This window comes from Acidobacteriota bacterium, from assembly GCA_016195325.1.
In the GTDB taxonomy this organism is placed as follows: Bacteria; Acidobacteriota; Polarisedimenticolia; order JACPZX01; family JACPZX01; genus JACPZX01.
This window is the reverse complement of record JACPZX010000114.1, coordinates 57,544-113,200: the sequence shown is the minus strand read 5'-3', so window position 1 is coordinate 113,200 and position 55,657 is coordinate 57,544. Positions and strand designations below refer to the sequence as shown.

At 69.5% G+C, this 55,657-nt stretch carries 55 protein-coding genes, 3 tRNA genes and 1 pseudogene (2 of these 59 running past the window's edge); 11 read left to right on the top strand and 48 right to left on the bottom strand.

Annotated features, from left to right (window positions below):
- The 6 genes from rpoN to HY049_19295 form a co-directional block, all read right to left on the bottom strand.
- Positions 1 to 268, bottom strand: partial view of an RNA polymerase factor sigma-54 gene (gene rpoN / locus HY049_19320; GenBank protein MBI3451049.1) — the beginning only. Its footprint begins 1,217 nt before the window's first position; the window shows 268 of its 1,485 coding nt (coding positions 1-268); the start codon lies at positions 266 to 268; the stop codon falls past the left edge of the window.
- A 30-nt stretch (positions 269 to 298) separates the two neighbouring features.
- Positions 299 to 1,027 carry an LPS export ABC transporter ATP-binding protein gene (gene lptB, locus HY049_19315; GenBank protein MBI3451048.1) on the bottom strand — a complete coding sequence of 243 codons (729 nt, stop codon included), beginning with the start codon at positions 1,025 to 1,027 and terminating at the stop codon, positions 299 to 301.
- Positions 1,005 to 2,951, bottom strand: a complete 1,947-nt coding sequence (locus HY049_19310; protein MBI3451047.1) for a hypothetical protein — start codon at positions 2,949 to 2,951, stop codon at positions 1,005 to 1,007. The genes lptB and HY049_19310 overlap by 23 nt, the downstream gene beginning before the upstream one ends.
- Before the next feature lie 67 nt (positions 2,952 to 3,018).
- Positions 3,019 to 3,807 carry an enoyl-CoA hydratase/isomerase family protein gene (locus tag HY049_19305; protein ID MBI3451046.1) on the bottom strand — a complete coding sequence of 263 codons (789 nt, stop codon included), beginning with the start codon at positions 3,805 to 3,807 and terminating at the stop codon, positions 3,019 to 3,021.
- A complete protein-coding gene (locus HY049_19300) occupies positions 3,804 to 4,706 on the bottom strand; it encodes a 3-hydroxybutyryl-CoA dehydrogenase (GenBank protein ID MBI3451045.1) in 903 nt (300 codons plus the stop codon). The genes HY049_19305 and HY049_19300 overlap by 4 nt, the downstream gene beginning before the upstream one ends.
- Before the next feature lie 48 nt (positions 4,707 to 4,754).
- On the bottom strand, positions 4,755 to 5,936 hold the full coding sequence (locus HY049_19295; protein MBI3451044.1) for an acetyl-CoA C-acyltransferase: 1,182 nt from the start codon (positions 5,934 to 5,936) through the stop codon (positions 4,755 to 4,757).
- Between the two features lie 264 nt (positions 5,937 to 6,200).
- Between HY049_19295 and HY049_19290 the strand changes: the two genes are divergently transcribed.
- The 3 genes and pseudogenes from HY049_19290 (at position 6,201) to HY049_19280 (ending at position 9,223) form a co-directional block, all read left to right on the top strand.
- Positions 6,201 to 6,668, top strand: a complete 468-nt coding sequence (locus HY049_19290; GenBank protein MBI3451043.1) for a hypothetical protein — start codon at positions 6,201 to 6,203, stop codon at positions 6,666 to 6,668.
- A gap of 1,430 nt (positions 6,669 to 8,098) precedes the next feature.
- A pseudogene (locus HY049_19285) lies at positions 8,099 to 8,437 on the top strand (thrombospondin type 3 repeat-containing protein).
- Positions 8,438 to 8,467: 30 nt separating this feature from the next.
- A complete protein-coding gene (locus HY049_19280; GenBank protein ID MBI3451042.1) occupies positions 8,468 to 9,223 on the top strand; it encodes a thrombospondin type 3 repeat-containing protein in 756 nt (251 codons plus the stop codon).
- Positions 9,224 to 9,241: 18 nt separating this feature from the next.
- Here the strand turns inward: HY049_19280 and HY049_19275 are convergent, their stop codons facing one another.
- The 7 genes from HY049_19275 to HY049_19245 form a co-directional block, all read right to left on the bottom strand.
- Positions 9,242 to 10,114: an ATP-binding protein gene (locus tag HY049_19275; protein MBI3451041.1), complete on the bottom strand. Its 873-nt coding sequence runs from the start codon at positions 10,112 to 10,114 to the stop codon at positions 9,242 to 9,244.
- Between the two features lie 23 nt (positions 10,115 to 10,137).
- Complete coding sequence (locus HY049_19270; protein ID MBI3451040.1) at positions 10,138 to 11,025, bottom strand: RNA polymerase sigma factor RpoD/SigA; 888 nt, start codon at positions 11,023 to 11,025, stop codon at positions 10,138 to 10,140.
- 97 nt (positions 11,026 to 11,122) lie between these two features.
- Entirely contained in the window at positions 11,123 to 13,039 is a 1,917-nt protein-coding gene (gene dnaK, locus HY049_19265) for a molecular chaperone DnaK (GenBank protein MBI3451039.1), read from the bottom strand.
- An 87-nt stretch (positions 13,040 to 13,126) separates the two neighbouring features.
- Positions 13,127 to 14,374, bottom strand: coding sequence for a DUF4388 domain-containing protein (locus tag HY049_19260; protein MBI3451038.1), 1,248 nt, complete (start codon positions 14,372 to 14,374; stop codon positions 13,127 to 13,129).
- Between the two features lie 76 nt (positions 14,375 to 14,450).
- Complete coding sequence (locus HY049_19255; GenBank protein MBI3451037.1) at positions 14,451 to 16,781, bottom strand: S8 family serine peptidase; 2,331 nt, start codon at positions 16,779 to 16,781, stop codon at positions 14,451 to 14,453.
- A gap of 94 nt (positions 16,782 to 16,875) precedes the next feature.
- Positions 16,876 to 18,783, bottom strand: a complete 1,908-nt coding sequence (locus tag HY049_19250; GenBank protein MBI3451036.1) for a tetratricopeptide repeat protein — start codon at positions 18,781 to 18,783, stop codon at positions 16,876 to 16,878.
- Position 18,784: 1 nt separating this feature from the next.
- Entirely contained in the window at positions 18,785 to 19,276 is a 492-nt protein-coding gene (locus HY049_19245) for a DUF1844 domain-containing protein (GenBank protein ID MBI3451035.1), read from the bottom strand.
- Between the two features lie 198 nt (positions 19,277 to 19,474).
- Between HY049_19245 and mazG the strand changes: the two genes are divergently transcribed.
- Positions 19,475 to 20,230: a nucleoside triphosphate pyrophosphohydrolase gene (gene mazG, locus HY049_19240; protein MBI3451034.1), complete on the top strand. Its 756-nt coding sequence runs from the start codon at positions 19,475 to 19,477 to the stop codon at positions 20,228 to 20,230.
- Here mazG and HY049_19235 read toward each other — a convergent pair.
- Genes HY049_19235 through murJ form a run of 5 tightly spaced genes read right to left on the bottom strand, consistent with a single transcriptional unit; the run spans position 20,209 to position 25,402 of the window.
- The gene (locus HY049_19235; protein ID MBI3451033.1) at positions 20,209 to 21,192 is read right to left on the bottom strand and encodes an acetyl-CoA carboxylase carboxyltransferase subunit alpha; all 984 of its coding nucleotides are present in this window, start codon (positions 21,190 to 21,192) and stop codon (positions 20,209 to 20,211) included. The two genes, mazG and HY049_19235, sit on opposite strands and share 22 nt — an antisense overlap.
- A gap of 38 nt (positions 21,193 to 21,230) precedes the next feature.
- Positions 21,231 to 22,472: a CCA tRNA nucleotidyltransferase gene (locus HY049_19230; GenBank protein MBI3451032.1), complete on the bottom strand. Its 1,242-nt coding sequence runs from the start codon at positions 22,470 to 22,472 to the stop codon at positions 21,231 to 21,233.
- A 1-nt stretch (position 22,473) separates the two neighbouring features.
- Entirely contained in the window at positions 22,474 to 23,361 is an 888-nt protein-coding gene (xerD, locus tag HY049_19225) for a site-specific tyrosine recombinase XerD (GenBank protein ID MBI3451031.1), read from the bottom strand.
- Positions 23,358 to 23,822, bottom strand: a complete 465-nt coding sequence (locus HY049_19220; protein MBI3451030.1) for a D-tyrosyl-tRNA(Tyr) deacylase — start codon at positions 23,820 to 23,822, stop codon at positions 23,358 to 23,360. The genes xerD and HY049_19220 overlap by 4 nt, the downstream gene beginning before the upstream one ends.
- Complete coding sequence (gene murJ / locus HY049_19215) at positions 23,819 to 25,402, bottom strand: murein biosynthesis integral membrane protein MurJ (protein ID MBI3451029.1); 1,584 nt, start codon at positions 25,400 to 25,402, stop codon at positions 23,819 to 23,821. The genes HY049_19220 and murJ overlap by 4 nt, the downstream gene beginning before the upstream one ends.
- Before the next feature lie 131 nt (positions 25,403 to 25,533).
- On the opposite strand from murJ, the gene HY049_19210 reads away from it, so the two are divergent.
- Positions 25,534 to 25,977 (top strand): single-stranded DNA-binding protein, encoded by a 444-nt coding sequence (locus HY049_19210; GenBank protein ID MBI3451028.1) that lies wholly within the window; start codon positions 25,534 to 25,536, stop codon positions 25,975 to 25,977.
- Here HY049_19210 and HY049_19205 read toward each other — a convergent pair.
- Together HY049_19205 and HY049_19200 are read right to left on the bottom strand one after the other, a co-directional pair.
- Entirely contained in the window at positions 25,974 to 26,705 is a 732-nt protein-coding gene (locus HY049_19205) for a tetratricopeptide repeat protein (GenBank protein ID MBI3451027.1), read from the bottom strand. The genes HY049_19210 and HY049_19205 overlap by 4 nt on opposite strands.
- An 85-nt stretch (positions 26,706 to 26,790) precedes the next feature.
- Positions 26,791 to 26,867, bottom strand: a tRNA-Arg gene (locus HY049_19200).
- A gap of 118 nt (positions 26,868 to 26,985) precedes the next feature.
- On the opposite strand from HY049_19200, the gene HY049_19195 reads away from it, so the two are divergent.
- Positions 26,986 to 27,561, top strand: coding sequence for an elongation factor P (locus tag HY049_19195; GenBank protein MBI3451026.1), 576 nt, complete (start codon positions 26,986 to 26,988; stop codon positions 27,559 to 27,561).
- Positions 27,562 to 27,569: 8 nt separating this feature from the next.
- On the opposite strand, the gene HY049_19190 is transcribed toward HY049_19195, so the two are convergent.
- The 7 genes from HY049_19190 to surE all read right to left on the bottom strand — a co-directional run bounded on the left by HY049_19190 (position 27,570) and on the right by surE (position 31,369).
- Positions 27,570 to 28,094 carry an adenine phosphoribosyltransferase gene (locus tag HY049_19190; protein ID MBI3451025.1) on the bottom strand — a complete coding sequence of 175 codons (525 nt, stop codon included), beginning with the start codon at positions 28,092 to 28,094 and terminating at the stop codon, positions 27,570 to 27,572.
- Positions 28,094 to 28,378, bottom strand: coding sequence for an acylphosphatase (locus tag HY049_19185; protein ID MBI3451024.1), 285 nt, complete (start codon positions 28,376 to 28,378; stop codon positions 28,094 to 28,096). The genes HY049_19190 and HY049_19185 overlap by 1 nt, the downstream gene beginning before the upstream one ends.
- The gene (locus HY049_19180; protein ID MBI3451023.1) at positions 28,375 to 28,977 is read right to left on the bottom strand and encodes a hypothetical protein; all 603 of its coding nucleotides are present in this window, start codon (positions 28,975 to 28,977) and stop codon (positions 28,375 to 28,377) included. The genes HY049_19185 and HY049_19180 overlap by 4 nt, the downstream gene beginning before the upstream one ends.
- On the bottom strand, positions 28,974 to 29,672 hold the full coding sequence (locus HY049_19175) for a response regulator (protein ID MBI3451022.1): 699 nt from the start codon (positions 29,670 to 29,672) through the stop codon (positions 28,974 to 28,976). The genes HY049_19180 and HY049_19175 overlap by 4 nt, the downstream gene beginning before the upstream one ends.
- Before the next feature lie 75 nt (positions 29,673 to 29,747).
- Positions 29,748 to 29,824 (bottom strand) — tRNA-Pro (locus tag HY049_19170).
- A 73-nt stretch (positions 29,825 to 29,897) separates the two neighbouring features.
- The gene (locus HY049_19165) at positions 29,898 to 30,581 is read right to left on the bottom strand and encodes a protein-L-isoaspartate(D-aspartate) O-methyltransferase (protein MBI3451021.1); all 684 of its coding nucleotides are present in this window, start codon (positions 30,579 to 30,581) and stop codon (positions 29,898 to 29,900) included.
- The gene (gene surE, locus HY049_19160) at positions 30,578 to 31,369 is read right to left on the bottom strand and encodes a 5'/3'-nucleotidase SurE (protein ID MBI3451020.1); all 792 of its coding nucleotides are present in this window, start codon (positions 31,367 to 31,369) and stop codon (positions 30,578 to 30,580) included. Before surE ends, HY049_19165 begins: the two co-directional genes overlap by 4 nt.
- A gap of 143 nt (positions 31,370 to 31,512) precedes the next feature.
- Between surE and HY049_19155 the strand changes: the two genes are divergently transcribed.
- Positions 31,513 to 32,181, top strand: coding sequence for a hypothetical protein (locus tag HY049_19155; GenBank protein MBI3451019.1), 669 nt, complete (start codon positions 31,513 to 31,515; stop codon positions 32,179 to 32,181).
- Between the two features lie 13 nt (positions 32,182 to 32,194).
- Here the strand turns inward: HY049_19155 and HY049_19150 are convergent.
- From HY049_19150 to hprK, 8 genes are all read right to left on the bottom strand, one after another.
- Positions 32,195 to 32,271, bottom strand: a tRNA-Pro gene (locus tag HY049_19150).
- Between the two features lie 112 nt (positions 32,272 to 32,383).
- Positions 32,384 to 32,812 carry a MerR family transcriptional regulator gene (locus HY049_19145; protein MBI3451018.1) on the bottom strand — a complete coding sequence of 143 codons (429 nt, stop codon included), beginning with the start codon at positions 32,810 to 32,812 and terminating at the stop codon, positions 32,384 to 32,386.
- Between the two features lie 39 nt (positions 32,813 to 32,851).
- On the bottom strand, positions 32,852 to 33,196 hold the full coding sequence (locus HY049_19140) for a cupin domain-containing protein (GenBank protein MBI3451017.1): 345 nt from the start codon (positions 33,194 to 33,196) through the stop codon (positions 32,852 to 32,854).
- 18 nt (positions 33,197 to 33,214) lie between these two features.
- A complete protein-coding gene (gene ptsP, locus HY049_19135; protein ID MBI3451016.1) occupies positions 33,215 to 34,993 on the bottom strand; it encodes a phosphoenolpyruvate--protein phosphotransferase in 1,779 nt (592 codons plus the stop codon).
- On the bottom strand, positions 34,990 to 35,259 hold the full coding sequence (locus tag HY049_19130) for an HPr family phosphocarrier protein (protein ID MBI3451015.1): 270 nt from the start codon (positions 35,257 to 35,259) through the stop codon (positions 34,990 to 34,992). Before HY049_19130 ends, ptsP begins: the two co-directional genes overlap by 4 nt.
- Positions 35,256 to 35,708 (bottom strand): PTS sugar transporter subunit IIA, encoded by a 453-nt coding sequence (locus HY049_19125; protein ID MBI3451014.1) that lies wholly within the window; start codon positions 35,706 to 35,708, stop codon positions 35,256 to 35,258. The genes HY049_19130 and HY049_19125 overlap by 4 nt, the downstream gene beginning before the upstream one ends.
- A 10-nt stretch (positions 35,709 to 35,718) precedes the next feature.
- Entirely contained in the window at positions 35,719 to 36,582 is an 864-nt protein-coding gene (gene rapZ, locus HY049_19120; protein ID MBI3451013.1) for an RNase adapter RapZ, read from the bottom strand.
- Positions 36,579 to 37,547 (bottom strand): HPr(Ser) kinase/phosphatase, encoded by a 969-nt coding sequence (gene hprK, locus HY049_19115; GenBank protein ID MBI3451012.1) that lies wholly within the window; start codon positions 37,545 to 37,547, stop codon positions 36,579 to 36,581. The genes rapZ and hprK overlap by 4 nt, the downstream gene beginning before the upstream one ends.
- A 212-nt stretch (positions 37,548 to 37,759) precedes the next feature.
- Here hprK and HY049_19110 point away from each other — a divergent pair, with 212 nt between their 5' ends.
- A complete protein-coding gene (locus tag HY049_19110) occupies positions 37,760 to 38,830 on the top strand; it encodes a hypothetical protein (protein ID MBI3451011.1) in 1,071 nt (356 codons plus the stop codon).
- Here the strand turns inward: HY049_19110 and HY049_19105 are convergent, their stop codons facing one another.
- From HY049_19105 to HY049_19055, 11 genes are all read right to left on the bottom strand, one after another.
- Positions 38,831 to 39,814: an electron transfer flavoprotein subunit alpha/FixB family protein gene (locus HY049_19105; protein ID MBI3451010.1), complete on the bottom strand. Its 984-nt coding sequence runs from the start codon at positions 39,812 to 39,814 to the stop codon at positions 38,831 to 38,833. It lies immediately after the preceding gene.
- A 25-nt stretch (positions 39,815 to 39,839) separates the two neighbouring features.
- Positions 39,840 to 40,625 (bottom strand): electron transfer flavoprotein subunit beta/FixA family protein, encoded by a 786-nt coding sequence (locus HY049_19100; protein ID MBI3451009.1) that lies wholly within the window; start codon positions 40,623 to 40,625, stop codon positions 39,840 to 39,842.
- Positions 40,622 to 41,890 (bottom strand): beta-ketoacyl-ACP synthase II, encoded by a 1,269-nt coding sequence (gene fabF / locus HY049_19095; protein ID MBI3451008.1) that lies wholly within the window; start codon positions 41,888 to 41,890, stop codon positions 40,622 to 40,624. Before fabF ends, HY049_19100 begins: the two co-directional genes overlap by 4 nt.
- Before the next feature lie 30 nt (positions 41,891 to 41,920).
- Entirely contained in the window at positions 41,921 to 42,151 is a 231-nt protein-coding gene (gene acpP, locus HY049_19090) for an acyl carrier protein (protein ID MBI3451007.1), read from the bottom strand.
- 132 nt (positions 42,152 to 42,283) lie between these two features.
- A complete protein-coding gene (fabG, locus tag HY049_19085) occupies positions 42,284 to 43,033 on the bottom strand; it encodes a 3-oxoacyl-ACP reductase FabG (protein MBI3451006.1) in 750 nt (249 codons plus the stop codon).
- Positions 43,034 to 43,048: 15 nt separating this feature from the next.
- On the bottom strand, positions 43,049 to 43,999 hold the full coding sequence (gene fabD, locus HY049_19080; protein ID MBI3451005.1) for an ACP S-malonyltransferase: 951 nt from the start codon (positions 43,997 to 43,999) through the stop codon (positions 43,049 to 43,051).
- A 10-nt stretch (positions 44,000 to 44,009) separates the two neighbouring features.
- Positions 44,010 to 44,999 (bottom strand): ketoacyl-ACP synthase III, encoded by a 990-nt coding sequence (locus tag HY049_19075; GenBank protein ID MBI3451004.1) that lies wholly within the window; start codon positions 44,997 to 44,999, stop codon positions 44,010 to 44,012.
- Positions 44,996 to 46,027, bottom strand: coding sequence for a phosphate acyltransferase PlsX (plsX, locus tag HY049_19070; GenBank protein MBI3451003.1), 1,032 nt, complete (start codon positions 46,025 to 46,027; stop codon positions 44,996 to 44,998). Before plsX ends, HY049_19075 begins: the two co-directional genes overlap by 4 nt.
- 3 nt (positions 46,028 to 46,030) lie before the next feature.
- Positions 46,031 to 46,213, bottom strand: a complete 183-nt coding sequence (gene rpmF / locus HY049_19065; protein ID MBI3451002.1) for a 50S ribosomal protein L32 — start codon at positions 46,211 to 46,213, stop codon at positions 46,031 to 46,033.
- Positions 46,214 to 46,299: 86 nt separating this feature from the next.
- Complete coding sequence (locus HY049_19060) at positions 46,300 to 46,782, bottom strand: DUF177 domain-containing protein (protein MBI3451001.1); 483 nt, start codon at positions 46,780 to 46,782, stop codon at positions 46,300 to 46,302.
- Positions 46,783 to 46,878: 96 nt separating this feature from the next.
- Positions 46,879 to 48,438 (bottom strand): tetratricopeptide repeat protein, encoded by a 1,560-nt coding sequence (locus tag HY049_19055; protein MBI3451000.1) that lies wholly within the window; start codon positions 48,436 to 48,438, stop codon positions 46,879 to 46,881.
- A gap of 95 nt (positions 48,439 to 48,533) precedes the next feature.
- On the opposite strand from HY049_19055, the gene HY049_19050 reads away from it, so the two are divergent.
- The gene (locus HY049_19050) at positions 48,534 to 50,048 is read left to right on the top strand and encodes a tetratricopeptide repeat protein (GenBank protein ID MBI3450999.1); all 1,515 of its coding nucleotides are present in this window, start codon (positions 48,534 to 48,536) and stop codon (positions 50,046 to 50,048) included.
- On the opposite strand, the gene HY049_19045 is transcribed toward HY049_19050, so the two are convergent.
- Complete coding sequence (locus HY049_19045) at positions 50,027 to 51,625, bottom strand: AMP-binding protein (protein MBI3450998.1); 1,599 nt, start codon at positions 51,623 to 51,625, stop codon at positions 50,027 to 50,029. The genes HY049_19050 and HY049_19045 overlap by 22 nt on opposite strands.
- A gap of 123 nt (positions 51,626 to 51,748) precedes the next feature.
- Between HY049_19045 and HY049_19040 the strand changes: the two genes are divergently transcribed.
- Together HY049_19040 and HY049_19035 are read left to right on the top strand one after the other, a co-directional pair.
- Positions 51,749 to 53,494 (top strand): DUF3352 domain-containing protein, encoded by a 1,746-nt coding sequence (locus tag HY049_19040; GenBank protein MBI3450997.1) that lies wholly within the window; start codon positions 51,749 to 51,751, stop codon positions 53,492 to 53,494.
- 137 nt (positions 53,495 to 53,631) lie between these two features.
- Positions 53,632 to 54,789: a PDZ domain-containing protein gene (locus tag HY049_19035; GenBank protein ID MBI3450996.1), complete on the top strand. Its 1,158-nt coding sequence runs from the start codon at positions 53,632 to 53,634 to the stop codon at positions 54,787 to 54,789.
- 267 nt (positions 54,790 to 55,056) lie between these two features.
- Here the strand turns inward: HY049_19035 and HY049_19030 are convergent, their stop codons facing one another.
- Positions 55,057 to 55,657, bottom strand: the 3' portion of a protein-coding gene (locus tag HY049_19030; GenBank protein MBI3450995.1) for a lytic transglycosylase domain-containing protein. The gene runs 137 nt beyond the window's last position; the window shows 601 of its 738 coding nt (coding positions 138-738); its start codon lies beyond the right edge, outside the window; its stop codon occupies positions 55,057 to 55,059.

Here is a 55,657-nt window from a genome sequence, read left to right as displayed (position 1 = left end):
CCTCTCCCTCGGGGGTGGGCGCCTCGACCTCGGTGGACGGCGCGGCGTCCTGCCGCGCGATCTCCTGCTCCGGCGCCTCGTGCTCCTCGCGCTCGCTGACCGTGCGCTCGCTCCCCTCCTCGAGGACCGGGTTCTCGACGAGCTCGTGGGTGATCTCCTCGAGGAGCTCGAGCTTGCTCAGCTGCAGGAGCTTGATCGCCTGCTGGAGGGACGGCGTCATGATGAGCTTCTGGCTCATCCTGAGGTTCAGCTTCTGTTCAAGCCCCATCGATCATCCCTGTCCTGCGAGGTCTCGCCATCAGCTCAGGCTGAACTGCTCCCCGAGGTACACCTGCCGCACGCGCGGGTCCGCGGCCAGGGCCCCGGGCGGGCCGGATTGGAGAATGGCCCCGTCGGCGATAATGTACGCCCTGTCCGTTATTTGTAAAGTTTCGCGAACATTGTGATCGGTGATCAGGATGCCCAGGCCGCGCTCCTTCAGGTGCGCGACGACGCGCTGGAGATCCGCGCGCGCGATCGGGTCGATCCCCGCGAACGGCTCGTCGAGGAGGATGAACGACGGGCTCGTCGTCAACGCCCGGGCGATCTCGACGCGGCGCCTCTCCCCACCCGAGAGCGTCGTCGCCTTCTGTTTCGCGAGGTGCGACACGCCGAACTCGTCGAGCAGCGCGCCGGCCCGCCGGCGCATCTCCTCCCCGCCGATCCCCACCGTCTCGAGGACGGCGAGGAGATTGTCCTCGACGGACATCCTCCGGAAGATCGACGCCTCCTGGGGCAGGTAGCCCAGGCCGCGCCGGGCCCTCTGGTGCATCGGCAGCGAGGTGATGTCCTCGCCGTCGAGGAGCACTTTTCCCCGGTCGGGGCGGACCAGGCCGAGGATGCAGCCGAAGGAGGTGGTCTTGCCGGCGCCGTTGGGGCCGAGCAGCCCGACGATCTCCCCCCCGTCGATGCGCACGCTGACGTCCCGGACGACCTGACGCCCGCGGAAGGTCTTGTAAAGGCCTTCAGTGAGGAGGCTGCGGGCCAACTTTCTTCCCTTCTGAGCCGCGCGGCTTGAGTGTGACCCAGGTGCGCCCGCCCGTCTCGGATTCGACGAGAATCCTATCAGCGGCCCCCTCGTAAGTCAACACGACGCCTCTTACAAATTGTTGATTTGAAGGATCTTGTATCGATACGAGGCGCCCGCGCCCCGACAGAACGTATCGCTTCTCCTTGAGCGAAACCACCAGATGATCGCCGTCGCCGACGCGCGCGCCGTCCTGGAATCGAACCTTTCCCGTGGCGTCGAGCTCGGTGATCCCCTCCCCCTCCCCGATCTTCGCGACGAGGGAGTCCGCGTCGATGCGCGAACCGGCGGTCGTCGCGTGGACGTTTCCCGTGAAGCGGGCTTCGGCGGCCTGACGGCTGTACATCAGATCGCCGGCCGATACCGTCGCGATCTGCGGGGCGCCTCCCCCCTCGCTCTTCGAGGGAGCCCGGGCCACGACGCCGCCGTGCGCTTCCACCGTCCCCGCCTCGTCCGCCACGTCGATGGACGGCGCCTCGAGGCTCGACGCCCCCTGCCAGATGCGGACCTTGTCGCGGTAGCGCGCGATCCGCCCGTCGCGGATCGCGACGAGAGATCCGCTCATCGCGTGCACCGGCCCGTCGCCGGACAGGAGCCCCGACGTCGACCGAGCGCCGCCTTCGTTCGGCTGCGAGAGGGTCTTCACGGTCCCCTTCGCCGAAAGCGTCCCCTCCTCGCGGCGGATCTCGATGTGCTCGGCCGTGACCGTCCCGCCGTCGCCCTCGACCCTGGCCTGCGAGCCGGGCTCCGTCGCGTCGAGCACCCACAGATTCCCCCGACCGTCGAAGGTGATCCTCGGGGCTGAGAGGGTCCGGGCGGCCTGCGCCGCCTGCGCGTCGCCCTCGGCGTCCCCGGAGATCAGCGATCCGTCGTCGGGGTTGAGCTTCGCGTGGATCGCGCGACCCTTCAGCGTCGTCGGGGTCTGCTCCCTGTCCCTGGGCGACGGGGGGACGACGAGGAGGGCGTTCTCCTCCGCCGTCACCGACTCGAGCGCCCCGTGGGCGAACCCGAGCGTGATGCGTGAGGCGTCGAGGCTGCGGGCCGCCCCCGCGTCGTCGGTGACGGCGAGCTTCACCCCGCCGGTGGCGACGGCGTCGTGAATGTCGCCCATCTCGTCCATTCCCGCGGCGAGCGCCTCGCCGGTGAGCTCGCGCCTCCCCGGCCCGAGGATCTGCGCCCCCCGCGCCCCGCCGCCGCTTGTCAGCCGGAACCCGCCCGTCGCCTCCACGCGGCGCACCTTCGAGCTGTTCGGATCGAGCGCGACGTCGAGGGCGGCTCCGGTGAGGTTCTCGCCCGCGGCCGTCTCGAGAACGTAGGAGACGAACGAGTCGTGCGATGTCTCGCGATCGATCACGGCCCGCGTCGCGTGAATGGAGCGGATCCCCGGGGCGTTCGGATCCCCGTTCACGACCACGTCGCCGAGGAGCTCGAGCCTGCGCTGGGAGACGAGGTACCTCAGGCCTTTCGCGGACCCCTCCATCCCCTGGCGCGCGAAGCTGACGTCGGCCTCGGAGCTGACCTCCTGGAGCGTCTCGCGGTACTTCATCTCGCGGACGCCGAGACGGAACCCGCTGTCTCCCCGCAGCTCGACGCCGTTCTCGAAGCTCCACCCGCCGCTCTCCCCTTCCGTCGAGAGCGCGAGCGGGGCGGAAAGCTCCGTCCGCTCCTTGCCCGGGCCGAAGAGCGTCACCTTGACGTCGTGAAGCTCCTTGTTCCCCTCACGGTAGGTGAAGGCCTCGGCGGCCTGCACCCGGAACGACGGCAGGCCGCGCCGGGTCTTCGTGCTGTCGAGGTTCCGCGCGCGCTGCGCGACGTTTTCGGCCGTCTCGAGCGCCGCGAGGGGCCTCGCGAGGGCCCTCGGTCGCCCGAGGAGCGACACGCCCACGGCGGTCGAGAGGATGGCGAGCGCGCCCAGGAAGACGTGCCTCAGCTTCAGGTTTGCTGTTCGAATGTCAACGACCCTTGAAGGCCGGCGTCCGCCTGGGCTTCTCGAGAAAGGCCCGCGTCCCTTCCTTCATGTCCTCGCTCGTCGTCAGCAGCCCGAAGAGAGTCGCCTCCAGGAAGTGCCCCTCCGCAGCCGGCATCTCGAGGCCGCGGCCGACCGCCTCGATCGCGAACCGCACCGCGACCGGGCCGCGCGAGAGAATCGTCCTGGCGAGCTTCTCCGCCTCCGCCAGGAGCTCAGGCTGCGGGACGACGCGGTTCACGAGCCCGATCCGGTGCGCCTCGCGGGCGTCGATGGGTTCTCCCGTCAGGATGATCTCGAGCGCCCTGCCCTTCCCCACGAGCCGGGGCAGCCGCTGCGTCCCGCCGAACCCCGGGATGATGCCGAGCGTGACCTCCGGGAGCCCGAGCTTCGCCGTCTCCGACGCAACCCTCATGTGGCAGGCGAGGGCGATCTCGAGGCCTCCGCCGAGCGCGAAGCCGTTGATGGCCGCGATGGTCGGCTTGACGCTCGTCTCGAGCTGCGCCAGGACCCGCTGGCCGTGGAGCGAGTAGTCCTTCCCTCCCTGCGGCGTCTGCTCGGCCAGCTCGGAGATGTCGGCTCCGGCGACGAACGCCCTGTCGCCGGATCCCGTCAGCACGAGGGCGCGGGCCGAAGCGTCGGCTCCGAAGGCCTGGACGGCGGCGTCGATCTCCCCGACCGTCTCGCGGTTCAGCGCGTTGAGCTTGTCGGGGCGGTTGATCGTGAGGCGGGCGATGCCGTCCGAGACGGCGTAGAGGAGGTTCCGGTAGCTCACCTTCCACCGCCGCCCACGAGGTAGTCGTTGGCCTTCGGGCTTTCCGCGCTCCAGTCGTAGAATCCCTTCCCCGACTTCTTGCCGTGATAGCCGGAGAGGACCATCCGCTTGAGCAGCGGGGGGGGCGCGAACCGGCGCTCGCGGAACTCCTCGAACATGATCTCCGCGATGTAGAGCGTCGTGTCGAGCCCGACGAAATCGAGGAGCGTGAGGGGGCCCATCGGATGGCCGCATCCCAGCTTCATCCCCTCGTCGATGTCCCGGATCGTGCCCACCCCCTCCTCGAGGGCGCGGATGGCGTCGAGGATGTAGGGGACGAGGAGACGGTTGACGATGAACCCCGTCGCGTCCTTCGTCCGGATGGGGGTCTTGCCGAGCGCCTGCACGAACGCGCACGCCTCGTCGTGGACGGCGTCCGCCGTCGTGAAGGTCCTCACGACCTCCACCAGCTTCATGAGCGGCACCGGGTTGAAGAAGTGAAGCCCGAGGAATCGGTCGCGCCGCTTCGTAGCGGTCATGATCCCGGTGATGGAGAGGGACGACGTGTTGCTCGCGAAGATCGCCTGCGGCCCGCACACGGCGTCGAGCTTCGCGAAGAGATCGCGCTTCGTCTTCAGGTCCTCGATGACGGCCTCGATCACCAGATCGCGGTCCGCGAGGGCCGCCGCGTCCGTCGTCCCGCGGAGCCGTGCGAGGGTCGCGTCACGATCCGCCGCGCTCATCTTGCCGCGATCGACGCCCCCCTGGAGGAACGAGCGGATGCGCCCCATTCCCTTCTCGAGGAATTCGGGGGCGGCCTCGAGGACGACGGTGTCGAAGCCCGACTGCGCGCACACCTGGGCGATCCCTGCGCCCATGAGCCCGCATCCCAGCACGCCCACTTTCCTGATGGTCACGATCGACTCCTTTTCCGAAGAGGACCGCGGGCGCGGGGCCCGCCGCCGTGATTACGAGAGGGACTCGACGACGAGGGCGATCCCCTGCCCTCCGCCGATGCAGGCGGACGCGATGCCGTACTTCCCCTTGCGGCGACGCAGCTCGAGGAGCAGCGTCAGGACGAGGCGCGTTCCGGTCGCCGCGAGCGGGTGGCCCAGGGCGACGGCGCCGCCGTTCACGTTGACGCGATCGCGATCGAGGCCGAGCTCCCTCTCGACCGCGAGGTACTGCGCGGCGAAGGCCTCGTTGATCTCGAAGAGGTCGATCTGCCCGAGGGTGAGCCCCGTCCGGCGGAGCGCCTCGCGGATCGCCGGCACCGGCCCGATTCCCATGATGCGGGGATCCACGCCGGCGTACCCCCAGCCGACCAGCCGCCCGAGAGAGGGCCACCGCTCGGCCTTCGCGCGGGACGCCTCCGCGAGGACCACGGCCGCCGCTCCGTCCACGATCCCGGAGGCGTTCCCCGCGGTGACGAGGCCCCCCTTCCCGAAGGCCGTGGGAAGCCCCGCGAGCCCTTCGAGCGTGGTGTCCCCCCTGCGGTGATCGTCCTCGGCGAACGCGACCATCTTCCCGCGCTCCTTCACCTCGACGGGGACGATCTCCTCCTGGATGCGCCCGGCGCGGTACGCGGCGTCGGCGGCCCTCTGGCTGCGGAGCGCGTACGCGTCGCATTCCTCGCGCGTGATCCCCTTCTCCTTCGCGAGAACCTCGGCCGTCTCCGCCATCATCAGCCCGCAGTGCGTGTCGAGGAGGGCGACCATCAGCGAGTCCTCGAGCTTTCCCTCGCCGAGGCGGAATCCGCTGCGGGCCCCGCGAATCACGTGGGGGGCCTGCGACATGTTCTCCATGCCGCCCGCGACGACGACATCGGCCTCCTCTCCGCGGATCAGGTGAGCCGAGGAGACGAGCGCCTGGATCCCCGAGCCGCACAGCCGGTTGACGGTGAGCGCCGGCACGGTGATCGGCATCCCGGCCTTGAGCGCCACGTGGCGCGCGCCGTAGATCGCGTTCCCGGAGGTCTGCAGGGCGTTCCCCATCACGACGTGATCGACGGCCGTCGCGGGGACCTCGCTCCTCGCGAGCGCCGCGCGCGCGGCCAGGGCGCCCAGCTCCGTCTCCGCGATCGCCCGAAACCGCCCGTTGTACTCGGCCATCGCCGTCCGGGCGCCGTTCAGAATGTGAATCTGTCGCATGGCCGACGAGACCTCCGATCGAGGGATTGGGCCGTCAGAAGTTGGGGAGCGTGGGAGGATCGCCGGGGATTCTAACAGAGCGGCGGACGGAGCATCAACGAAAACGCCGCCACCGCCCCCCGGGGCGCCGCCGGCGGCCATCCCCGAGGCGCATTTTTTGAGGGCGGCGAGGCCCGGATCGCGGTAAATTACGATTTTCCGGCACCGTCCGCGGGGGTTGGTGCGTCCGCGGCTTCGTCTGTCGTTCATTCGGGGTGCGGATCCATGCATCGGCTCGGGGTCATGATCGTCGCCGGGGGGCTTCTGGCCCTCGGGGGCGCGGCGCGCGGTTCCGAGCCGGAGGGGCGGCTCATCCTCCGCCCGTCGCTGGTCCGGCAGGCTTCGGGGGCGGCGCTCCTCCGCCTCGACGTCACACCTTCCGTCAACGTCACCGCGCTGAGGCTCACGCTTCAGGTCCCCCCCGGCCTCGAGATCCACCCGCGCCGCTTCACGGGAATCGCCCATTCCCTCGGGGACCTGGCGCGTGGCGAACCGGATCGCGAGGAGTTCGACGTGGTCGTCCCCCAGGGTGCGGGCCGCGTCCTGTCGATTCGGCTGGACGGGGTCGACGAGGCAGGGCGCCCGTTCACGCAACGAATCGGAGTTCCGATCGGCGTCCCAGGGACAGCGCCGCAGGTCCGGGGCGGCGCGGCGGAGTTCGCGGCCTCCGCCCCCCGCCCGGGTGACCGTTGATCTCCGCACACCCGCTTCGCGCGCGGGTCGTTCTCGCGATCGCGCTCGCGTCCCTCATGGCCCCCCCGGCGCTGGCCAACTGGACGGCGAGCGGGTCGGCCTTCTACCGGGACCGGGAGTTCGGCACAACGGGGTTCACGGGGGTCGAGCCCCTGCTTCCCGTTCGATTCGCCGACGTCGAGATCGTCGACGCGACCTCCGCTTCGGTCCTTGCCTCGGGGAGCACGAACGCCGCGGGCGCGTTCTCCTTCACCGTCATCGACAGCTCCAGTCGCAACGTGTACGCGCGCTTCCTGACCCGCTCCACGCAGACTCCCGACCTCTTCATCAAGGTCACGACGGCCTCGATCACGCCGTACGCCGTGGCATCGACGACGATCATCGGCCACGCTCCGGGCGTCGCGGTCAATTTCGGGAACCTCACGGCGGAGATCGGCTCGGGAGGCGAGCCCTTCAACCTCTACGACAACGCGGTCCTCGCGTCGGACTACATGGCCTTCCTCAGGGGCAGCCGCCCCACGGCCTCCCACTCCCTCACCGTCGTGTGGGAGGCGAGCCGCGGGCAGACCGTCTCCACGACGGGGTCCTCGCGGATCGACATGAGGGACACGGGCGCGTACGACGACACGGTGATGCTGCACGAGTACGGCCACTTCGCCGTCTTCAACTACTCCGCCACGAGCAACCCGGGAGGAACGCATTCCCTGAGTGACTGCGACGAGCCCCCGACGCTCGCCTGGGAGGAGGGGCACGCGTCGTACTTCATGGGGGCGATCCGGCGGCACTTCGGGTTCGATCATCCGAACGTCTACGTCAAGACGACGGGAGGCGCCGGGCCCGGGAACCTCGACACATGGTTCGATCTCGAGACGATGTCGCAGTACGCGTGCAGCGGCGACACGAGCGAGGTCACGGTCTTCACGGCGCTGTGGGACATCATCGACGACGCGTCGACCCCCGACTTCACTCCGGGGACCGACGACGCCCCGGTGGACACGCTGGCGCTTCCGGACGCGAGCGTCTGGGCGACGATGGAGTTCGGCCTCCCCGGGCGAACGGGGATCTCGGCCGAGGATTTCTGGGACGCGTGGTTCGAGGCGCCCGTGCTGAACGGGCACGCCGCCCAGATGGTCTCGATTTTCTCGGGCGGCGTCCAGATCAGCTTCTTCCCGGACCCCTTCGAGCCGAATGAGACCCAGGGGGCGGCCCGCGGCGTGGTCGCGACGGGAAATCCGATTCCTGTGACCTACTTCCGGGATCCCGACGGGGACGGATCGGGGGGCGGGCTCGTGGACGAGGACTGGTTCTCGTTTCCGGCGACGGGGGGACGGGCGTACACCATCGAGACCGTCAACCTGCTGTCGGACGCCGACACGTTCCTGCGCCTCTTCAATGCGGGCGGGTCGCTCCTCGGCTTCAACGACAACCGCGTGATCGGCGATCCCTCGTCCCTGATCGCGTGGACGGCCCCCTCCACCGGCACGTACTTCGTGCGCGTCACCCGGACCGCCTCGCTCTACGCGACGGTGTACGGATCGTACTCCCTGAAGATCACCGGCCCCCCCGACGGCGACGCCGACGGATCTCCCGACGACATCGACAACTGCCCGTCGGCGTACAACCCGACCCAGGCGAACTCCGACGGCGACCCCCTCGGCGATGCGTGCGACAACTGCCCGACGACGACCAACCCGTCGCAGGCCGATCTCGACGGCGACGGCCTGGGCGACGCGTGCGATCCGGACCGCGACGGGGATCTCGTCGCGAACGGCTCCGACTGCGCGCCGGACTGGCGGGGGATGACGGCGATTCCGGGCGAGGCGCTCGGCGTGAGCTTCGCGGCCGACCGGGTGACGATCACGTGGGACGGCGCGCCTCAGGCTCACGCGTACGATCTGCTGCGCGGGGCCGTCGCGCTCACGGCCCCGTTCTCCGTCTCGCCCGCGTGCTTCCGGACGGACATCGTGACGCGAAGCACGACCGACGCGGGCGCGCCGGCCGCCAACCAGATGTTCTATTACCTGATCGCGGGGCGCAACGGGTGCGGCGCGGGAACCGTGGGGTCCGGCACCTCGGCGGCGCGCCCGCCGACGGGCTGCACTCCGTCCGCGAGCGCCGACGCCGATCTGGACGGCGTGCCGAACCTCAAGGACGTCTGCGCGTCGGCCGCAAACGCCGCGCAGCTCGACCTGGACATCGACATGGTCGGCGATGCCTGCGACAACTGCCCCGTCACCGCCAACCCGAACCAGGCGGACGCGGATCGCGACGGCGTCGGAGACCTCTGCGACAACTGCCCCCTCGCGGCGAATCCCACGCAGGTGGACGGGGACGGCGACGGGTTCGCGGACGCCTGCGACAACTGCCCGTCTATCCCGAACTCCTCCCAGCTCGACACCGATCTCGACGGCCAGGGGAACGCCTGCGATCTCGACGACGACAACGACGGAGTGCCGGACGTCTCCGACAATTGCCCGCTCGTGTCGAACCCGACGCAGCTCGACAGCGATCACGACGGGATCGGCGACGCCTGCGATCCGACCCCCTTCGGTTGAGAGAGGCGCCGCGGGGGCCTAGCGAAGGCGGGTGCGGGTGCTCGCCTTGAGCTTCTGGCGGTAGTCCTCGCCGAGAAGGCGGATCGTGAGGCACATCTCGTGAAGCCGCGAGCGCACCGGGCTTCCGATCCGGTCCACCAGGAGCGTGCGGTCCCCCGGCTTCGGCGCGCGCTCGGCGGCGGGAGATCCCTGGTCGCGGCGCGCGCTCTCGCCGCCGTCGCCCCGGCGGCCCACGGGCTCCTCGTCGGCGAGGTTCGTCGTGATGATCGTGACGCGGCGATCGTTGTACCTCGTGTTGACGATGTGACCGACCAGATCCCTGACCCACTCCGTCATGCGCGCGGCGCCGAGGTCGTCGAGGACGAGGACCTCGGTCTGAAGGAGCGGGCGGAGCACGTCCATCTCGGACGTCTGCGACACCGGGTCGTAGGAGGCCTGCAGCTCCTTGAGCAGGTCCCGGAAATCGGCGAACAGCCCGGGTATCCCCTGCTCGAGGATGAGCGAGCGGAGCGCCGCGACGGACAGGTGCGTCTTGCCGACTCCCGGCGGTCCCAGGAACAGGAGACCGAACTCGACTTCGTCCTGCACCTTGAGGACGGTGTACGAATCGACGAAAGCGCGCGTCTGCGCGAGGGCGCTCTCCTGCGAGGCGTCCTGGGGGAGAAACGTCCCGAAAGAGCAGCTCTCGTAGCGACGGGGGATCCGGGCGAGCTTCATCAACTCGGAGGCGCGGCGGGCGCGCCGGCACTCGCAGACGGTGGCGGCGCTGCTCCGCCCGCCGGGGCGCTCCGCGACGCGGAAGCCGGTGCCGAAGCAGATCGGGCACCGCGCCTCCCCGGACGGGCCGGACCGCTCGGGAGCCTGCGTCCGTTCGATCGAATGGCGAGCCATGCGCCTCCCCGCCCGGGTGCCGATCAGTTCAGGTAACCCCTCAGGTGCTGAACGCGCTGGGAGCGGAAGAGCTTCTCGAGAGCCTGGGCCTCGATCTGGCGGATGCGCTCGCGCGAGAGGCGGAGGATGTCGCCGATCTCCTTCAGCGTCATCGGGTCCTTCTCCTCCCCGCGCTCGCCGAGGCCGAACCGCAGCCGCACGACCAGCTCCTCCTTCTCGTCGAGCTCGTCGAGGCACGCCCGGATCAGCTCCTTGAGGGACGACCGGAAGAAATCCTCGTCGGGGGCGGGGACGGACTCCTGCTGGAGCTTGTCCGCGAGATGGAAGTCGTGATCCTCGTCGATCACCGTGCTGAGCGAGACGTTGTCGTCGGCGACGCGCAGAAGAAAGTTGATCTCGTCAACCGGGATCCGCAGGCGAGTCGAGATCTCCTCCGGCGTCGGGCTTCTCTCGAACTCGAGCGTGAGCTGCTGGATCGTCTTGCCGATGCGGTACAGAAGGTTCGCCTGCTTCTGAGGCAGCCGGAAGGCGCCGCTCTGATCCGACAGGGCGTGAACGATCGACTGCCGCACCCACCAGACGGCGTAGGTGATGAACTTCACGTTCTTGGCGGGGTCGAAGCGCTTCGCGGCCTCGATGAGGCCGATGTTCCCCTCGTTGATCAGATCGAGGAACGAGAGGCCGCAGCCGCGGTACTTCTTCGCGAAGCTGACGACGAAGCGGAGGTTGGCCTCGACGAGCGTGCGAAGGGCCTCCTTCGCGTCGCGGTCACCGCGCTTGATCTTCGCGCCGAGCTTCTTCTCCTCGTCGGCGGTGATGCGTGGGAGTTTCGAGATCTCCTGAAGATACTTCTTGAGGCTCTGCGAGCTCCCGCCCCCCGCACCCTTCTCGGTGCGGCTCCCCTCTTCCATCCGCGACCTCCGCGCATCGTCCGGTCCCGCGCGGGTCCGGCATCGAAGGCCCGCGCGGGGCCATCATACTTCGCGGGAGGTCGGCGCACAATTCTCGCTACTTCTTCTCCTCGACGTCGACGAACTCGGCGTCGATGACGTCACCCGGCTTGCGCTCCGGCCCCGGACCGCCGGCGGCGGCGCCGGCCCCGGGTGCCTCCGGATGCGCGTGCGCCGAAGCCTGCGAGTACATCTTCTCGGCCATGGCGTGCTGGACGGCGGTGAGCGCCTGCACGGCGGACTCGATCTCCTCGCGCGTCCCGTCCTTGATCGCCTTCTTCAGCTTCTCGAGGGCTTCCTCGACCCGGGTCTTCTCGGCGGGAGGCACCTTGTCACCCGCCTCCCGCAGCATCTTCTCCGTCGCGTAGGCGACCGAGTCCGCGCGGTTCCGGGCCTCCACCTCCTCGCGGAGCTTGCGATCCTCGCCCGCGTGCGTCGAGGCCTCCTGGCTCATCTTCTCGACCTCGTCCTTGTTGAGGCCGCTGCTCGCCTCGATGCGGATCTTCTGCTCGCGCCCGGTCCCGGTGTCCTTCGCCGTCACGTGCATGATGCCGTTCGCGTCGATGTCGAAACCCACCTCGATCTTCGGGACGCCGCGGGGGGCCATCGGGATTCCCTCGAGGCGGAAATTGCCGAGGAGCTTGTTGAACCGGGCCATCTCCCGCTCGCCCTGGTAGACCTTGACGTCGACGGATGTCTGGCTGTCCTCCGCGGTGGAGAAGACCTCGCTCTTGCGCGTGGGGATCGTCGTGTTGCGGTCGATCAGGCGCGTGAAGACCCCCCCCAGGGTCTCGATCCCGAGCGAGAGCGGCGTGACGTCGAGAAGGAGAATGTCCTTCACGTCGCCGGCGAGGACTCCGGCCTGGACCGCCGCGCCGACCGCGACCACCTCGTCGGGGTTGACGCCCTTGTGGGGCTCACGGCCGAAGAACTCCCGCACGACCTGCTGCACTCTCGGGATGCGCGTGGAACCGCCGACCAGGACGACCTCGTCGATCTTGTCGGCCGTCAGCTTCGCATCGCCGAGCGCCTGCCGGCACGGTCCCACGCTTCGCTGGATCAGCTCCTCGACGAGACTCTCGAACTTCGCGCGGCTCAGCTTCATCACCAGGTGCTTCGGCCCGGAGGCGTCCGCCGTGATGAACGGAAGGTTGATCTCGGTCTCGACCGTCGTGGACAGCTCGCACTTGGCCTTCTCGGCGGCCTCCTTGAGCCTCTGGAGGGCGATCCGATCCTTCCCGAGGTCGATCCCCTGGTCCTTGCGGTAGTCGGCGACGATCCACTCGATGATCTCGTGATCGATGTCGTCTCCGCCGAGATGCGTGTCGCCGTTCGTCGACTTGACCTCGACGACCCCCTCGCCCACCTCGAGAATCGAGATGTCGAACGTCCCCCCGCCGAAATCGTAGACGGCGATGGTCTCGTTCTTCTTCTTGTCGAGCCCGTAGGCCAGGGCCGCGGCGGTGGGCTCGTTGATGATTCTCTCGACCTTCAGCCCGGCGATCTCGCCCGCGTCCTTGGTCGCCTGACGCTGCGAATCGTTGAAGTACGCGGGAACGGTGATGACCGCTCGATCGACGGCCTGTCCGAGGTACGCCTCGGCGGACTCCTTCATCTTCTGCAGGATCTTTGCCGAGATCTCGGGGGGAGAGAACGGCTTCCCCTGGATCTCGATGCGAACGTCTCCGTTCGGGGCGGGTCCCACCTTATAGGGAACCCGGGACGACTCCGCAGGCACCTCCTCGAAGCGCCGTCCCATGAACCGCTTGACCGAGAAGATCGTGTTGAGCGGGTTCGTGATGGCCTGCCTCTTGGCGACCTGCCCGACGAGGCGCTCCCCCTTGTCCGACACGGCGAAAATCGAGGGGGTGGTCCGGGTGCCTTCCGCGTTGGGAATCACGACCGGGGTTCCACCTTCCATGACGGCGACGACGGAGTTGGTGGTCCCAAGGTCAATCCCGATGATCTTGCTCATGCGTCGGATCCTCCAGGTTTCCAATCGGCGAGGGCGCCGACTGTAAGAACCGGATCTGGTCGAGTCAAGGGTTGGCCGGGAGGGTCCTCAGCGCCGGTTGGAGGCCGGCCGGGGCTTGCCGGGTGCGGCTTTCGGCCGATGCTCGATCGACAGATCGGCCCTTTCGGGGACGATGAGCCGGTACCCGCCCTCGACGGCGACGTACTCGAGATCATGCCCCCACGCGTCCTTCAATGCCGCGCCGCCGACGAGGCGGCCGCGCGTCAGCTCGGCCAGATCGTCCGGGTAGAACCCCTTCTCGAGGAAGTAGACCTGGATCGCCTCGTCGACGGTCTGCACCCGGCTCCTCGTGATGGACGTCAGGATCCCCGTCAGGAGCGGGTCCTCGTGGGCCGGGGGGAGGCGGTTGAGCGGGTTCCGTCCCATCGCCAGGGCGGAGACGGCGGCCGCCACCAGGAGGATCAGCGTGAGCGCGGACCAGAAGGCCGCGGAGACCTCGCGCCGGGGCGCGGCCTGTTCCGCGCGACGCGGCAATTCCTGGCGGACCTCCCGGATGAGGCTGCGGGCGAGGAGGTCGTACAGGATCCGGCACGTCTCGAAGTCACCGAGCCCCGAGCGATCGATGATCTCCTGGACGGTGATCTGGCCGTCGACGGCCGAGTAGACCCTCGCCTCCTGGGCCGAGACGACGATCGCGTCGCTCGCCGTCCCCTGGGCGCGCGGCGCCGCGTCGGCGATGGCGGTGACGAGGACGTCCTCCTCCCCTTCCTCCTTCTGGACCTCGACCGGCGCTGCGGCCCGGGTCTTCGCGAAGATCATGTCGACCGACCGGATCTTCTTCTCGATGATCGGCCATTCGTCGATCATCCTGATCCCTTCCATCAGGATGCTCTCGGCCGAGAGCGGCGTGAAATGCTCCCGGTCGTACTCGATCGACTGCTCCTGCTTGAACTGGTAGTCGCCGTCGCTCCACCTGAAGAGCCGATAGACGACCTGCGTCACCTGCAAGCGGAGCGCCTCCGCGAGATCCTCGTTCGAGATGTACTTCTCTTTGATGAGGATGTTGCCGAGCCGCTGGAGCGTCCGCTTCTGCTGCCTCAGCGCCTGCTGGAGGTCGTCCTCCGAGATCAATCCCGACTTGGCGAGCACCGAGCCGAGGAGATCTTCCAGCTTCTTGTTCTGGGAATCCGCGGAGACGACGCTGCCGTCGAGAAACGAAACGGTGACGACATCGTCAGCGCTCTTGAGCGTGAGCACGCCGGTCTTCCGCTGATTGCCGATCAGCTGGAAGATGTCGGCGAGGCCGAAATCCCTGAGCGTTCCTTCGAGGGCCATCCGCGCGATCTCCTGGACGAACGCGCGATTATAAGCGCCCCCCGCGTGCGCGTCGAGGAGCGGGCAGGCCCGTCCGTCAGAGCGTCAGGATGAAGATGTTCGAGTGCAGGCCGTTCGCGAAGACGCGAACCCGGTTCGCTCCCTTGCGAAGCGAGAGCTTCGCGAGCGAGCCCTTCGTCGTGGCGATCAGTCCGGTCGGCTTCGCCTTGACGGCCCCGGGGGCGTTCACGCCGTTGATCTCGACGGCAAGGACCCCGGAGAAGGCGCTCCCCGTCATCTTGAGAGTCCTCGTCCCCCTGCTGTACTTGACGAAGGCGAGAGCCGGGCCACCGGGCGACGCCTGGCTGAAGTCTCCGGTGGCGGCGGCGCTGACGTTTCCCTTCGAATCCGTGAGGGTCAGGTCCGCCGTGACCGCCGTCGCGAACGCGCCGAGGCCCGTGACGTCCGCCACGTCCGAGAAGGTGGGCATCCCCGCGTGAGACGCGGGAAGGCGACCGGTTCCACCGAGAAGACCGCCCGCGCCGTCCTTGAGCACGATCTCGGCCTCCGCGACGTCGGCGTCCGCATCGCTTCCGGAGAGCGAGACGGCGAGGTGATCGCCGAGAAGGTCGGTGGTCAGGCCGGTGATCGTCGGCGCGGTCCCGCCGTCGATCGCCGTCACCGCCGCGTCCGCGTCGAGGAGCCCCGCGCCGTAGATCGGATCGAGCCCCGGCGCGCCCCTGTCCGCCGCCGTCGCCTGAAGGGCCTCCTTCACCAGGGTGAAGTCGAGCCCGGGCTTGTGCTCGAGGAGGAGCGCGGCGACCGCGCCCACGTGCGGCGCGGCCGCCGAGGTGCCGAAGAACGGGCTCGGGAATCCGGCGGCCCCGCTCACGGAGACGCCGTCGATGGCCGTGAGGTCCGGTTTGTCCTCGTTCACGACGGCCGGGAAGAAGAGATCGCACGGCCCCTGGCTGCTGTAGGGGGCGATCTCCTCCGTGTTGGGATTCGAGGCGTTGATGGCGGCGACCGTGAGCGCCCCGGAGGCGTTGGCGTGCCCGGCGATGCTGAACCCGGAGGTCCCGAACTCGATGTCGGTGAGCCCCGAGTAGAACAATTTCAGCCGGCGCGGCGCGCCCGAGAAGCGATCGACGATGACGAAGAGCTCGAGCGGCGACAGGCCGAGCCTGTTGTCGATCACGGCCATCTCGGCGGGATCCCCGGTCCCGTTCTGGGTGTCGTCACCCTGCGCCACGATGTTCATGTTGGAGTCGACGACGTAGAGGTCGTAGTCGTCCGCCGCCGCGCCGAACCTGTCGGCCCACTGCAGGAACACGACGCCCACCGACTGGGGGAAGACCGTGATCGACTGCGTCGTGTGCCCGGGTGAGAAGAGGTGGACGTCGTGCGTGGGCGCGCCGAGGGAGCCGCCTCCGGAGAAGTCGCCCGTGTACGCGCCGCGGTCCGCGCCGCTGGGCTCCGCGAAGTTTCCCGCCGAGGTGGCGTAGACGATCCCCCGGGCGGCGAGGGCATCGATGGCGCGGGCCACCGGGCCTTCCTCGAAGTGGGGCTGATCGAAGAACGTGAGGTCGTCGACGATGACGCGGGCTCCGGCGGCCGCGAGCTGGTTGATGCCGGTGATCATGTCCGCGCTGCTCGAAGGGCCGTAGAACGCCAGGTCGGCGCCGGGGGCGAGATCGTGGACGATCTCGAGCATCGCCGTCCCCTCCCCGGCCCCCTGTCCCGCCTTCAGCACCTGGACGCCGGGAGGAAGATCCCCGCTGAACTGGGCCGAGGAGATCCCGTCCACGCTGTCGGAGAGGACGCCGACGGTCACTCCCGCGCCCGAGAGCCCGAAGTGGGTGCGCGCGACGTCGGCGCGGAGCAGAGCGTCCCCCTGAGAGGCGGTGCTCCCGGTGGAGACGTACGGCGGGATCGCGGGGCGTATCGACGCGACCCGCTCGAGGCCCGCCACCGCGCCCAGACGATCGGGCGCCAGCCACCCCTCGACGGTGCCGGACTGCTCGTCGGCGAGAAAGTCCTGCACCCCCGCGGCGGCCAGAGCCTCCGCCGACTCCGCGCCCGCCCCGAGGGTTTGGATCGAGACGCGGAGCGCGCCGTCCTCACGCACGACGAGCGGGACGAATCCCGCGCGGCCCCCCGAGGCGGAGGCCGCGGAAAGAATCGGGGCCGACGGCGGCATCGCCGCCGCCTCTCTCAGGACCCGGCTCACCTTCCGCCACGGAGCGCCCAGGCGTGACTTCTCGAGCGTCATCTCGCGGCCGGCGAGCTCGGCGAGGCGCGCCGAGAGCGAGAGATCGGCGCGCGGTCGACCCGCCCGTTCGCTCGGCTCGGCCGGCGCCGCAGCGAGCGACACGCTCGCGACCAGGATCGTGATCGCGCCGAAGGTGCGCAGATGCGTGACTTTCATCAAGATCTCCTTCCGGGCGGGCGAGGTGGTCCAGGCAGGGGAAGTTTGTGTACCGCGAGGAGCCCCGTGTGTCAAGGCCGAACGGGCGGGAAGATCATCGCGGGGGCTGCGGGACGAGCGAGTTCGCGAGGCTCCACAGGAGGATCATGACGAATCCGGCGGCCAGCGTCGTGATGGACGGCAGATCGAGGACGGGGATCGAAGGCGCCAGGACGAGCCAGCGCCCGAAGAGCAGGGCGGACAGCGGCACGAGCCAGGCGAGCATCAGTCCGGCGCCGGCGACGGTCCGGCCGGCGATCAGATGGCCCGCGCCGGGAAGGAGAATCGTCGCGAGGCGGACGCGTCGCTTCCAGTTCCGCGCGAACCGCTCCACCTGCGCCAGCTTCCGGGCCCTGACGGGGGCGGCGATGGCCTCCCGCTTCACGAAGAGGTGAATGCACTGCGCGCAGCACTCCTTCGCCCCGAGCTCGCGCTTGCACCGCCCGCAGAAGGCCTCCCCACACCGGATGCACGTCTGGGCGTGGGCGCCGGAGCGCGCGAGGCCGGCGCCCAGAAGGATCAGGATGGTCGCCACGGCGCCGATCAACGTGGGTGAGAGGAGCGGAAAGGAGCCCCGCAGCGCGGCGGAAGCGGACTCCACGTCCATCTCGGCGCGGACCTCGTCGGCGGTCGCGGTCGCCGGCAGCGGCACGATCTCGTCGCCCCTCCCGCGGGCGGTCATCAGCGCGCGGCCGAGGTTGGGATCGAGCTGCTGCAGCGTGCGGGCGCTCGCCTCCGCGTCCGTCAGGCGCAACGACTCGTTCTGGGCGATGGAGAGGTTGTAGAAGAAAACCGCGCTCTTCGGATCGGCCTCGGCGGCCTTCGTGTAGTAGACGATCGCCTGCGGCGTCTGGCCGGTGCGCATGTACAGGTTGCCGATGTTGTTGAGCGTCCGCGGATCGCCCGGATGCAGCTCGAGGAGCCTGTGGTATTCGTCGAACGCCTCGCGCGTCATGTCGGCGCGCTCGTACGTCGTCGCGAGGAGGAGCCTCAGCGCGCGCGCTTCGGGCTTCGAGCGGATGGTCCGCTGCAGGGCGCCGACGATTTCGACGCCGTGCTCGCCGGAGAGCGCCTCGGAGATCGCGAGGCCGGTCGGGTCCGAGGCGATCTGCGCCGAAAGGGTGCCCCACGCCGCCAGCGGACCGACCGCGATGAGCACGACGCAGCCCACCGCCGCGAGGAGCCTCTCCGCTCCCGACATGTACCTCGAGAGAATCGCGGCCCAGTAGTAGAGGACCCACGCGCCACCGAACCAGGCGAGAAGCGGGGCCAACAGCACGATCCAGCCGGCGAGCCGTGAGGCGCCGTCGGGCCAGCCGGCCGGCATGCGCTCGGCCACGTCGTGCCGCAGCATCGCCTGATAGCGGACGACCGTGGCGCCGATGATCCCGACCGCCGCGAGGGCGAGGGCGATCGCCGCGACGAGAGACGCGTTGGCCGCCCCCTCCCGCCGGAAGGTCTGCCACCGCAGGCGAAGCCCCTCCCGGTACTCCGTCATGAAGAGGCCGAACCCCCGCCCGGCCTTCAGCGCGGCCCACGCGTACCCTGTCTGGGCCTCGGGCATCCGATGATCGAACCGCCGCGCGAGATCGAAGGCGACCCGGGCCCGCTCGTAGTTCCCTTCCCGGAGGTGCTCGTAGCCTTCGTAAGCGAACCCCCGCGCGAGCCACGGGACCCGATCGAGCCGCTCGGTCCGGACGATCTCGGTCATCGCCTCGACCTGGCCGGCCGCCCCCACCATGTCGCCCGTCTCGAGGTTCGCTTTTCTTCCGAACCAGAGGGTCTGGAGTCGCGCGTCCGCGCTCCCTCCCTTCCCGCGCGCGCGGGGCGCGGCCTCGGGCAGCGCGGGGGCGGCCCCCTCGACTTGCGGGGGAGGATCGTCGGCCGCAAACGGAACCGTCGCGGCGAACAGAGCGCAGACCGCGAGGGAGAGGGACGTCGCCGCCAGGCGGTGAATGCGCATCCTAGGTGTCGGCGACCTTCAGGGCGTACGTCATCTGGAGCTCGGCGAGGAGCGTCTCGAGGATCCGCGACTCCTCCGTGGCGAGGTTCCCCGCGGTCTTTTTCTTGATCGCGAGGAGCATCTCGATGGTCCCGCGCGCCGCCGCGAAGTCCACGGGCTCCTGCCCCTCCGGCCCGGCTCCCGCACCCTCGGCGTCCTCGGCCTCGGCGGCGTCTCCGGCGAGGCCGAGGTGGATGCATCCGCTCTGGTAGATGGACACGACGAGATTGAGGAACGCGGCATCCTGGGCCGCGGCATCGGTTTCGATCGGCGCCGGGTGCGCCATCGTGAACCCCTCTCCCTGAAGGGTTTTCGCGCCGTCGGGCGCGGCGGGTTTCGCGGGACCGGCGACGACGGTGGGCTCCGAATCCGCGTCGCGCCGCTGGCCGTCTTTGGTGAAACTTCTCCGATCCGTGACCTTGATCGTCTGGCTCGGATCGCGCTCTTCGCTCATCCACCCTCCGCGACCGCGAAACGTCGGCGTGCGATCGCCCGATCGCGGCGCATCCTAACACCGTGTCCAACGGGGCGGCAATCCGAGCGGTCGCCCGCGGAGCCTCGCGCGGTTGCGGCCGCCCACGCGCCGCTCCTATCATCGCCGCCTCGACGGGAGGCTCAGGTGGCCGACAGCTTCGACAGGCTCGTGCAGCTCATGGCAAGGCTCCGGGCGCCGGACGGCTGCCCGTGGGATCGCGAGCAGACCCTCGAGAGCCTGAGGACCTATCTGCTCGAGGAGACCTACGAGACGATCGACGCCATCGACGGCGGGGATCCGAAGCTGCTCCGTGAGGAGCTGGGGGATCTCCTCCTCCAGGTCGTCTTCCTTTCGCAGATCTGCGCGGAGAAGAAGCTCTTCGCGATCGACGACGTCGCCGCCGGGATCCACGACAAGCTGGTCCGGAGGCACCCGCACGTCTTCGGCGGCGAGAAGGCGGACGGCGCCCGCGAGGCGATCGGGCGATGGGAGCAGATCAAGAACGAGGAGCGCGAGGCCGCGGGGGCGCGGAGCGTCCTCTCCGGTGTCCCGCGCGCGCTCCCCGCCCTATTGCGCGCCTTCCGAATCGCGAACAAGGCCTCGATGGTCGGGTTCGACTGGGAGAGCGCCGCGGAGTCGCTGGCGAAGGTCGAGGAGGAGACGCGCGAGCTCCGCCAGGCCCTCGAGGAAAAGAGCCCGGCCGCCACGGCCGAGGAGCTCGGCGACCTGCTCTTCGCCGTCGCCAACGCGGGGCGCCTCGCCGGCATCGATCCCGAGACGGCGCTGCAGGCCGCGAACGACAAGTTCACGCGTCGGTTCGCGGCCGTCGAGGAGGGGCTGCGCGACCGGGGGCTGAAGCCCTCCGCCGAGCATCGGGATCTGATGGAACGCCTGTGGGAGGAAGCGAAGGGTCAGTCGAGGGGGGCGAGGTAGGCTCCCATCCTCCGGAACTTCTCGTGGCGGTGCTCCACGATCTCACCTGGTTTCAAGCGCCTCAGCGCCGCGAGGTGCCTCGAGATGAACTCGTCGAGGATGCGCGCGCTCCCCTGATGATCGATGTGGGCCCCGCCGGGGACCTCGGGGATGATGTCGTCGATCACGTCGAGGGATTTCAGATCCTGCGCGGTGTAGTGGAGGTTCTTCGCGGCCTCCATCTTGAAGCGCTGCTGGTCCTTCCAGAGGATGGCCGCGCATCCTTCCGGCGAGATCACGGAGTAGATGGAGTGCTCCAGCATGTTGACGACGTTTCCCACGGCGATCGCCAGCGCGCCGCCGCTTCCCCCCTCGCCGGTGATCGTCACGAGGACGGGAACCGCGAGCTTTGACATCTCGCGCAGGTTCACCGCGATCGCCTCCGCCTGACCTCTCGACTCGGCGTCGACCCCGGGGAACGCCCCCGGGGTGTCCACGAAGCAGAGGATGGGGCGCCCGAACTTCTCGGCCAGCTTCATGATGCGGAGCGCTTTGCGGTACCCCTCGGGGCGTGGCTGCCCGAAGTTCCGGTGGATGTTCTCCTTGGTGTTGTGCCCCTTCTGGTGCCCGACGATCGCGACGGGCGCGCCGTGATAGACGGCCCATCCCGTGACGATCGCCGCGTCGTCGCCGAACCGGCGATCGCCGTGAAGCTCGACGAAGTCCTCGAAGAGGAACGGGACGTAGTCGAGGGTGTAGGGGCGCCGGGGATGCCGCGCGACGAGGGTCTTCTGCCACGGCGTGAGATGGGAGTAGATCTCGGTCCTGAGCACCGCGAGCCGCGCGCGAAGCCGGGCCGTCTCCTCCTGCGACTGCCGCGTCGCGGGGTAGCCGGAGAGCTCGTCGAGGCGCCGCTCGATCTCGAGGATGGGTTCCTCGAAGGCGCTCTCTTCGGTGGAATGGCCGTTCGGTGAGCGTGCCATGAAAGGACTCACAGGCTAGCAGAGCCGGAAAAACCGTGTCAAGAACGGCGCTGGATGCGGCGCCGCTCGTCGCGCGCCGTCCGAATTCTTCCCTCGAACCTCTCCCGGCGCAGTCTCTCGAGAATCCGCCCGACGCGAGGGCCCTCCGGAATTCCCTCGGCCAGGATGTCCTCGGCGCAGAGCCTCGGGGTCGCCTCGCGCCACGACCGCCCGAGAGCCCTCACGCGCGCCGCCGCGGACGGCGAGGCCGCAGCCGTCGTCGTCAGGAGGGCGAGCGGAGACCACCCGGCGACTTCCGCCGCGTCACGGTACGCGCCCCTCATGCGGGAAGCCCGCGCGGGCGCGGCGGCCGCGGCGAGAAGGACGCGGCGAGTCCGCCCCGCGAGGGCGAGACGGTCGAGGAGCTTCGCGCGATCCCGCACGCCCAGGGACGAGGCGGCGAGCGCGAGCATGAACTCGGAGCTTTCGGCGACGACCGAGGCCTTGCGGAGGCGCTCGCCGTGCCGGATCGATCGGGAGAGGCGGCCGCGCCATCGAAGGCGCGGGTGGAGGGCCGTCAGGAGCCCCCAGGTCGACAGCCGCGCGAAGACGGCGCCGGGGTCCCGTTCCAGCCAGACCCTTGCGATCTCGCGGGCAAGCCGCTCAGCTCCGAGCCTCGAGAGGGCCCGCCGCGCCGAGGGGGACCTCAGGGCTCGCCTCAACGAGGAGTCGGGTCGCAGGCCGAGCCTGGCCGCGTAGCGCGCACCGCGGAACGCGCGCGTCGGATCGTCGACGAGGCTCGCCGGGTGGAGGAGCCGGAGCCGCCCCGTCGTCAGATCGGACAGCCCCCCGAAAGGATCGAGGAGCCCGCCCGCGTCCGGACCCGTCAAAGGGATCGCCATCGCGTTCATCGTGAAGTCGCGCCGCGCGAGATCGACCTCGATGGGCGCCGCCTCCACGTCGGGGAGGGCGGCCGGCCGCGCGTAGGTCTCGGCCCTGGCCATCGCGATGTCGATCTGCGGACATCCCGGAGCGACGATGCGCGATGTTCCGAATCTTGTCGGGGCGGAGGCCCGGACTCCGAGCCGGGAGGCCAGCCTCGCGGCGAAGGCGCCCGCGTCTCCCGTCACGACGAGATCGATGTCGCGCAGCCCGACTCCGAGGGCGAGATCCCGCACGCAGCCGCCGACGAGATACACCCTGGCGGTGGGATCGGGGGACTCCTCGCGCGCGAGGCGCAGCACCCGCCTCGATCGCCGATCCCGGATCCCTGAGAGCAGGTGAAACCTCGCGGGCTTCATCTCAGGCCCGGGGGTGGTGCGCGCGGTAGATCTTCCGCAGCCGCTCGCGGTTGACGTGCGTGTAGATCTGAGTCGTCGAGATGTCGGCGTGCCCGAGCATCTTCTGCACCGCCCGCAGGTCGGCGCCGTTCTCGAGGAGGTGCGTCGCGAAGGAGTGCCGCAGGACGTGGGGGCTGAGGCGGCCGCGCACGCCCGACTGAGCCGCGTAGCGGCTCAACCGGATCCAGAAAGCCTGCCGCGTCATCGACGTCCCCCTGTTCTGGACGAAGAGGCTCGGCGAGATTCTCTCCCCCAGGATTCGAGGGCGCCCCGACGCGATGTACTCGCTCACCTTCACGCGCGCCTGCGAGCCGACCGGGACGATGCGCTCGCGCGATCCCTTCCCCCGGCAGAGGAGGTATCCGAGATCGAGATGGAGATCGTCGACGCGGAGGGAGATGAGCTCGCTCACGCGGAGCCCCGTGGCGTAGAGGATCTCGATCATCGCGGCGTCCCGCAGGCCGAGGGGCGTCGAGGCGTCGGGGGCCCTCAGGATCTTCTCGATCTCCGAGGGGGGGAGCGCCTTCGGGAGGCTCCTCTCCACCCGCGGCCCCTCGATCTCGCCCGTGGGATCCTCACGGGTGAGTCCCTCCTGCTTGAGGAATCGGAAGAAGACGCGAAGCGTCGCGAGGGACCGCGAGATGGACCGGGGCGACAGGCCCCTGAGACGCAGCTCGCGCAGATAGTCCTGCACGTCCGCCCGGCGCACCGCTCCCGGCTTCCGGCGTCCCATCTTGGTCACCCAGTCCATGAACGCGGCGAGATCGCGCCCGTACGCGAGAAGGGTGTTCGGCGCGAGCCCCCTCTCGACCGTCAGGTAGTTCAGGAACGCGGCGGCCGAGGTCTTCACGGCCCGAACGCCCCCTCGCCGTCCGACTCGAGCCAGAAGGTCACCGGCCCGTCGTTGACCAGCTCGACCGCCATCGCCGCGCCGAAGACCCCCGTCGCCACCTTCAGCCCGCGGGCGGCGAGCGCCGATCCCAGGGCGGCGCACATCGGGGCGGCCGTCTCAGGTGGCGCCGCCCTATCGAACGACGGCCGTCTCCCCCGCCGCAGCGAGGCCGCGAGCGTGAACTGCGAGACGAGCAGGATCTCCCCGCCGGCGTCCCCGGTCGAGAGATCCATCTTCGCGCCCCCGGGACCCGGAAAGATGCGGAGCCCCGCGATCTTGTCCGCGGCCGCGGTCACGAGCCCGTCGGGGTCGCCGCGCTCGACGGCGACGAAGACGAGGAGCCCGCGCCCGATCGACGCGACCTCGCTTCCCGAGACCCTCACCTCGGCCCGCGACACGACCTGCAACAACATTTTCACGGCGCTTCCCGGAGCGCGCCGCGCCGCAGGGGGTTCATCGACGAGAGGATCGTCGCGGGCTCCCGGCGCCCGAGCGCGAAGCAGGTCCCGAAGTAGACCCCCGCGCCGACGAGGAGCGTGGCCACGAGCGCGATCGCCCTCCCCTGCGGCAGCCCGACGCACCACGGGGCGAGGCGCGCCAGAAGGGGTTGGCACAGCGCCGCCATCAGGATCGCGGCGGCGCCGAACGTCGCGACCGGCAGGATGAAGCTCCGCAAGAGCGGCAGCCCGACCTTGCGGCGGAACGCGAGGATGAGGAGCGTCATGTCCATCGTTGCCGTGATCGAGTCCGAGAGGGCGATCCCGCCGATCCCCATCCGGCTCGAGAGGATGCTGCACAGGACGATGTGCGTGCACAGCGTGATCGTGGCGAGCTTCACCGGCGTGCGCGTGTCCTTGCGCGCGTAGAACGCGGGGGCGACGACCTTGATCCCCCCGAACGCGAAGAGCCCCATCGCGTAGTACAGGAGCGCGGTCGACGTGATCGTGACGGCCGCGGCGTCGAACGCTCCGCGCTCGAAGAGGACCGAGATGATCTCCCGTCGCAGCACGATCAGTCCCGCCATCGCCGGCACCGTGACGAAGGCGACGAGCCTCAGGCCGAAGAGCAGCGTTGAGCGCATCTCGTCGATCTCCCCCGCGGCGGCGCGCCGCGAGAGCGCCGGGAGGATGACGGTGGAGACCGAGATCGCGAACGAGCCGAGCGCCAGCTCGTTGACGCGGCCCGCGTAGTAGAGCGCGGAGACCGGCCCATCGCCGAGGAACGACGCGAACCGGGAATCGACCAGGAAGATGATCTGCGAGATCCCGAGGCCGAACAGCCCCGGCAGCATCAACCGGCCCACCTGCCGGACCCCGGGGTGCGTGAAGCTGAACCTCCACGTCGGCCGGAAGCCGCGCTTCCAGAGCGCGGGGAGCTGCAATCCGATCTGGAGCGCCCCCCCGACGAGGACTCCCGCGGCGAAGACGTAGGCGGGGTGCTCGGAGTGGCGCGCGAAGAGCACGGCGGCCCCGATGACGGTCAGGTTCAGGAAGATGGGCGTCGATGCCGGCAGGGCGAAGACGCCGAGCGTGTTGAGCGTGGCCATCGCGAGCGCGGCGAGGCCGATGAAGAAGAGGTACGGGAACATGAAGCGGTTGAGGGAGACGGTCAGCTCCCACTTCCCCCCCGTCCCGGTGAACCCTGCGGCCAGGAGCTTTACCAGTAGCGGCGACAGGAGCATGCCCGCGACCGTCAGCGCGGCGAGAACGACGGCGAGCGTCGTGAAGGCGAGAGCCGCGAACTCCCACAGCTCCTCTTTCTTCTTTCCGTGAGCGTATTCGGAGAGGGTGGGGACGAACGCGGCGGTCATCGTCCCCTCCCCGACGAGGCGCCTCAGGAGGTTGGGGATGCGAAAGGCCACGATGAACGCGTCGGACGCGTCGGTCGCGCCGAGCACCTGCGCGAGGATGTTGTCGCGGGCGTAGCCGGTGATGCGGCTCACGAACGTGAGAAAGGCCATCAGGCTCGCCGAGCGCACGATTCTCTCGTGGGAATCCATCACTCGCTCCGCCTCGGCACCGGGGCCGCGTCCGTCTTGACACGACGGGCGCGTATGATAGTCTCGCCGCTTCCGCCCGTCACGAACGTTCGATCGACTCATCGCTCCCCTGCACGGGAGAATCCAGGGATATGGGAAGCGTCAACAAGGTCATTCTCGTCGGCAACGTGGGCCGCGATCCTGAGCTGCGCTACACCCCCGGCGGCGCCGCCGTCGCGCAGTTCAGCATGGCGACGACGGAGAACTGGACGGCCAAGACAGGGGAAAAGCAGGAGCGGACGGAGTGGCACCGCATCGTCGTCTGGGGGAAGATGGCCGAGATCGTCAACCAGTACGTCAAGAAGGGACGCCAGGTGTACGTGGAGGGCGCCCTCCAGACGCGGCAATGGGACGATCGCAACGGGCAGAAGCGGACCACGACCGAGGTCAAGGCCCTTCAGGTGGTCTTCCTGGGAAGCGGTGGTGGCGGAGGCGCCTCGCGGACGGCCTCACCCGCGGCCGAGCAGCCGGGACCGGGTCCTGACGACGCCCCGCCGGGCGACGCGTCGTTCCCGGAAGAAGACATCCCCTTCTAGCTTGCGCCCTTGAGCTCCTGGAGCTTCTGGTTCGCCTTTCCTGCGAGGGGCGATTCGGGGTACACGTCCAGGATCTTCTGGTAGGCGGTGATCGCCTCCTGCTTCTTCCCGAGAGCGGCCAGGCAGCGCGCCTGATCGGCGAGGGCCAGCTCGGGGGGAAAGCTCTTCCCAGACTTCTCCGCGGCGGCGGCGTAGGTGTCGGCGGCCTTCTGGAGGTTCCCCCGCGCCTCCTCGATGCGCCCTGCGAGAAGGTTCGAGAGATCCCCGAGCAGCGTTCCTGGCGCTCCGCCCAGCACCGGCGCGAGCGCGGTCGCGGCCTCGTCCTTGCGCCCGAGGTCGAGGAGCGCCGACGCGCGGTGGTAGCGGGCCCAGTCCGCCGCCTCGCCCGAGGAGGATGCGGCGAGCAGCCTGTCGGCGGCCGCGACGATGCGGGTGCTCCGCTCCTGCGACGTCTGAAGGGCTCCCGGCGCCGCCCCTGGCTCCCCCGCGATCGGCGTTCGCGCGATCTTCTGGACGTCGCCGAGCCTCGTGTAGGCCTCGTCCGCCTTCGAGCGCTGCCACGCGGAGATCCCGAGGCCTGCGGCGACCACCACCACCACTCCGATGAGCCCCGCGACCACGGCGCGGCGGTTCGACTCGATCCACATCGTGGCGTGGCTCACCCACGAGACGAACTCGTCCTGCTTCAGCATCTCGTGGCGCGTCAGGTGCTTTCGACCGGTGGGCAAGGACTCTCCTCGAGGACGGCGGCTCGCCGGAAAAGGGGCAGCGTAACGACGGTCTCCGTCGCTGTCAATCGCGGCGTGCCGGGAGTGGTGCGCCTGGGGTGACTCGAACACCCGGCCTACGGATTAGGAATCCGCCGCTCTGTCCAGCTGAGCTACAGGCGCGCCCGCGCGGCACGGTATAACGAGGCGTCCGGGCAAGGCAAGAAAGCGCGGGGGGCGTGAGCCGCGGGCCGCGGGCGTGTTGTACACTCACGAACCACACGGGAGGCCCGACGACGCGATGATCGCAACCTCGGATTTCAAGAGGGGCGCCAGGATCCTTCTCGACGGCGATCCCTTCGAGATCATGGACTACACCGTCCAGAGCCCCTCGGCTCGCGGCTCCGCCACGCTCGTGAAGGCGCGCGTCCGCAACGTGCTCACGCGCGCGGTCTTCGATCGCACGTTCAAGTCCGGTGAGAAGTTCGTCGAGCCCGATCTCGAGATCCGGCCCGTCCAGTTCCTCTACCGGGAGGGGGACGACCTCCACTTCATGGATCAGGCGAGCTACGACCAGTTCCAGCTCGCGGCCGGGGGCCTCGCCGGCGCCGACCGGTACCTCGCCGACGGCGCGTCGCTCCGCTCGGTCTCCTTCAACGGGTCGGTCGTCGGCATCGAGCTCCCGCAGTTCATGGAGTTCGACGTCGCCGACACGGAGCCTGCGGTCCGGGGCGACACCGCGGCCGGCAAGGTCATGAAGGAGGCGAAGATCTCGACGGGCGCGACGGTGAAGGTGCCGCTCTACATCGAGAACGGCGAGCGGATCATCGTGGCGACGGAGACGGGCGAGTTCGTGAAGCGCGCGCAGAAACCCTGACGCGCCGGTCAGTAGCGGACGAGGCTCCGGACCGGAATCCCGTCGAGCCGGTCGCGCCCCTTCAGGAACGTCAGCTCCACCACGAACGTCACGGCGACGATTCGGCCACCCTGTCCCCGCACCAGGGCCGCGGCCGCCGAGGCGGTGCCGCCGGTCGCGAGGAGATCGTCGACGATCAGCACCTTCGACCCCGGGCGCACGGCGTCCACGTGCATCTCCAGCGTGTCGGTGCCGTACTCGAGCGCGTACGACTGCCGGACCGTGCGGTAAGGGAGCTTCCCCGGCTTGCGGATGGGGACGAACCCCGCGCGAAGGCGCCCCGCCAGCGACGCCCCGAAGATGAACCCCCGCGACTCCACCGCGGCCACCGCGTCGATGCCATCCAGGGCGTGCGGCTCGGCGAGCCCGGCGATCGTCGCGTCGAAGAGCGCGGCATCGGCCAGGAGCGGCGTGATGTCCTTGAAGAGAATTCCCTTCTTCGGAAAGTCCGGGACGTCCCGGATGATACCCTTGAGCCGCTCCTCGAGATTCATCAGAACTCCTCCCCGTCCGTCACGCGGAATCCGCGAAACGTGCCGGCCGGCGTCTCGACGGTCTCGGTGATCGCGGCGACCGCCGCGTGGCGCGGACCGGCCGAAAGATCGCGCCGGAACTCCTCGACGGCATCCGGCTCCCCTTCCGCGAGGACCTCGACGCTGCCGTCCGGGAGGTTTCGCACCCAGCCATCGACACGGCGCCGCGCCGCGGCCCGCTCGGCGAACATGCGATAGCCGACCCCCTGGACCGTCCCCACGATGCGGAATCTCCGGGCGATCACTTCAGGGCGTCGTCGAACCGGGCGAAGAAATAGTCCTCGATCTTCCCGTTCGAGTACCGCTCCGCGCGCAGCTTGCGGGCGTTGAGGAGATCGTGCGCGTTCTCCTCGATGTAGGCGCGCACGCTCACGCTCGTCCCCCCCTTCGCCTTCTCCACCTGGACATCGATCGAGAACCACCCCTGGTTGAGGTGGATGATCTGGTAGACGGGCCGCTCGCGCGTGAACCTCGGCGGCGGCATCGCGACGTCGTAGAACCGGGCGGACTGGAACAGGATGAGCCTGGTCTTGACGGCGCCCGCCGCCTCATCCGCGCTCTCGACGGGAACCTCCGCGGCGGCGAGCGCCGCCTGGATCGCCGCCCAGACTTTCGCCGGCCTGGCGTCGTAGAGCTTCGTCTTCGCGGGGGGCCTCTCCCCTTCCGCGTAAGCCGACGGAGGGAGGATCTTCGGCGGCTCGACCGATTGGCCGTCGGGTGAGTTCGGATCGGGCTCGGCGGGCTGCGCGCCGCTCCCCCCCTCCTGGCGCGCGAAGCTCACCGCCAAGGCGGCGCAGCCGAGGGCCACGACCAGAATCCCCGTCACGGCATCGCGCGATCTCATCGCCCGACCTCCTGAATCACGAATCGCCTGACCCGATCGACGAGCCCGGCCTCCGGCGCGACGAACCTCAATCCGACGCCGTACCGGCCGCTGTCCTTGAGGCGCGCGACGCGCACGACTTGCGAGTCGACGACGATCGGGGTCTTCTCGCCCGGCAGGCTGAAGGTGACGCGCACCGACGCGCCGGTCTCGACCGGGTCGAGCGTCTCGACGTAGATCCCCCCCTCGCTGATGTCCTCCGAGTATCCGGAGAGGGAGACGGAATCGGCGCCGAGCCCGAGGGAGACGTCCATGCTGACGCGCGTGCGCAGATGCACCCGGTACGGGATCTGGAGGATCTTGACGACCTTGTCGAGGAGCTCGCGGCCGCTCACCGGCTTCGTCACGAAATCGGTGCACCCCGCCTTCAGGCAGCGCTCCTGGACCTCCCGGCTGCGGTTGGCGGTGACGATCAGCACCGGGATGTGCTTCGTCGCCTCGTTCTCCTTGATGCGCCGGCAGACGGCGTCGCCGTTCATGCCCGGCATCTCGTAGTCGAGGAGGACGATGTGCGGCTTCTCTTCGTTGACGATCCGGAGCGCCTCGTCACCGGCCGTTGCGGTGAGGATCGAGCATCCCGCCCGCTCGAAGAACGGACGCTCGAACTCGATGAACAGTCGCACGTCGTCGACGAGCAGGACCTTGATGGAGGACATTCGCGGCACCCGAAAGACTGCGTGTCAACATGGCACATGGCCACGGGCAAGGCAACGCGACGGGAGTGCCGGAATTGGTCGGGACGAGAGGATTTGAACCTCCGGCCCCCTGCTCCCGAAGCAGGTGCGCTACCAGGCTGCGCTACGTCCCGACCCGGGACCCTTGACGGCGCCGGGATGGATCGGCCGCCAAGAATCGGAAGCTACCGGATGCCCCGGGGAGAGTCAAGGCGCCTGAGGCTCCTCCGGCCACCCCTCCTCGCCGATCAGCGGAACGAAGGCGCACGGCTCGTCGCGCCTCTCGACGTACCCGGACGCCGAGCGCGTGACGCACGTCAGCACCTGGTTGCGGGCGTCCCCCACCGGGACGACGAGCCGCCCGCCGACCCTCAACTGCGCGATCAGCGAGGGGGGCGTCGCCGGGGCCGCCGCCGCCACGAGGATGCCGTCGAAGGGCCCCCGGTCGGCCCACCCGACGGAGCCATCTCCCACGCGGATCTCGACGTTGTCGAAGCCGAGCCAGCGAAGATTGCTGATCGCGCGCTCGGCGAGCTCGGGGATGCGCTCGAGCGAGACCACCCGCTTCACCATGCGCGCGAGGAGCGCGGTCTGGTACCCCGTGCCTCCCCCGACCTCGAGCACGACGTCGGTGCGCAGCGGAGCGAGGAGCTCCGTCATGCGCGCCGCGATGTAGGGCTGGGAGATCGTCTGGCCGTAGCCGATCGGGAGCGCGCTGTCGGCGTACGCGCGGCCGCGAAGGGCTTCCTCGACGAAGATCTCGCGCGGGATCTCGCGCATCGCCTCGAGGACCAGCGGCTCGCGGACACCGCGCGGGATGATCTGGCGATCGACCATCTTCCCCCGGCGGATCTCGTAGAGCCCGGAGTCGTCCGGGGAGCCGAAGGTCATCGCCGGCGCCCGGGGGTCGGCGTCACGTCCTCGACGGCGGGGGCGTCGCCGCCCGGAACGGGCAGCTTCCACCCCGAGACCCCCGCGATCGCGGCCTCGTCGGTGAGGTCGATGCGGAGCGGCGTGATCGTGATGTTCCCCTCGCGGAAGGCGGTGATGTCGCTCCCGGGCTGGAGATCCCACTCGGGGTATCCCCCGATCCGGTAGAGCGTCGTCCCGTCGCCGTCCTCCTCCTTCGAGACGCCGTCGTGGTAGATGCGCTTCCCCTGCCGCGCCAGGACCACCCCCCGGATCTTGCGGGCCGGGACGTTGACGTTCAAATAGACGTCGGGAGGGAGCCCCTCGTCGAGGATCCTTCGCGCGAGCGTCGCGGCGAACTCGGCGGCGCGCTCGTAGTGCATCGGCTGCGATCGCTCCTGCGAGATCGCGAAGCTCGGACACCTCAGAAGCGTCCCCTCGAGCGCCGCGGCCACGGTCCCGGAGTACGTGATGTCGTCGCCGAGGTTGATCCCCCAGTTGATGCCGCTCACGACGAGATCGATGTCGCGGCCGACGAGCTGATAGATCGCGAGGTAGACGCAGTCGGTGGGGGTGCCGTCCACGGCCCACGTTCTCTCGGCGAGGCGCGTCGCCCGGAGCGGCCTCGTCAGCGTGAGGGCGTGCGACGTCGCGCTCATCTCGCTCGCGGGGGCGACCGTCGTGACCTCCCCCAGGGGGCGCAGCGCCTCGGCGAGGGCCGCGAGGCCGGCGGCGTGCACGCCGTCGTCGTTCGTCACGAGGATCTTCATCGGCGCACAGGATACACCGCACGGGCGCGGGCGATCGTTCAATCGGTGAGCGAACGGAGAGGCGATCGTTTTCGATGGTGCGCTCCCGGATCCGGCCGTACATGGAGCCCGGTGTCCCTGCGCGACGACGAAGGAGCTTCCGCATGCGCGTGATGACGACGCTTGGATTGGCGCTCGTTCTGTTCGCTCCGTCCGGCTCGGCGCTCGCCGGCGAGGCGCGCGCGGACTTCGAGGACGCCTCGGGGCGCGTGCGCGCGCGGATCACGATCAACGACCCTGCCGGAGATGTCGGGCTCGATCACTTCGAGGCGTTCCACTTCGGGCTTCGCGCGGTCGAGAGGAGTCAGGGCGCCCTCAAGATGACCTCGGCGAGCCGGCGCTCGGTCTCGAAGCTCGATCGCTCGAAGCTCCTTCGCGCGGTCGACGGCTCGGGGCGCCTTCTCGTGAACTGGAGCGGCGTCACGGCGACGGTCCACATCGAGTCGGTGGGCCAGTGCATCGCGGGGATCTACGGCACCGTCGAGGGGACGATCGAGCGCGGCAAGAGCGGCTACGTCGTCGTCGAGAACACGATGTCGCACGTGTCGGTCCTGACGACTTTGCGAGGGGACGCGGATCTCTACGTCTACGACGGCGCCGGCACTTTGGTGTGCGCGAGCGAGATGACGAAGGTGGATCGGCTCCCCGACCAGTGCGCGTACCTGGCGTCGGACTGTGGGACCTATTACGTCCCGGTGAGCCTCGTCGAGGTGAGGGGCCTCAGAAGCCGGAACGACTTCCAGCTCACGATCTGGGCGGTCGACGCGATCTGAGGGCGGGAACACTTGGTCGGGACGAGAGGATTCGAACCTCCGACCCCTAGACCCCCAGTCTAGTGCGCTACCAGGCTGCGCCACGTCCCGACCCGGGCATCGGCGAGTCGCGTGGAGAAACCGCGTGCGCTCGGACCGATGGGAGGAAGATCGCCGGCGACTCTATCACCCTGCCGGAAACAGGGTCAAGGAAACCCGCGCGTCACTTGCGCGTGAGTAGATCCCTCACCGAGCGCAGCTCCTTCCGCAGCGCGCGGACCGTCTCGACGAGTCCGCGTTCGGCCTTCGCGACGGCGGGCGCCGGCTTCGCGCGAGCCTCGACGGCCTTCTCCCCCGCCGTGAACCCCTCCTCCTCGAGCCTCTTCCGCGCCCCCGGGATCGTGAACTCCTCGTCGTACAGGAGCCTCTTGATCCGCAGCACCAGGTCGACGTCGTGCTGCACGTAGATGCGCTGCCCCGCGCGGTTCTTCCGCGGGGCGAGCTGCGGAAACTCCGACTCCCAGAAGCGCAGCACGTACGGCTGCGTATCCGTCAGCTCGCAGACCTCGCCGATCTTGAGGAAGCGTCGATCGGGAGACGAACGCGGCGGAGGCGCTTGAGGCGGGGGACCATGGGCCTTCTTCGCTTCCATCCATCACCTCTCGGCGGAGCGTGAGCCGCTCTCAGGGCCTCATGATGGCACGCGGCCATAGGCATCTTCCAGCCGGACGACGTCGTCGAGGTGCGGCGTCGAGACCTCGAAGACGGTGCAGTCCTCGGTCGCCTCCATCCGGTGCTTCGTTCCGGGAGGGATGTGGTACGACTCCCCGGGCCCCAGGGGCTTCTCGACGAGCCGCCCCCCCTCCTCGGTCGTGAAGATCATCGAGCCCGAGTGGACGAGAATCGTCTCCTCTTTGACGTTGTGGTACTGCAACGACAGCTTCTGCCCCTTGCGGATGAAGAGGACCTTGCCCACGTAGTCCTTCGTGCGGGCCCAGATCAGCTCGTGTCCCCAGGGCTTCTCGACTCGCGTCACGATGCTTCTCCCGCGCGCTCAGCCGGCGCGCATGCCGGTCGCCGCCTCGACCGCCGCGCGGAGCTTCGGCTCGATCAGCGACGACGCGTACGCCTCGACGTCCCTCGCCGTCGCGAGGGTCATGATCTCGCCGACCATCGCGCGCGCGTCCTTCAGGCTGAGGCTCCTCACGGCCGCCTTCACGATGGGGATCGAGACGGCGTCCATCGAGAACTCCCGGAGCCCGAGACCCAGGAGGATCGGCACGGCGATCGGATCGGCCGCCATCTCGCCGCACATCGAGACCGGGATGCCGGCCCCGGCGGCGGCCTCGAGGGTGAAGCGGATGGTTCGCAGGATCGCGGGATGGAGCGGCCGGTAGAGATAGGAGACCGATTCGTTGCTGCGATCGATCGCGAGGGTGTACTGGATGAGATCGTTCGTGCCAATGCTGAAGAAGTCGGCCTCCCGCGCGAGGAGATCGGCGACGGCGGCGGCCGACGGCACCTCGATCATGATCCCCACCGGGATGGCGGGGTCGAAGGCGACTCCCTCTCTCGCGAGCTCCTCGCGCGCCTCGTCGAGGACCTCCTTCGCCTGCCGGAGCTCCTCCACCCCGGAGATCAGCGGGAACATGACGCGGATCTTCCCGTGGCGGCTGGCCCTGAGGATGCCGCGGAGCTGCGTCTTGAAGATGTCGCGGCGCATGAGGCAGAAGCGGATCGCGCGCATGCCGAGGACGGGGTTGTTCTCGTCCTTGTCGAGGACCGAGTGGAAGTACTTCTCCCCGCCGAGATCGAGGGTGCGGATCGTCGCGACCTCGGGCGCGCACCCCTCCGCGAGCGCCCTGTAGACCTGGTAGTGCTCCTCCTCGCTCGGGAGCTGGGGGGAGCGGTTCAGGAAGAGGAACTCGGAGCGGTACAGCCCGATGCCGCGCGCGCCGTGGCGCAGGGCGACCGAGAGCTGCTCGGGGAGCTCGATGTTGGCGTTGAGGAGCACCTCGCACCCGTCGAGGGTGACGGAGGCGGCCTCGCGGGAGTGCCTGAGCCTCTGCTCCTCCCCCTTGATGTAGTCGGAGCGGAGCCCGAGGTAGGCGTTCTTCTCGGCGACCCCGGGGTTGACGATGACCTCGCCCTTCGATCCGTCGACGACGACGAGATCTCCGGACTGCACGCGGCGGCTGAGATCGTGGAGGCCGACGACGGCCGGGATCGCGAGCGCCTTGGCGATGATCGCCGTGTGGGAGGTCTGCCCTCCCTTGTCGGTGGCGAAGGCGATGACGCGGCGCGACTTGAGGAGGGCGGTCTCCGACGGGGAGAGCCTCGTCGAGATGACGATGACGTCCTCGGACATCTCCGAGAGGTTGTGGTGATCGGATTGCCCGAGGAGGACCTTCTGGAGGCGATCCTGGACGTCCTCGATGTTGTCGACCCAGCGCTCGCGATCCTCGAGGTCCGCGAACGACGACGTCAACCGGGCGGTCTCCTCGTGGAGCGCCCACTCGGCGTTGATCTTCTCACGGCGGATCCGCTCCTCCGTGCTGCCGAGGAGCGTCTCGTCACGCACCATGAGGATCTGGGCCTCGAAGATCTTCCCCGCCGTCTCCCGGTGCTCCTTGGCGAACTTCGCCTGGAGCTTCTCGAGCTGCCCCCCGGCCTCGGCCACGGCCGAGCGGAAGCGCGCGACCTCGCGCTCCACGTCGGCGTCGCGGATCGGCACGCGGAAGACCGCCGGGCCCTGGGTCTCGAGGACCACGGCCTTCCCGAGCGCGATGCCCGGGCTCGCGCAGATTCCCTTGAGGTACGCCCTCTCCGTCACTGTCCCTCTCCAAACTTGCCGTCGACGAGCGCGGCGAGCGCACCCACGGCCTCCGACTCGTCCGGCCCGTCCGCCCGGAGCATCAGGCGGCTCCCCTGCGCGGCGGCGAGCATCAGGATCCCGAGAATCGATTTCCCGTCGACGTTCTGACCGTCGCGCGACAGGTTGATGCGCGCGCGAAACCTCGACGCCGCCTGGACGAACTTCGCGGCGGCGCGCGCGTGAAGGCCGAGCCTGTTGCTGATGACGATCTCCTTCTCGGTCATCGGGCCTCGTGCCGCCTCGGCTCGAGGGAGCCGGGGTGTCCCTCGTCGCGCGGCTTGAGCGACGCGGTGGCGATGCGGATGTGCTCCCGCGCCCCCGCCCACACCCCCTCGGCCGCCTCGGAGAGGCGGCACGGCTCCGCGCGGAGCTTGCAGAAACGGATCAGCATCGGCAGGTTCACGCCGGTGATGATCTCGACCTGGTCCTTCTCGAGGAACGACAGGCTCAGATTCGCGGGCGTGCCGCCGAACATGTCGGTCATGATCAGCACGCCGTCGTCCCCGCGGACGCGCGCCACGGCGTCCTGGATCTGCCGCCGCGCCGCGTCCACGTCCTCGTCCCATCCGATGGGAACCGACTCCAGCTTCTCGATCGGCCCCAGGATCCGGTTCGCCGCCCGGACCAGCTCCCGGGCGAGATCTCCATGCGTCACGACGAGCGCACCAATCACGAAGGCCCCCTCATCCTTTCGCGATGTCCCTGTGGACGGTCCGCACGCGGTATCCCGCGCGCCCGAGATCGTCCCCGAGCCGCTGCGCGATCGCCACGGACCGGTGCCGGCCTCCCGTGCATCCGATGGCGAGCGTCACGTAGGACTTCCCCTCCGCGACGAAGTGCGGCATCAGGAACTCCATCAGCGAGTAGATCTTCACGTAGTACTGACGATACACCTCCGAGGCGTCGAGGAACGCGGCCACCTCGGCGTCGAGCCCCGACATCCCCCGGAGCGCCTCCTGGAAGTGCGGGTTCGGGAGGAACCGGACGTCCAGCACGATGTCGGCGTCGAGGGGCAGCCCGAACTTGTAGCCGAACGAGACCATCGAGACGAGCAGCGCGTCCCTCCGGCTCGCCTCGAAGAAGTCGAAGAGGTACGCCCGGAGCTCGTGGACGTTGAACTTGCTGGTGTCGATGATCTTGTCGGCGCGATCCCTCACGGGCTGGAGCGCCTCGCGCTCGCGCCGTATCCCCTCCTCGAGCGAGCCGCTCTGCGACAGGGGATGCGGGCGGCGCGTCTCGCTGAACCGGCGGAGCAGCACGTCGTCGGCCGAGTCGAGGAAGAGGATGAAGACCTCGCGCTCCTCGGCGCGGAGCTGCGCGACGATCTCCGGGAAGTCGCGGAGGAAGGCCCCCTCGCGGATGTCGACGACCATCGCGACCTTCGACATCCCCTGCGCCGACCTCGAGACCAGATCGCAGAAGACGGGCATCAGCTTGATCGGGAGATTGTCGACGCAGTAGTACCCCATGTCCTCGAAGCAGTTCGCGGTGAGGCTCTTGCCGGCCCCCGAGAGGCCGGTGATGACGACGAAGCGCGCCAGGCTCACCGCCCGGAGCTCCGCCGGGATCCGCGCGCGATCTCGCGATCCAGCCGATCGGCCAGATCCCGGGAGGGGACGTATCCCTGCGCGCGGAGAAGATGGTTGCGGGCCGCGACCTCGATGAGCACCGAGAGGTAGCGCCCCGGGGCGACGGGCATCTCGATGTAGGGGACCCGCGCTCCGAGGATCTCGTAGTGCTTCTCGTCGAGGCCCAGGCGCTCGTACTCCTTCCCCTCCTGCCAGGGATCGAGCCTGATGACCATCTCGAGGTCCTTCCGCTCGCGGACCGCGGCGACGCCGAAGAGGTCCTTGATGTTGATGATGCCGAGGCCGCGCAGCTCCATGTGGTACTGCGTCAGGGACGGGCCGTGCCCGTTCAGCACCCCCGCGCGCCGGCGGATCTCGACGACGTCGTCCGAGACCAGGCGGTGGCCGCGCACGACGAGGTCGAGCGCGCACTCGCTCTTCCCCACGCCGCTCTCGCCCAGAAGGAGCGTGCCGACGCCGTAGACGTCGAGAAAGACCCCGTGGATCGTGACCCTCGGGGCCAGCGTCTCCTCGAGGTAGTCGGTCAGGTTGTCGATCGTCGCCGAGGAGACCTCGGCGGTCTTCAGCAGCGGGATCTCGAAGCGGTCCGCCGCCTCGAACAGCTCCGGCGGAGGATCGAGGGCCTTCGTGATGACGAAGCAGGTGACGCCGCAGGCGCAGACGGCGTCGAGGATCTCGCGGCGGCGCGCGCCGTCGAGCCCCATGAGGAACGTGATCTCGCTCTGGCCCAGGATCTGGACGCGCCCGGCGTGGATGTACTCGATGAACCCGGCGAGGGCGAGGCCCGGCTTCTGGATCCGGGCGACGGTGATCTCCTTGTCGAGGCCGATCTTCCCCGCGATGCACTCGAGGCGCAGGTGCGACGCGTCGCCGGTGAGCAGGTCCCGGACGCGGATGGTGGGGTGGGTCGCCGCGGAGCTCATGGACGGCCTCCTGAGGCCGCTTCCCGCGGGTTCGAAAGAGTTTCCGTCACCTCGCGCGGGCCGCGGAGTCGAGAGTCTACGGGCCGCTCTCCCGGGGTGTCAAGGCGCCGCCGGCGCGGGGGTCCGGGGAAGGGTAACTCCATTGACACCCGCACATTCGGGGCGATAGATTGCCCTCCTTCCCGCCACAATCCCCATCGAGGCCCTCTCACATGAACGAGAAGAAGATCGTCCACGTCGTAGGGACCGGCACCATCGGAGAGCCGCTCATCGGCGTCCTGACCACCCTGAAGGAGCCGCTGGGCATCGACGAGGTCACGTTCCACAAGCGCACCCCCCTCAAGACGGATCGCTCCAAGGTCAAGGAGCTCCAGAAGCGGGGCGCGCGGCTGGCGGTCGACGAGGACGCCCGGGAGGGTTTCAAGGAGATCGGCATCGAGCCGACGTTCGAGGCGCAGGAGGCCCTCGGCCGGGCCAGCGTCGTCATCGACTGCACGCCGGTGGGCAACCAGAACAAGGCCGAGCTGTACGAGCGCCACCGGAAGACGACCCTCGGCTTCATCGCCCAGGGTTCGGAGTTCGGGTTCGGCAAGCCCTACGCGCGCGGCATCAACGACAAGGCTCTTCGACAGGGTGAGGACCAGTTCCTCCAGGTCGTCTCGTGCAACACGCACAACCTCTCGGTGCTCATCGACAACGTCGCCCTGGCCGACGGGGGCATCGAGAACCTCGTCGGCGGCCGCTTCCTCTGCATCCGGCGCGCGAACGACCTCTCGCAGGACGGATCGTTCTGCCCGTCCCCCCAGGTCGGGAAGCACAAGGACGAGAAGTTCGGGACGCACCACGCGCGCGACGCCTGGCACCTCTTCAACACGATGGGATACGACCTCCCCGACCTGTACTCGTCCGCGATCAAGGTCAACACCCAGTACATGCACTGCATCTGGTTCAGCATCCGGGTGAAGCGCGCCGTGACCGTCAAGCAGATCGTCGAGCGGTTCCGCGCGAACGATCGAGTGGCTCTGACCCACAAGTCGTCCGCGAACTCCATCTTCTCGTTCGGGCGCGACTACGGGCACTACGGCCGCATCCTGAGCCAGACGGTCGTCTGCGTCGACACGATCGCGGTGAAGGAGGGTCACGAGGTGATCGGGTTCTGCTTCACGCCGCAGGACGGGAACCCGATCCTCTCGTCGGTGGCCTCGGCGCTCTGGTTCATGTACCCGAAGAGCTACGAGGAGAAGATCCAGTGCCTGAAGCCGTACTTCTTCGACGAGGTCTGATCAGGAGGCCTTGAGCTTCCGGATCTCCTGGACGAGGAGCGGGAGCAGGGCGTAGAGATCGCCGACGATGCCGTAGTCGGCGATCTTGAAGATGGGGGCCTCGGGGTCCTTGTTGATCGCGACGATCACCTTCGACGACGACATCCCGGCGAGGTGCTGGATCGCGCCGGAGATCCCGCAGGCGACGTAGAGCTTCGGCGAGACGACCTTCCCCGTCTGCCCGACCTGGTGGGAGTGATCGATCCAGCCGGCGTCCACGGCCGCGCGGGACGCGCCCACCGACCCGCCCAGCGCCCCGGCCAGATCCCTGATGTACGAGAAGTTCTCCGGCCCCTTCATGGCGCGACCGCCCGAGACGACGATGTCGGCCTCGGCCACGTCCACCTCGGCCCCCTCGGGAAGCTTGACCGACGTCGTGCGGGCGGCGAAATCGCCGTCGCCGAACGAGACCTGGAGAGCCCTCACCTCCCCCTTGCCGGGGGAGCCCCCCGCCGGCGCGAAGACGTTCGGGCGCAGCGTGACGACCGCGGGCTTGGCGTTCTGGAACGAGACGGTGGCCATCGCCTTGCCCGAGTAGACGGGCCGGACGGCCGTCACGCGCCCCCCCGCCTCCGAGATCGCGACGCAGTCCGCGGCGACCGCCGTGTCCAGCCGCGCGGCGAGACGGGCGGCGAGATCCTTCCCCATCGCGGACGCCGGGATGAGGACGATGTCGGCGGCGACCGCGACGGCGGCCTCACGCAGGGCGCGCGCGTACGCCATCGGCGCGTAGAGGGCGAGCCGGGGATCGGAGACGGTGCAGACGACGTCCGCGCCGCGGGCGCAGAGCTCGGCCGCGAGCGCGGAAGCGTTCGCTCCGACGACGACGGCCGCGACGGTCCCCCCCGACGCCTGCGCGATCCGGCGTCCCTCGCCGAGGCACTCGAAGGCCACCTTCTTCAGCTTGCCGTCCCGGCTCTCCGCGAAGACCAGCACCGTCGCCATGAATTCTCTTCCCTTCGTGTCGGGTTCAGATGACCTTGGCCTCGTCGTGGAGGAGCCGCACGAGCTCGCGCGCGGCGCCCGCGGCGTCGTCCTCGCCCTTCAGAATCTTTCCCGCCCCCTTCTTCGCCGGAAGCTCGAGCTTCTCCCAGACGATCTTCGGCGCGACCGCCGCCGCGTCGAGCCCGAGCGCGGCGAGGGATTTCTCCGCGATCGGCTTCTTCTTCGCGGCCATGATTCCCTTCAGGCTCGCGTAGCGGGGCTCGTTGAGGCCCTTCTGCGCCGTGACGACGCAGGGGAGGCTCGTCTCGACCACCTCGACCGCCCCCTCGATCTCCCGCTCCGCCGTCGCCTGCTTTCCCGAGATCTGCAGCTTCGTCACGACCGCGACGTGGGGGATCTCGAGGAGCTCGGCCAGCATCGCCGGCACGAGCTGGTGATCGCCGCCGATGGCGTACTTGCCGGCGAGAATCAGGTCGGGGCTCAGCGACTTCATCACGGCCGCGAGGATCTTCGCGATGCCGAGGGCGTCCGTCGCGTCGGCCGCCGCGTCCTTCACGTGAACGGCCGAGTCGGCGCCGGCCGCGAGGCAGGTGCGGAGCGCCTGGGCCGATCGATCGGGGCCGACCGTGACGACGATCACCTCCCCGGCCCCCTGCGCCTCCCGGATCCGGAGCGCCTCCTCGAGGGCGTACTCGTCGTACGGATTGACGACGAAGGTGACGTTCGACTCGTCGATGGCGCGCCCGCCGGGGGCGACGACGATCTTGGTCTCGGTGTCCGGCACCGCCTTGATCGTCACGGCAATCTTCACGAGCGCTCTCCCGTCCGCGCCTCATGGGCGCCGTGCTTCGCGAGCAGCAGGCAGGCGTTGGTGCCGCCGAATCCGAAGGAGTTGTTGAGGGCGTATCGAATGTCGCGCCGCCGCGCCTCGTTCGGCACGTAGTCGAGGTCGAGCTCGGGATCGCGGTTCGTGAGATTGATCGTGGGCGGCATGATCCCGTGCTTCACGGCGAGGGCGGTGATCCCCGTCTCGATCCCGCCCGCCGCGCCGAGGAGATGCCCCGTCATCGACTTCGTCGACGAGATGGCCACCTTCCCCGCCGCCTCCCCGAACAGCCTCTTGATCGCGAGCGTCTCGACGCGATCTCCCTCGGGGGTCGAGGTGCCGTGGGCGTTGATGTAGTCGATCTCGGACGGCTCGATCCCTGCGTCGCGGGCGGCGTTGCGCATCACGCGCCACGGCCCGTCGCCGTCGGCCGAGGGGGCGGCGACGTGGAAGGCGTCGGCCGACACCCCGTAACCCACGACCTCGGCGTAGATCGGCGCCCCCCGCCGGCCGGCGCGCTCGAGCTCCTCGAGGAGGACGATTCCCGCCCCCTCGCCCATCACGAAGCCGTCGCGATCCCTGTCGAACGGGCGCGAGGCCCTCTCGGGGTCGTCGTTCCGGGTGGAGAGGGCGCGCATCGCGCAGAACCCGCCCACGGCGAGGGGGGTGATCACCCCCTCCGCGCCGCCGCAGATCATCGCGTCCGCGTCCCCGCGCGCGATCATCCGGAACGAGTCGCCGACGGCGTGCGTGCCCGTGGCGCAGGCGGTGGAGTTGGCGAGGTTCGGCCCCTTCGCGCCGAAGCGGATGGAAACCTGCCCGCTCGCCAGGTTGACGATGAGGCCGACGATGAAGAAGGGCGAAATCTTTCGGGGGCCGCCTTCGAGCAGCTCCCGGTGCTGGCTCTCGATCGAGGGGAGGCCGCCGATTCCCGACCCGATGTAGACGCCGACCCGATCCGCCTCCTCGGGCGCGATCGTCAGCTTCGCGTCCTCGAGCGCGAACTGGGCCGCCGCGAGGGCGTACTGGATGAAGACGTCCATCTTCTTGACGTCTTTCTTCGGAATGAACGCCGCCGGATCGAACCCCTTCACTTCACCCGCGATGCGGGTCGCGTAGTCCGCGGCGTCGAAGCGCGTGATGGGGCCGATGCCGCTGCGCCCGGCGAGGAGGTTCTTCCAGTTCTCCTCCGTCCCGACGCCCAGCGGGCTGACGAGCCCGATTCCCGTGACGACGACTCTGCGCTGCAAAGATGAGACTCCAGGGGCTTCGCAGTCGCTCTACTTGTGGGATTGGATGTAGGAGACGGCGTCCTGCACGGTCTTGATCTTCTCCGCCTCCTCGTCGCTGATCTCCAGGTTGAACTCCTCCTCGAGGGCCATGACGAGCTCGACCTGGTCCAGCGAATCGGCGCCGAGATCCTCGGCGAAAGATGCGGCCGGCGTGACCTCATCCTCCTCGACGCCGAGCTGCTCGACGATGATGCTCTTCACCTTCTCTTCGATGTTCATCCAACTCCTCCCTGATTTCGGTGCCTGCTCTGAGTCTCTGGGTGAGGCCACGGGGCCGATGAACCGTCCCGCCCGTGGGCGCCTTTGGCGTGAAGGGAGCGGCAGTCTAGCACAGCGGCGCCGGCCGTCATGCTACATGTACAGGCCACCGGAAACGTTGAGAATCGTCCCCGTCACGTAGGCTCCGCCGGGGCCCAGAAGATACACGACGGCGGCGGCGACGTCCTCCGGAGCGCCGAGGCGGCCGAGCGGAATATTCGACATCAGCGCCTCGCGCGCCTTCTCGGGCATCGCCCGCACCATGTCCGTGTCGATGAGCCCGGGCGCGACGACGTTGACGGTGATCGAGCGCGAGCCGACCTCGCGCGCGAGCGAGCGGCCGAGGCCGACGAGGCCGGCCTTGCTCGCCGCGTACGCGCTCTGCCCGGGATTCCCCATCAGGCCGGAGATCGACGAGATGAGCACGATGCGTCCGTACCGCCCCTTGACCATCCCCGCGATCGCCGCGCGGCAGAGGCCGAACGAGGCGGTGAGGTTCGTCGCGATCACGTGATCCCAGTCGGCCGGCTTGAGGCGCATCAGGAGCTGATCGTGCGTGACCCCGGCGTTGGCGACGAGGTGGTGGACGCCGCCCAGCGCGCCGGCGCACGATTCGACCGCCCGCTCCGCCGCGCCGGGGAGGGCGAGATCGGACTCGCACTCGTGCGCGCGCACGCCGAGCGCCCTGATTTCGCCCCCGACCTCGGCGAGGCGGGCGCGATCCCGGGCGACCAGGGCGACATCCGATCCGGCCGCGGCGGCGGCGAGGGCGATGGATCGGCCGATCCCCCGGCTCGCGCCGGTCACGAGCGTCACCTTTCCTGCGAGGGGCCCGTCGGTCATCATCGTCTCCTCGGGTCAGCTTCCGGTGGCGAACGTCGCCGCGGCGTCCAGCGTCTCCGGATCGCCGCACGATGCGATCCGGATCTGAGGGTCGATCCGCTTCACGAGGCCCGCGAGCACCTGACCCGGGCCGCACTCGATCGCCCGATCCGCCCCCATGGCGCGAAGCCGCCGGATGGATTCGGTCCACCTCACGCGACCCGTCACCTGGCGGACGAGCGAGGCGCGAGCCTCCGCGCCCGTGCCGATCGGCGCGGCGTCGACGTTCGTGACGAGCGGGATCGCGAGATCCCGGAACGCGAGCTTCTCGAGGTCGGCCGCCAGCCGGTCGCGCGCGGGGGCCATGAGCTCGCAGTGGAACGGGGCGCTCACCGGGAGCCGCATGGCCCGCCTCGCGCCGCGGTCCTTCGCGAGGACGATGGCCCGCTCGACGGCGGCGGTGCCGCCCGCGATCACGATCTGCCCCGGCGCGTTGTCGTTCGCCACGGAGACGACCCCCAGCCCCTCGGCCCGGGCCGCGTCGCAGATCTCCTCCGCCGCGGCGGCCTCGATGCCGAGGAGGGCCGCCATCGCCCCCTCACCCACCGGCACCGCCTCCTGCATGTAGACCCCGCGCCGGTGCACCGCGAGGACGGCGTCCTCGAAGCTCACGGCGCCGGCCACGACGAGCGCCGAGTACTCGCCGAGCGAGTGCCCGAGAACGATGGCCGGCTTCACGCCGCGCTCCGCGAGAACCCGGGCCGCCGCGACGCTGAGCGTGAGGATCGCGGGCTGGGCGTTCGCGGTCAGCTGGAGCTCGGTCTCCGGCCCTTCGAAGCAAATCCGCGAGAGCCGGTATCCGAGGACGGCGTCGGCGCTCCTGAAGATCTCCGCGGCGAGCGGGTGGATCGACACGAGGGCTCGGCCCATGCCGACCGACTGCGACCCCTGTCCGGGGAAGAGGAAAGCGGGGGATCCGGCCGGCATCCTGGGGCTCCTACCAGCGGACGAGCGCGGCGCCCCACGTGAGGCCGGCGCCGAAGGCCGCGAAGAGGACCCGGTCCCCCGGGCGGATGAGATTCTTCCGGTTCGCCTCGTCGAGCGCGATGGGGATGGACGCGGACGACGTGTTCCCCATCCGCTCGATGTTGAGGAACACCTTTTCCTTGGGCACCCCGAGGCGGCTCCCCACGGCGTCGATGATGCGGGTGTTGGCCTGGTGCGGGACGAAGAGGTCGACCTCCGACGGGGCCACTCCCGCCGCGGCGAGCACCTCGCGGCAGACCTCCTCGATCGATCGCACGGCGAGCTTGAACGTCTCGTTCCCCTTCATCCGGATGAAGTGCAGGCCGGACTTCACGCTCTCGGCCGTCGGAGGGTGGAGCGTGCCCCCCCCGGGGAGCGTGATGTAGTCGGCCATCGAGCCGTCCGCGTGAATGGCCGTGGCGACGATCCCGCGCCCCTCCGTCTCCTCGCCCGAGAGGACGACCGCGCCGGCCCCGTCGGCGAAGAGGATGCACGTGGTGCGATCGCTCCAGTCGAGATACTTGGTCAGGAGCTCGGCGCCGATCACGAGGACGTGGCGATAGGTGCCCGACCGGATGAACTGGTTCGCGATCGACAGGGCGTAGGTGAACCCCGAGCAGCCCGCCGAGAGGTCGAACGCTGCCGCCTTCGTCGCCCCGAGCCGGTGCTGGATGATGCACGCCGTGGACGGGATCGGCATGTCCGGGGTGACGGTCGCGCAGATGACGAGATCGATGGCCGCGGCCGGAGTGTTCGCCATCTCGAGGGCGCGCACGCTCGCCTGGACGGCGAACTGCGACATCGTCTCGCCTTCCCGCGCGACGCGCCGCTCGCGGATTCCCGTGCGCGTCGCGATCCACTCGTCGGATGTCTCGACGAGCTTCTCGAGGTCGAAGTTCGTGACGACCTTCTCCGGAAGCGAGGAACCGGTCCCCCGGATCACCGCGGAGAGCGTCTTCACGTGCCGACCCTCTCGACGACGCGCTTGAGCGAGGGGTCCGAGGCGATCACGTCGTGGATGCGATCGTTCACGCCGCTCGCGGCCGCCTCGGCGCACGCGCGCACCGCGTTCTTGATCGCCTTCGGCGACGAACGGCCGTGCCCGATGATGACCGCTCCCTTCACGCCGAGGAGGGGGAAGCCGCCGTACTCGGCGTAGTCCACCGTCTTCTTGAACCGCTTCAGCGCCGGCCGCGCGAGCGCCAGGCCCGCGCGCGCCAGGAGCGAGCTCTTCAGCTCCTGCTTGAGGAAGACGAGGATCATCTCCGAGACGCTCTCGATGGCCTTCAGCGAAACGTTGCCCGTGAACCCGTCGCAGACGATGACGTCGCAGTTTCCGTTGAAGATGTCGCGCCCCTCGACGTTGCCGATGAAATTGAGGCTGGCCCCGCGAAGCTCCTTGAAGACCTCCTTCGTCAGGTCGTTCCCCTTCGTGTCCTCCTCGCCGATGCTGAGGAGGCCGACGCGCGGGCTGGCGACGTGGAGGATCTCGCGCGCGTAGATGGAGCCCATCACGGCGAACTGGCGGATGTGCTCGGGCCGGCAGTCGACGTTGGCCCCGACGTCCAGCCAGACCGATCGTCCCCTGAGGTTCGGCAGGACCGCGGTGACCGCGGGACGATCGATCCCCTGGATGGTGCCCAGCGAGACCTTCGCGCAGGCCATGACCGCGCCGGTGTTTCCCGCGCTCACGAATCCGTCGGCGCGACCCTCGCGGACCAGGTGGGCTCCGACGCGGATCGAGGAGTGCTTCTTCCTGCGAAGCGCGAGGACGGGCGGCTCGTGCATCTCGATCGTCTCGGGGGCGTGCACGATCTCCATCTCGCCGTCCCGGACCTTCAGCCGCTCCATCTCGGCGCGGATCGCGTCCTCTCGTCCGACGAGCAGGATGCGATGGCCCCACTCGCGGGCGGCCGCGAGAGAGCCTTCGACGACGGCGCGGGGCGCGTTGTCCCCGCCCATCGCGTCAACCGCGATGCGCGCTGGCATCGATCAGACGCGCTCGACCTCGATGACCGCGCGCCCCTTGTAGTATCCGCAGTGCGGGCACACCCTGTGCGGCATCTTGGGTTCGTGGCAGTGCGTGCACTGCGAGAGCGACGGCGCGGTCAGCGAGTCGTGCGTCCTCCGCTTGTCGCGCCGGGTGCTCGAGTGACGTCGTTTTGGATTGGGCATCTGGACTCCTCGGAGGGCCCCAGGGGCCCTCTCCCCTCACCCGTCGCGCCCCCGTGCGCGGAAGCGGGGTGTCCTCCTGGTCGATGTCAGAAGTTCGTGGCGGCGTCGTGACAGGCGCACGCGCTCTCGTTCAGGTTGATCCCGCAATTCCGGCACAGCCCCCGGCACTCGGACGAGCAGAGCGGCTTCATCGGGATCTCGAGGTAGATCTGCTCCACCGCCACCAGCTGGAGGTCGATCGCGTCCCCGTCGTGCAGAAACTCGTAGTCGAGCGCGTCATCGGGTATGTGGACTTCCTTCCCCTTCACCGGGCTCAGCGCGTAGAACAGGTCGAACTCGCGCGCAACGGCGATCTCGAAGCTCTTCAGGCACCGCGCGCACGGAACCTCCACCTTACCCGACAGCGTGCCGATCAGCGAAACCCCTCCCGCCTTGGGAAGGGCCCGGCCGCGCAACACCGCGCCATGTACGAGGATGTTCTCGCCCGGGCCTACGGGGAGGCTCGTTGCGGCGACGGGGAGATTCACCTGGACCCCGTTGGGATCGAGCTCCGTGGCGTGGATGATCACGCCATCCTCCTGAAAAGACGCGAGAGTATACCACCGTGCCCGCGCGAGTCAAAAGAACGGCGATTCGGGGAGGATTCCCGAGCGGAAGGGGCGCCGTCAGTGCTTCAGGCCCTTGAGGGCCTTCGCTGCAACGACGTGAGAGGGAAGGATTTCCAGGGCCTTCTCGTACATCTTGCGGGCCCGGGAGTCGAGCCCCTGGTCCCTGTAGAAGTTGCCGAGGGCGACGAAGAGCTCCGCGTTGAACGGCTCGAGCTCGGTCGCGCGCGCGTAGGCCTCCTCCGCCTGCCGCTGCCACCTGCGGTCCGGGTTCCGGGCGAGAGCCTCCGCCATGAGCTGGTAGGGCAACGCCGACTCGGAGTTGAACTTGATCGCGAGGCGGCAGAACTGGATGCAGTTGTAGAAATCGCCCTCCCGGGAGTACTCGCGCGCCTTCACGAAGTACTTCTCCGCGAGCTTCGTGTTCTGCTCCTGCACCTCCTGGGCTTCGGTCTTGTAGAACTCCTTCCGGCGGTTCAGATCTCCCTCGGAGACGACCGTCTGCACTCCGGGGCCGCTGCGCGTCGCCCTCTGCTCGCGCTCGAGCGCGGCGAGCTCCATGCTGAAGAAGGCCTCGGTGATGCGGGCCTCGATGTGGTCGAGCTCCTTCTTGTACGCCTCGCGGATCGTCTCGGCGAACCGCTCGCGCCGGAAGGTGGCCAGGCGATCGGCGTACGCCGTCCGCAGCAGCTTCGTGGCCGCGTCGGGCGGAACCCCGAGGATCTCGGACGCCGGCTGCCCGCTCATGTGGGCCAGGGCGTCCTTGATCAGGATCTCCTCCTTCTGGGCCCGCGCCCGCGCCTCGTGGTGGCCGGGGATGATCTCCCGGAGGCTGAAAGGGCTCCCGGCGAGCGGCGGATTGAAGACGACGACGCCGAACACCACCAGGCCGTAGGTGAACTTGAGGGCATCGTCGACGCTGTCCGCGGGAACCACCTGCGCCAGCTCCGCCATCGTCATCGAGCCGTCGATCCGGCTGAGGACGAACCCGTGGTGGGGCTTCAGCGCGAGGCGGTGGACCGGCAGGAAGAGGTTTTCGTTCATCCTGAGACGCCCCGGCATCGCGAGGAGGACCTCCCGCAGAGGATCGAAGTTGCTGATGTTCGCGACGCCCTGGAGGATCGACTCGAAGGTGAATAGGACGTCCGGCGTCAGGAGCGTCTCCGCCGGCTTCTCGTCCGCGAAGACGTAGCGCCCCCCCTGCCATCCGAACGCCTCGGAGAGGGCGCGCCGGATGAGCCCGCGAATTCCCGTGGCGAGGCCCTCCCGGGCCACGCTGCCGTTCGCGAGAAGGGCGGTCGCGAGGTCGTGCGCGGTCGTGCAATCGGGGACCATCGCGAGGAGGATCTCCGCGCTGACGATCCCCTCGTCGCGGAGCGCGGCGGCGAGGGTCGGCGCTCCGGCCGGCGATTCGGCGTTGGCCAGCATGCCTCGATCGAAGCGGACGACGCACCTCGGCCCGGCCGACGACTCGAGCGTCAGGGCACCGCTGCGCTCCTGGAGAAAGATGTCGCGCAGCGTCTCGGCCAGGTAGTGGCTGGTGAAGTGCCCCTTCATCCCCTCCTCGAGGGCTCGCGCCGAGGCCGTCGGTGCCGGATCGATTGTCGGTGTCTTCGGCATTCCGCTCCCGGTGGCGACGATATGGAACAATCGCCAATATAGTGAGGTGCGCCGGGACGGTCCACAGTGCTTCCCTTCCATGAGCCGGAGATGCGATGTCGAGCGGTAAGTTCCCATTCCCTCTGAGGTTCGCGGCCGCCGCGGGGATGCTCTGGGCCTCCATCGGGCTCACGGAGGCGGCGGCCGGCCCCGTCGAGCCGTCTCCCGAGGCTCTCGCGGGCATCTCGCTCCTCCATCAGGGGCGCTTCGACGCCGCGTCGGCGGCCTTCGCCGTCATCTCGTCGGGACGCCCTCTGGACCCGGAGGGCCCGTTCTTCGAGGCCTTCGTCTCGTGGTGGAGGCTGCTCGATCGCCCGAAGGACATCGAGGCCCAGAAGCGGTTCGACGAGAGGCTCCAGGACTCGATCGCGCGGGGAGAGGCGCTCCTCGACGGCCCCGACGCTCAGCGGGGGAGAATTCTCGCCGGCACGGCCCTGGTGCTCTCCGCGCAGAGCCGGGCCTTCGCGGGCCGCCATCTTTCGGCCGCCTCCGCGGCGCGGCGCGGGTACCGGCATCTCGAGGCCGCCCTCGCCGAGAACCCCGGGGCCGCCGACGCCGGCTTCGCGATGGGCGCCTACAAGTACTTCGCCGCGCGGATGCCCTGGCTCGTGCGCGCGCTCGGCGTCTTCTTCCGCATTCCGCGGGGCGACGTCGAGGAGGGGCTCGCCGCCCTCCGCGACGCGGAGCTCAACGGCAGGTACTTCCGCGTCGAGGCGAGCCTGCTCCTCACGCACATCTACGCGGACGAGGAAGAGGACGACATGCGGATCGCGCTCGATCACCTGAGGCTCGCCCGTGCCGTCGAGCCGAGATCCCCGCTGCTCGCCGCCGTGGACGGGAGACTGCAGTTCGCGCTCGGGCGGCTCGGAGCCGCCGAGGCGGCGTCGCGGGAGTGTCTCGAGATGTCGCGTACGGAGCCGGCGGTGACACCCGCCGTCCCGGCGCTCGCGCGCGTCCGCCTCGCGCTCGCGCTCTACTACCAGTACGAGCCCCGCGCGGCGGCGGACGAGCTCGCGCCGCTGCTCGCAGCCGGAGAGGACCAGCCGGAAGGCGTCGCGGACTCCGTCCGCTCTCTCTCGGAGCGACTCCGGATGGATCTCGGGGAGCCCCTGCTCCTGGGCGGCGCGAAGACCGTGGAGATGGACGGCCACCAGGAGGCCCCGGCGCGCGTGACCGCTCCCGCCCCGGCCCCGGTGGCGATCGCGGCCGGACTCCAGCGTCTCCACGCCGGCGCCCCGGCGGAGGCCATCGAATCCCTCGCCGCCGCGGTGAACCGGGATCCGAACGATCCCGTCCTGCGCTACCACCTTGGCCGCGCCTACCAGACGGCCGGCCGGAGGGGGGAGGCGGTCGCCGCGCTCACGAGCGCGCTCGAGTCGCCCACGAAGCTTCCGAGAGTGCTCCAGGGGTGGGCGATGATACGGCTCGGCTCGGCCATGGACGGGGACGCCCGGCGGGCGCAGGCCGAGGACTGGTATCGCAAGGCGTCCCAGCTCAAAGGATTCCTCTTCCGCCGCGCCGCGGAGGATCGGCTCCGGCACGACGGAGATCAGCTCCCTCCGGAGGGGTGATCTCCCGGCAGATCCTTCGCGAACGCCTCGCGCACTCGATCCTTCATCACCTTCCCCGTCGAGTTCCTGGGCAGATCTCGGACGATCCGGATCGACCGCGGGACCTTGTAGCGGGCGAGATGCGCTCCGCAGTGCGCCCGAAGCGCGCGCTCGTCGACCGCGGCTCCGGGCCGAAGCACGACCGCGGCATGCGGGACCTCGCCCCGCTGCGCGTCGTCCAGCCCGACGACGGCGGCCTCGGCGACCGCCTCGTGCGCGCAGAGGACCTCTTCGATCTCCCTCGGGTACACGTTCATCCCGCGGTAGATCAGCATCTCCTTGCGGCGCCCGACGATGAAGAGATACCCCTCGTCATCGAGGCGCCCGAGGTCTCCGGTGTGGAGCCAGCCGTCCTTCAGCGCCGCGGCCGTCTCCTCCGGCCGTTCGTGATATCCCTGCATCACGTTGGTCCCGCGGACGACGATCTCCCCGATCTCCCCGCTCGCGGCCCATCCACCGATCTCGGCTGCGATGCGCACCTCCACCCCCGGCAACGGCAACCCTACGGAGCCGGCCTTGCGGACGCCATCGACCGGATTGAAGCAGACGACCGGCGAGGCTTCGGAGAGCCCGTACCCCTCGCACAGGGGCCGTCGCCACGCGCTCTCGAACCGGCCGAGCACCTGGCTCGGGAGCGGGGCGCCCCCGCAGATGTACAGCCGCACGGGATTGAGCCAGCGCGCGAGGAGCCCGGGGGGCCGCTCGGCCATCGCCGCGTAGATGGCCGGCACCCCGAGGAAGATCGTCGGACGGTGCCGCCGGACCGCCACGCCGATCGCGGCGCGATCGACGCCGGGAAGGAGGACGATGCTGAGCCGCGCCATCACCGGCAGCACGAGGCAGACGAGCTGAGTCAGGGAATGGAACATCGGAAGGAAGAGCAGCAGCCGATCCCCCTCACGGAGCCTGACGGCCTCCAGGCACGACCGGGCGTTCGCGAGGAGGTTGGCGTGCGAGAGCATGACCCCCTTCATCCTTCCCGTGGTCCCCGACGTGTACGTGAGGACGGCCACATCGCCGGGCCGCGGCCTTCCCGGGGCCGAGCCGGCGCCCTCGGCGGCCGTGAGATCCTTCCAGTCGACGACGCGCATCGATCCCGGGACCTCGGCCCGCGCTCCGGGCTCGACGTCCACGAGGACGGCGGTCGGGAGGTCGGCGAGCGCGCCGGCCTGCGCGAGGAGAGTCGCGAGGCGCCGCGGCGTGGTGACGAGGCACCGCGCCCTCGAATCCTGAAGGACGGTCACGACTTCGGGAGCGGCGAGGAAGGAGCTGATCGGCACCACGATGCATCCTGCCATCGGGATCGCGTAGAACGCGTGGAGGTACTCGAGGCAGTTGGGAAGCAGGACGGCGACCCGATCACCAGGGCCGAGTCCGAGTCCGGTCAACCCCGAGCCGGCGCGGCGGGCGGAGTCGTGGAGCGAGGCGTACGTCTGGCTCGATCCCGCGCTCAGGATCGCGATCCGCCCGCCGGCGGCCTGCGCCGCGCGCCCCGTGAGATCCGCGAGGGTCAGCTCGGTGCCGTCGAAATCACCCACGCGGAGCCTCCTTCGAGACGCCGGCGGGCCCGGGCGCCCATCGGGCGGGCGCGCAGATTACCAGACCGCGCCCCTCTGTCCTAATATGGCCACCCTCTTCGCCGCCTCGGGGGTCGGCCCTTCATGCAGCGCACCCTGCTCGCCGCCGTTCTTCTCGCGGGGTTTCTCGCGGGCGCCGTGGGGATCTCCATCCTCCTGATCCGGGGCGCGGGATCCGCCGACCCTCTCTCCGCGATCCCCGCGGGGGCGGAAGCCGTCATCGCCATCCCTTCGGCTCCCGATCTGATGCGCGGTCTCGCCAGATCGCGACGGGCGGAAGCGAACGCGGGGGACGATTGGGATCTCGCGGCATCGCTGGTCGGCGAACTCTCCGACGCGCGCGGGCTGACCGTCCAGCCGGAGGGGGCGAGGATGGCGCGCTCGCTCAGGGGCGGCGCCGCCATCGGGCTCCTTCACTCCGCCCGGCACGCATCATCCCCGGATCTGATCGTCGCGGTCGAGCTCGAGTCCCGGGACGACGCGCTCCTCTCCTGGTTCGAGGCGTCGGTGGTGCCGTCGATCGCCGGAGGCGACGCGACGTCGACGCGTCGAACGCATCGTGGCCTCGAGTATCTCGTCGTCAAGGCGCGTGGGACAGGGGTCCATCTCTGCGTCGCGGTGGTGGGCAGGCTGGCCATCGCGACGACGACGCGGGCGGGGATGGAGGAAAGCCTGTCGGCCCTGCTCGGCCATGCGCCCTCCATTTCCTCGTCCCCCTCCTTCCGCGGCGTCCAGCGCGACATCGGGCGGCACGCCGCCCTTCTTGCGTTCGTCACGAAGCCTTTCATCGAGCGGGCGATTCGGGGGGAGAGCGCCGGTGCGGAGGCGAGCCGCGCTGGCTGGCGTCGCGCGGCGGAGGAGGCGCACGCGGAAGCGGCGGCGGTCTCGATTCGCGTGGACGCGGACGGGCTGTTTCGCGAGCAGGCCCGCATCTGGATTCCCGACATGTCCGAGACACTTCTCGGGAGACTCTTCAGGGGACGCCCCCGTCCGATCGCCGCCGCGGAGGAGCTCCCGGAGGGGTTCGCGCTTTACGCCGGGGCCGCCTTCGGCGACCTTGCGCCGCTTGGAGAGACCCTTCCGTCCTGGCTCGGGCCCGCGTTGGGCCAGGATCCCGAGAGCCTGCGCGATCGGCTGGCCGGACTGCAGGACTTCCTCGACTCCGACTTTCGACGGGACTTCCTGACGACGATGGGCGTGCAGGTCGCGATCGCGGCCGATCCCGGCGTCTCCCGATCGGCGGTCGTCGCCCTCGAGCCGACGGACGCGGCCGCCACCAAGCGTCTGCTGCACCGGCTCGATGGGCTGGCACGGGCCGGCGGCGCGTATCGGGGGCCGGGCGAGGAGTCCTCGGGCGTCACCACGTACGCCCTTCCCGGCGGCCTCTCCCCTTCATATCTCGTCTCCGGATCGAGCCTTCTGGTAGGCGCCTCGCCGGATGCGCTCGCGACGCTCAGGGGGCGCAGGCGGCACGGCGACCGCATCCCGAGGGCCGAAGGACCGCTCGCCTTCGACCCGCCCGCCCACGTGGTCCTCGCGGTCGACACGGAGCTCGCCCTGGGCTGGCTGCGGCGGCATGCGCCCTCGCGTAAGAGCGTTTCGTCCGAGGCGTGGCTGCGGAAGATCGCGGATCTTCTCCCCGTCGCATCCGAGCCGCTGCCGAGGACGCGGGTTCGCTTCGTGGTTACCCGCGACGGCATTTCCGCCGAGTGGATCAGCCCGGCCTCTCCGACCCTGCTGACCGCATTGATCTGGATGACGCCGGGGCCGGAGGCCCCTGAAGCCGACGACGCGGGTCCGATCCCGCCGGCCGAAGGGTCCCGTCCCTAGGGCGACTCACGCCGCCTCCGCGCCGCCTGCGACGGTTCTCCTCCCGCGCGCATCTCACCCCGTGGAGGTCGTCCCCGCGACCCATTTGCGACCCCGTTGGACGCGCCTCCGCGATGCGATCCAAGGAGGATGTCGAGATGAAGCGCAGCCCCCAGAAATTCCTTTTCCTTTCCCTGGTGCTGTGTTGCGGCGCGGCGGCCGCCGCGCTGGCATGGCCTGCGCCCTCCGCCGCGCCGGCCGCACCGCCCGCCCCGAAGGCCATCACCCGACCGACGGCCGCTCCCGCGCCGATGGCATCACCGAGACCGGCCGAGCCTCCGGAGCCCCCTGAACCGCTTGAGCCGCCGAATGCGTTCACCGAGGTGGACGGCGACGGGGATGGAGTCGTCGTGCTCTCCGGACGCTCGACGTGGCTCGGCGTTCAGATCGACGACGTCACCGAGTCGAGGGCGGCGGAGTTGAAGCTGCGGGACGCGTACGGCGCGCTCGTGACACGGGTCGAGGAGGCGAGCCCGGCGGGAAGGGCGGGAGTCCGGGAGAACGACGTCATCGTCTCATTTCAGGGCCAGCGCGTGGAGAGCACGTCTTCCCTCCGGCGGTTCGTGCGCGAGGCGCCCGCCGGAAGAACCGTCGCCGTGGGAATCCTCAGGGACGGCTCGGAGCGGACGTTGAGCGTGAAGCTCGAGGCGAGACCGGCCCGGAGCTTCAAGCTCGGCGCGCTGCCGCAGATGAATTTCAAGGAGTTCTCCATGCCACGCGCGTTCTGGACGGGCGGCGGTCCGCGCCTCGGCGTCGGGGTCAGCGATCTGAGCTCGCAGCTCGGCGAATACTTCGGCGTGAAGTCCGGTGACGGCGTCCTCGTCACGGAGGTCTTCGACGGGACGCCGGCGGAAAAGGCCGGCCTGAAGGCGGGTGATGTCATCGTGAGGATCGACCAGGACAGGATTTCCGGGACCGGCGACATTCGCGACGCCCTTCGTGACAAGGCCGGGAAGGATGTGGAGGTCGTGATCGTGCGCGATCGGCGCGAGATGACGATCAAGGCAACGCTGGAGGAAGAGAGCGAAGGAGATTCCCGTTCCTTCCTCCCCGGAAGCATCCGGCGCCAAGTTCTCGACGAGACGCGTCGCGCGATGCTCGAGGCCCGCGCCGCGTCGCTCGAAGCCGAAGCCGCGCGGCGCGATGAGCGGATCCGGGCGAGGGAGGTCCGGCGGGACGTGCTTCGATCGCAGCGGGACGCAGCGCGCGAGCTGTTGCGCTCGTTGCGGACTTCGGGAGACCTGATGGCGATCTGATCCCGAGCGAATTCTCAAGCCTGGGAGGCTCACGCGCGAGGCACCCCCCGATCCACCTCCCCCGCCCGCCGGAGCCTCCCACGACTCCCCTCCCGCGCACGCGGCTCGATCCCGCATCGAAGACGCGGCATCATCCCCATCGATGACCCGTACTCCAGGGCCTGGCGATCCAGCGCGTCCACGGCTCGGGGAGGCTTCGGCAGGCTGCGGGACGACATCGCGACCGGGGTCGAGGGCAAGCCTCTTCCCTCCGATCACAAGTCGGCGTTACGGAAGCTGGTGGGCCTGTTCGATCCCGCCGCCCCTGGCTGCTGACAGGGGCGCATTCGTCGCGTACAGTGAGAGTACGCGCGCGACGTATTCAATCGTCTCGCGATACGGAGGGACGCCGCCGTACTTCCTCACCGCCCCCGGCCCGGCGTTGTACGCCGCCAGCGCGGGGACGAACCTTCCTCCGCTCTTCGCGAGCAGCTCGTGAAGGAGCCTGGCCGCCCCGTCGATGCCCTGCGCGGCGTCGAACGGGTCCGACACTCCGAGATCGCGAGCCGTGCCGGGCATGAGCTGTGCCACTCCCATCGCGCCTTTCGGTGAGATCGCAAGCGGATTGAAGCCGCTCTCCACCTCGAGGACGCGACGGAGCAGTTCGGCGTCGACTCCGTATCGGGCGGCGGCGCTCTGGACCAGCGCGTTGTAGTCCCTCTCTGCGGGGAGCGCCGGAGGGGGGTCGGCGGCCGGAGCCGCTCCGGAAGGTTCGGGTGGACTTGCGGGCACTGCCACGCCGGACGCAGCCGGGGCCGCGGGTTCGACTTCCTTCGAATCGGGCGCGACGCTCTCGTCGGAGACCGGCGCGCAGGACGTGATGCGCGAA

What these genes read in the sequence shown, in the direction of transcription:
- HY049_19230 (MBI3451032.1), bottom strand. Translation starts at nt 22,472, where the DNA reads ATGAAGCCCGCGAGGTTTCACCTGCTCTCAGGGATCCGGGATCGGCGA.
- surE (MBI3451020.1), bottom strand. Translation starts at nt 31,369, where the DNA reads ATGAAGATCCTCGTGACGAACGACGACGGCGTGCACGCCGCCGGCCTC.
- dnaK (MBI3451039.1), bottom strand. Translation starts at nt 13,039, where the DNA reads ATGAGCAAGATCATCGGGATTGACCTTGGGACCACCAACTCCGTCGTC.
- HY049_19130 (MBI3451015.1), bottom strand. Translation starts at nt 35,259, where the DNA reads ATGACCGAGAAGGAGATCGTCATCAGCAACAGGCTCGGCCTTCACGCG.
- HY049_19255 (MBI3451037.1), bottom strand. Translation starts at nt 16,781, where the DNA reads ATGAAAGTCACGCATCTGCGCACCTTCGGCGCGATCACGATCCTGGTC.
- HY049_19195 (MBI3451026.1), top strand. Translation starts at nt 26,986, where the DNA reads ATGATCGCAACCTCGGATTTCAAGAGGGGCGCCAGGATCCTTCTCGAC.
- HY049_19105 (MBI3451010.1), bottom strand. Translation starts at nt 39,814, where the DNA reads ATGGCGACGGTGCTGGTCTTCGCGGAGAGCCGGGACGGCAAGCTGAAG.
- hprK (MBI3451012.1), bottom strand. Translation starts at nt 37,547, where the DNA reads ATGAGCTCCGCGGCGACCCACCCCACCATCCGCGTCCGGGACCTGCTC.
- HY049_19035 (MBI3450996.1), top strand. Translation starts at nt 53,632, where the DNA reads ATGAAGCGCAGCCCCCAGAAATTCCTTTTCCTTTCCCTGGTGCTGTGT.
- plsX (MBI3451003.1), bottom strand. Translation starts at nt 46,027, where the DNA reads ATGCCAGCGCGCATCGCGGTTGACGCGATGGGCGGGGACAACGCGCCC.
- HY049_19040 (MBI3450997.1), top strand. Translation starts at nt 51,749, where the DNA reads ATGCAGCGCACCCTGCTCGCCGCCGTTCTTCTCGCGGGGTTTCTCGCG.
- HY049_19055 (MBI3451000.1), bottom strand. Translation starts at nt 48,438, where the DNA reads ATGCCGAAGACACCGACAATCGATCCGGCACCGACGGCCTCGGCGCGA.
- HY049_19235 (MBI3451033.1), bottom strand. Translation starts at nt 21,192, where the DNA reads ATGGCACGCTCACCGAACGGCCATTCCACCGAAGAGAGCGCCTTCGAG.
- HY049_19110 (MBI3451011.1), top strand. Translation starts at nt 37,760, where the DNA reads ATGAACGAGAAGAAGATCGTCCACGTCGTAGGGACCGGCACCATCGGA.
- HY049_19245 (MBI3451035.1), bottom strand. Translation starts at nt 19,276, where the DNA reads ATGAGCGAAGAGCGCGATCCGAGCCAGACGATCAAGGTCACGGATCGG.
- HY049_19165 (MBI3451021.1), bottom strand. Translation starts at nt 30,581, where the DNA reads ATGACCTTCGGCTCCCCGGACGACTCCGGGCTCTACGAGATCCGCCGG.
- fabG (MBI3451006.1), bottom strand. Translation starts at nt 43,033, where the DNA reads ATGACCGACGGGCCCCTCGCAGGAAAGGTGACGCTCGTGACCGGCGCG.
- HY049_19295 (MBI3451044.1), bottom strand. Translation starts at nt 5,936, where the DNA reads ATGCGACAGATTCACATTCTGAACGGCGCCCGGACGGCGATGGCCGAG.
- HY049_19275 (MBI3451041.1), bottom strand. Translation starts at nt 10,114, where the DNA reads ATGGCTCGCCATTCGATCGAACGGACGCAGGCTCCCGAGCGGTCCGGC.
- HY049_19050 (MBI3450999.1), top strand. Translation starts at nt 48,534, where the DNA reads ATGTCGAGCGGTAAGTTCCCATTCCCTCTGAGGTTCGCGGCCGCCGCG.
- HY049_19180 (MBI3451023.1), bottom strand. Translation starts at nt 28,977, where the DNA reads ATGAGATCGCGCGATGCCGTGACGGGGATTCTGGTCGTGGCCCTCGGC.
- HY049_19250 (MBI3451036.1), bottom strand. Translation starts at nt 18,783, where the DNA reads ATGCGCATTCACCGCCTGGCGGCGACGTCCCTCTCCCTCGCGGTCTGC.
- HY049_19210 (MBI3451028.1), top strand. Translation starts at nt 25,534, where the DNA reads ATGGGAAGCGTCAACAAGGTCATTCTCGTCGGCAACGTGGGCCGCGAT.
- rpmF (MBI3451002.1), bottom strand. Translation starts at nt 46,213, where the DNA reads ATGCCCAATCCAAAACGACGTCACTCGAGCACCCGGCGCGACAAGCGG.
- murJ (MBI3451029.1), bottom strand. Translation starts at nt 25,402, where the DNA reads ATGGATTCCCACGAGAGAATCGTGCGCTCGGCGAGCCTGATGGCCTTT.
- HY049_19260 (MBI3451038.1), bottom strand. Translation starts at nt 14,374, where the DNA reads ATGGCCCTCGAAGGAACGCTCAGGGATTTCGGCCTCGCCGACATCTTC.
- acpP (MBI3451007.1), bottom strand. Translation starts at nt 42,151, where the DNA reads ATGAACATCGAAGAGAAGGTGAAGAGCATCATCGTCGAGCAGCTCGGC.
- mazG (MBI3451034.1), top strand. Translation starts at nt 19,475, where the DNA reads ATGGCAAGGCTCCGGGCGCCGGACGGCTGCCCGTGGGATCGCGAGCAG.
- HY049_19290 (MBI3451043.1), top strand. Translation starts at nt 6,201, where the DNA reads ATGCATCGGCTCGGGGTCATGATCGTCGCCGGGGGGCTTCTGGCCCTC.
- HY049_19145 (MBI3451018.1), bottom strand. Translation starts at nt 32,812, where the DNA reads ATGGAAGCGAAGAAGGCCCATGGTCCCCCGCCTCAAGCGCCTCCGCCG.
- HY049_19270 (MBI3451040.1), bottom strand. Translation starts at nt 11,025, where the DNA reads ATGGAAGAGGGGAGCCGCACCGAGAAGGGTGCGGGGGGCGGGAGCTCG.
- HY049_19190 (MBI3451025.1), bottom strand. Translation starts at nt 28,094, where the DNA reads ATGAATCTCGAGGAGCGGCTCAAGGGTATCATCCGGGACGTCCCGGAC.
- HY049_19280 (MBI3451042.1), top strand. Translation starts at nt 8,468, where the DNA reads ATGACGGCGATTCCGGGCGAGGCGCTCGGCGTGAGCTTCGCGGCCGAC.
- fabD (MBI3451005.1), bottom strand. Translation starts at nt 43,999, where the DNA reads ATGCCGGCCGGATCCCCCGCTTTCCTCTTCCCCGGACAGGGGTCGCAG.
- HY049_19175 (MBI3451022.1), bottom strand. Translation starts at nt 29,672, where the DNA reads ATGTCCTCCATCAAGGTCCTGCTCGTCGACGACGTGCGACTGTTCATC.
- HY049_19155 (MBI3451019.1), top strand. Translation starts at nt 31,513, where the DNA reads ATGCGCGTGATGACGACGCTTGGATTGGCGCTCGTTCTGTTCGCTCCG.